This window comes from Actinopolymorpha sp. NPDC004070, assembly GCF_040610475.1.
Lineage (GTDB): Bacteria > Actinomycetota > Actinomycetes > Propionibacteriales > Actinopolymorphaceae > Actinopolymorpha.
In genome coordinates this window covers 155,541-213,211 of record NZ_JBEXMJ010000002.1, presented here as the reverse complement: position 1 = coordinate 213,211, position 57,671 = coordinate 155,541, and the positions used below count along the sequence as shown (strand labels likewise).

The 57,671-nt window shown below is 66.7% G+C and carries 43 protein-coding genes and 5 pseudogenes (1 of these 48 only partly in view); 27 read left to right on the top strand and 21 right to left on the bottom strand.

The window, feature by feature from the left end:
* The 10 genes and pseudogenes from ABZV93_RS04555 to ABZV93_RS04510 form a co-directional block, all read left to right on the top strand.
* Window positions 1-1,867, top strand: partial view of a type IV secretory system conjugative DNA transfer family protein gene (locus ABZV93_RS04555; protein ID WP_354930277.1) — the 3' portion only. It extends 281 nt beyond the left edge of the window; only the last 1,867 of its 2,148 coding nucleotides appear in the window; its start codon lies beyond the left edge, outside the window; its stop codon occupies window positions 1,865-1,867.
* Window positions 1,868-2,017: 150 nt separating this feature from the next.
* Complete coding sequence (locus ABZV93_RS04550) at window positions 2,018-2,923, top strand: hypothetical protein (RefSeq protein ID WP_354930274.1); 906 nt, start codon at window positions 2,018-2,020, stop codon at window positions 2,921-2,923.
* Window position 2,924: 1 nt separating this feature from the next.
* Entirely contained in the window at window positions 2,925-3,194 is a 270-nt protein-coding gene (locus ABZV93_RS04545) for a hypothetical protein (protein WP_354930271.1), read from the top strand.
* 15 nt (window positions 3,195-3,209) lie between these two features.
* On the top strand, window positions 3,210-3,458 hold the full coding sequence (locus ABZV93_RS04540) for a hypothetical protein (RefSeq protein ID WP_354930268.1): 249 nt from the start codon (window positions 3,210-3,212) through the stop codon (window positions 3,456-3,458).
* On the top strand, window positions 3,455-3,697 hold the full coding sequence (locus tag ABZV93_RS04535) for a hypothetical protein (protein WP_354930265.1): 243 nt from the start codon (window positions 3,455-3,457) through the stop codon (window positions 3,695-3,697). The genes ABZV93_RS04540 and ABZV93_RS04535 overlap by 4 nt, the downstream gene beginning before the upstream one ends.
* A 162-nt stretch (window positions 3,698-3,859) precedes the next feature.
* Complete coding sequence (locus ABZV93_RS04530) at window positions 3,860-4,246, top strand: hypothetical protein (RefSeq protein WP_354930262.1); 387 nt, start codon at window positions 3,860-3,862, stop codon at window positions 4,244-4,246.
* 22 nt (window positions 4,247-4,268) lie between these two features.
* Window positions 4,269-4,871 (top strand): annotated as a pseudogene (locus ABZV93_RS04525) (bifunctional DNA primase/polymerase); the annotation flags it as partial.
* Between the two features lie 39 nt (window positions 4,872-4,910).
* Entirely contained in the window at window positions 4,911-5,810 is a 900-nt protein-coding gene (locus tag ABZV93_RS04520; RefSeq protein ID WP_354931352.1) for a site-specific integrase, read from the top strand.
* A 257-nt stretch (window positions 5,811-6,067) separates the two neighbouring features.
* Window positions 6,068-8,269, top strand: coding sequence for a site-specific integrase (locus ABZV93_RS04515; protein WP_354930259.1), 2,202 nt, complete (start codon window positions 6,068-6,070; stop codon window positions 8,267-8,269).
* A pseudogene (locus tag ABZV93_RS04510) lies at window positions 8,266-8,790 on the top strand (bifunctional DNA primase/polymerase); the annotation flags it as partial. The gene ABZV93_RS04515 and the pseudogene ABZV93_RS04510, both read left to right, overlap by 4 nt.
* A gap of 51 nt (window positions 8,791-8,841) precedes the next feature.
* Here the strand turns inward: ABZV93_RS04510 and ABZV93_RS04505 are convergent.
* On the bottom strand, window positions 8,842-9,072 hold the full coding sequence (locus ABZV93_RS04505; RefSeq protein ID WP_354931376.1) for a hypothetical protein: 231 nt from the start codon (window positions 9,070-9,072) through the stop codon (window positions 8,842-8,844).
* Window positions 9,073-9,359: 287 nt separating this feature from the next.
* On the opposite strand from ABZV93_RS04505, the gene ABZV93_RS04500 reads away from it, so the two are divergent.
* Both ABZV93_RS04500 and ABZV93_RS04495 read left to right on the top strand, forming a co-directional pair.
* A complete protein-coding gene (locus ABZV93_RS04500) occupies window positions 9,360-9,683 on the top strand; it encodes a DUF3987 domain-containing protein (RefSeq protein ID WP_354931349.1) in 324 nt (107 codons plus the stop codon).
* A gap of 31 nt (window positions 9,684-9,714) precedes the next feature.
* Window positions 9,715-10,749, top strand: a pseudogene (locus ABZV93_RS04495) (YfjI family protein); the annotation flags it as partial.
* 160 nt (window positions 10,750-10,909) lie between these two features.
* Here ABZV93_RS04495 and ABZV93_RS04490 read toward each other — a convergent pair.
* The gene (locus tag ABZV93_RS04490) at window positions 10,910-11,686 is read right to left on the bottom strand and encodes a hypothetical protein (protein WP_354930256.1); all 777 of its coding nucleotides are present in this window, start codon (window positions 11,684-11,686) and stop codon (window positions 10,910-10,912) included.
* 60 nt (window positions 11,687-11,746) lie between these two features.
* Complete coding sequence (locus tag ABZV93_RS04485; protein WP_354930253.1) at window positions 11,747-12,298, bottom strand: hypothetical protein; 552 nt, start codon at window positions 12,296-12,298, stop codon at window positions 11,747-11,749.
* 722 nt (window positions 12,299-13,020) lie between these two features.
* On the opposite strand from ABZV93_RS04485, the gene ABZV93_RS04480 reads away from it, so the two are divergent.
* On the top strand, window positions 13,021-13,824 hold the full coding sequence (locus tag ABZV93_RS04480) for a hypothetical protein (protein WP_354930250.1): 804 nt from the start codon (window positions 13,021-13,023) through the stop codon (window positions 13,822-13,824).
* A complete protein-coding gene (locus ABZV93_RS04475) occupies window positions 13,821-15,023 on the top strand; it encodes an XRE family transcriptional regulator (RefSeq protein WP_354930247.1) in 1,203 nt (400 codons plus the stop codon). The genes ABZV93_RS04480 and ABZV93_RS04475 overlap by 4 nt, the downstream gene beginning before the upstream one ends.
* 225 nt (window positions 15,024-15,248) lie before the next feature.
* On the opposite strand, the gene ABZV93_RS04470 is transcribed toward ABZV93_RS04475, so the two are convergent.
* Entirely contained in the window at window positions 15,249-19,103 is a 3,855-nt protein-coding gene (locus ABZV93_RS04470) for a hypothetical protein (RefSeq protein WP_354930244.1), read from the bottom strand.
* 465 nt (window positions 19,104-19,568) lie between these two features.
* Between ABZV93_RS04470 and ABZV93_RS04465 the strand changes: the two are divergent.
* From ABZV93_RS04465 to ABZV93_RS04450, 4 genes and pseudogenes are all read left to right on the top strand, one after another.
* Window positions 19,569-20,495 (top strand): annotated as a pseudogene (locus ABZV93_RS04465) (IS481 family transposase); the annotation flags it as partial.
* 219 nt (window positions 20,496-20,714) lie between these two features.
* Window positions 20,715-21,755, top strand: a complete 1,041-nt coding sequence (locus ABZV93_RS04460; protein ID WP_354930241.1) for an IS110 family transposase — start codon at window positions 20,715-20,717, stop codon at window positions 21,753-21,755.
* Window positions 21,756-22,592: 837 nt separating this feature from the next.
* Window positions 22,593-24,116, top strand: a complete 1,524-nt coding sequence (locus ABZV93_RS04455; protein WP_354930238.1) for a restriction endonuclease — start codon at window positions 22,593-22,595, stop codon at window positions 24,114-24,116.
* Between the two features lie 260 nt (window positions 24,117-24,376).
* Window positions 24,377-25,525 carry a hypothetical protein gene (locus ABZV93_RS04450; protein WP_354930235.1) on the top strand — a complete coding sequence of 383 codons (1,149 nt, stop codon included), beginning with the start codon at window positions 24,377-24,379 and terminating at the stop codon, window positions 25,523-25,525.
* Here the strand turns inward: ABZV93_RS04450 and ABZV93_RS04445 are convergent.
* The 5 genes and pseudogenes from ABZV93_RS04445 to ABZV93_RS04425 form a co-directional block, all read right to left on the bottom strand.
* Window positions 25,504-26,088 (bottom strand): sce7726 family protein, encoded by a 585-nt coding sequence (locus tag ABZV93_RS04445; protein WP_354930232.1) that lies wholly within the window; start codon window positions 26,086-26,088, stop codon window positions 25,504-25,506. The two genes, ABZV93_RS04450 and ABZV93_RS04445, sit on opposite strands and share 22 nt — an antisense overlap.
* Window positions 26,089-26,492: 404 nt before the next feature.
* Window positions 26,493-26,877 (bottom strand): annotated as a pseudogene (locus tag ABZV93_RS04440) (helix-turn-helix domain-containing protein); the annotation flags it as partial.
* 98 nt (window positions 26,878-26,975) lie between these two features.
* Window positions 26,976-27,419, bottom strand: coding sequence for a hypothetical protein (locus tag ABZV93_RS04435; RefSeq protein WP_354930229.1), 444 nt, complete (start codon window positions 27,417-27,419; stop codon window positions 26,976-26,978).
* A gap of 3,070 nt (window positions 27,420-30,489) precedes the next feature.
* Window positions 30,490-30,660: a hypothetical protein gene (locus tag ABZV93_RS04430; protein ID WP_354930226.1), complete on the bottom strand. Its 171-nt coding sequence runs from the start codon at window positions 30,658-30,660 to the stop codon at window positions 30,490-30,492.
* A gap of 341 nt (window positions 30,661-31,001) precedes the next feature.
* Window positions 31,002-32,903 carry a hypothetical protein gene (locus tag ABZV93_RS04425; RefSeq protein WP_354930223.1) on the bottom strand — a complete coding sequence of 634 codons (1,902 nt, stop codon included), beginning with the start codon at window positions 32,901-32,903 and terminating at the stop codon, window positions 31,002-31,004.
* Between the two features lie 702 nt (window positions 32,904-33,605).
* Here ABZV93_RS04425 and ABZV93_RS04420 point away from each other — a divergent pair.
* A complete protein-coding gene (locus ABZV93_RS04420; protein ID WP_354930220.1) occupies window positions 33,606-34,493 on the top strand; it encodes a hypothetical protein in 888 nt (295 codons plus the stop codon).
* A gap of 199 nt (window positions 34,494-34,692) precedes the next feature.
* Here ABZV93_RS04420 and ABZV93_RS04415 read toward each other — a convergent pair whose 3' ends face one another.
* From ABZV93_RS04415 to ABZV93_RS04385, 7 genes are all read right to left on the bottom strand, one after another.
* Window positions 34,693-34,938: a type II toxin-antitoxin system RelE/ParE family toxin gene (locus ABZV93_RS04415; RefSeq protein ID WP_354930217.1), complete on the bottom strand. Its 246-nt coding sequence runs from the start codon at window positions 34,936-34,938 to the stop codon at window positions 34,693-34,695.
* Window positions 34,935-35,222: a type II toxin-antitoxin system prevent-host-death family antitoxin gene (locus ABZV93_RS04410; protein WP_354930214.1), complete on the bottom strand. Its 288-nt coding sequence runs from the start codon at window positions 35,220-35,222 to the stop codon at window positions 34,935-34,937. Before ABZV93_RS04410 ends, ABZV93_RS04415 begins: the two co-directional genes overlap by 4 nt.
* Before the next feature lie 716 nt (window positions 35,223-35,938).
* Entirely contained in the window at window positions 35,939-37,459 is a 1,521-nt protein-coding gene (locus ABZV93_RS04405) for a peptidoglycan recognition protein (RefSeq protein WP_354930211.1), read from the bottom strand.
* A gap of 1,192 nt (window positions 37,460-38,651) precedes the next feature.
* On the bottom strand, window positions 38,652-39,014 hold the full coding sequence (locus tag ABZV93_RS04400; protein ID WP_354930208.1) for a DUF3592 domain-containing protein: 363 nt from the start codon (window positions 39,012-39,014) through the stop codon (window positions 38,652-38,654).
* Window positions 39,015-39,250: 236 nt separating this feature from the next.
* The gene (locus tag ABZV93_RS04395) at window positions 39,251-40,432 is read right to left on the bottom strand and encodes an erythromycin esterase family protein (RefSeq protein ID WP_354930205.1); all 1,182 of its coding nucleotides are present in this window, start codon (window positions 40,430-40,432) and stop codon (window positions 39,251-39,253) included.
* 526 nt (window positions 40,433-40,958) lie between these two features.
* Window positions 40,959-41,135, bottom strand: a complete 177-nt coding sequence (locus tag ABZV93_RS04390; protein WP_354930202.1) for a hypothetical protein — start codon at window positions 41,133-41,135, stop codon at window positions 40,959-40,961.
* 301 nt (window positions 41,136-41,436) lie between these two features.
* Complete coding sequence (locus ABZV93_RS04385) at window positions 41,437-43,044, bottom strand: long-chain fatty acid--CoA ligase (RefSeq protein WP_354930200.1); 1,608 nt, start codon at window positions 43,042-43,044, stop codon at window positions 41,437-41,439.
* Between the two features lie 584 nt (window positions 43,045-43,628).
* Here ABZV93_RS04385 and ABZV93_RS04380 point away from each other — a divergent pair.
* On the top strand, window positions 43,629-44,657 hold the full coding sequence (locus ABZV93_RS04380) for an alcohol dehydrogenase catalytic domain-containing protein (RefSeq protein ID WP_354930197.1): 1,029 nt from the start codon (window positions 43,629-43,631) through the stop codon (window positions 44,655-44,657).
* 554 nt (window positions 44,658-45,211) lie between these two features.
* The gene (locus ABZV93_RS04375) at window positions 45,212-46,819 is read left to right on the top strand and encodes a phospholipase D family protein (RefSeq protein ID WP_354930194.1); all 1,608 of its coding nucleotides are present in this window, start codon (window positions 45,212-45,214) and stop codon (window positions 46,817-46,819) included.
* 106 nt (window positions 46,820-46,925) lie between these two features.
* On the opposite strand, the gene ABZV93_RS04370 is transcribed toward ABZV93_RS04375, so the two are convergent.
* The 3 genes from ABZV93_RS04370 to ABZV93_RS04360 are packed head-to-tail and all read right to left on the bottom strand — an operon-like array spanning window position 46,926 to window position 50,573.
* Window positions 46,926-47,831 carry an FAD binding domain-containing protein gene (locus tag ABZV93_RS04370; protein ID WP_354930191.1) on the bottom strand — a complete coding sequence of 302 codons (906 nt, stop codon included), beginning with the start codon at window positions 47,829-47,831 and terminating at the stop codon, window positions 46,926-46,928.
* Window positions 47,809-50,079 (bottom strand): xanthine dehydrogenase family protein molybdopterin-binding subunit, encoded by a 2,271-nt coding sequence (locus ABZV93_RS04365; protein ID WP_354930188.1) that lies wholly within the window; start codon window positions 50,077-50,079, stop codon window positions 47,809-47,811. The genes ABZV93_RS04370 and ABZV93_RS04365 overlap by 23 nt, the downstream gene beginning before the upstream one ends.
* On the bottom strand, window positions 50,067-50,573 hold the full coding sequence (locus tag ABZV93_RS04360) for a (2Fe-2S)-binding protein (RefSeq protein ID WP_354930185.1): 507 nt from the start codon (window positions 50,571-50,573) through the stop codon (window positions 50,067-50,069). Before ABZV93_RS04360 ends, ABZV93_RS04365 begins: the two co-directional genes overlap by 13 nt.
* 215 nt (window positions 50,574-50,788) lie before the next feature.
* Here ABZV93_RS04360 and ABZV93_RS04355 point away from each other — a divergent pair, with 215 nt between their 5' ends.
* Together ABZV93_RS04355 and ABZV93_RS04350 are read left to right on the top strand one after the other, a co-directional pair.
* Window positions 50,789-51,148 carry a metalloregulator ArsR/SmtB family transcription factor gene (locus tag ABZV93_RS04355; protein ID WP_354930182.1) on the top strand — a complete coding sequence of 120 codons (360 nt, stop codon included), beginning with the start codon at window positions 50,789-50,791 and terminating at the stop codon, window positions 51,146-51,148.
* A 1-nt stretch (window position 51,149) separates the two neighbouring features.
* Window positions 51,150-51,641: an SRPBCC domain-containing protein gene (locus ABZV93_RS04350; RefSeq protein ID WP_354930179.1), complete on the top strand. Its 492-nt coding sequence runs from the start codon at window positions 51,150-51,152 to the stop codon at window positions 51,639-51,641.
* Window positions 51,642-51,808: 167 nt separating this feature from the next.
* On the opposite strand, the gene ABZV93_RS04345 is transcribed toward ABZV93_RS04350, so the two are convergent.
* On the bottom strand, window positions 51,809-52,006 hold the full coding sequence (locus ABZV93_RS04345) for a hypothetical protein (protein WP_354930176.1): 198 nt from the start codon (window positions 52,004-52,006) through the stop codon (window positions 51,809-51,811).
* Window positions 52,007-52,516: 510 nt separating this feature from the next.
* Here ABZV93_RS04345 and ABZV93_RS04340 point away from each other — a divergent pair.
* The 4 genes from ABZV93_RS04340 to ABZV93_RS04325 are packed head-to-tail and all read left to right on the top strand — an operon-like array spanning window position 52,517 to window position 57,238.
* On the top strand, window positions 52,517-54,040 hold the full coding sequence (locus tag ABZV93_RS04340) for an alpha-N-arabinofuranosidase (RefSeq protein WP_354930173.1): 1,524 nt from the start codon (window positions 52,517-52,519) through the stop codon (window positions 54,038-54,040).
* Between the two features lie 18 nt (window positions 54,041-54,058).
* Window positions 54,059-55,402: an ABC transporter substrate-binding protein gene (locus ABZV93_RS04335; protein WP_354930170.1), complete on the top strand. Its 1,344-nt coding sequence runs from the start codon at window positions 54,059-54,061 to the stop codon at window positions 55,400-55,402.
* A gap of 28 nt (window positions 55,403-55,430) precedes the next feature.
* Window positions 55,431-56,330: a sugar ABC transporter permease gene (locus tag ABZV93_RS04330; RefSeq protein ID WP_354930167.1), complete on the top strand. Its 900-nt coding sequence runs from the start codon at window positions 55,431-55,433 to the stop codon at window positions 56,328-56,330.
* Complete coding sequence (locus tag ABZV93_RS04325; RefSeq protein WP_354930164.1) at window positions 56,327-57,238, top strand: carbohydrate ABC transporter permease; 912 nt, start codon at window positions 56,327-56,329, stop codon at window positions 57,236-57,238. The genes ABZV93_RS04330 and ABZV93_RS04325 overlap by 4 nt, the downstream gene beginning before the upstream one ends.
* A gap of 237 nt (window positions 57,239-57,475) precedes the next feature.
* Here the strand turns inward: ABZV93_RS04325 and ABZV93_RS04320 are convergent.
* On the bottom strand, window positions 57,476-57,671 hold a 196-nt coding region (locus tag ABZV93_RS04320), incomplete at its 5' end, for a hypothetical protein (RefSeq protein ID WP_354930161.1).

Below are 57,671 nucleotides of genomic sequence, written 5' to 3'. Positions count from 1 at the left end.
CAGCATCGCCGCGACTGTCGCCAGCATCGCCCTCGCCAGCCTCGCGGTCGGCTGGGTGCTGGCTCGGCACCGGATCCCGAAGCGCTGGCGCGTCCAGGTCGGGCTCGTCGCACTGTTCGGTGCGGGCTGGCTGGTCGCGGCGTCGCTGTGGTGGAACGCCACGACGTTCACCGTCCTGCTGGTGGGGGAGTACGTCCTGGCCGCACGGTGGTGGCGGGCTACCCGGATCTACGCCGACAGCCCGCCGCCCTCGGATCAGCCGGCGGGGCTCGAGCCGGCTGATCCGGTGTGCGCTGACTGGGACGCCTACGTCGCCGGGGCCCGCGGTGCCCTGCCCGGGGCGAAGCTGACGAACGCTGCACCGGTCGAGCACGGCCGTCAGTACACGATCGAGTTCGTCCGCGGGCAGCAGTCGATCGGCGACGCCATCAACGCGATGGTGCGTATCTCCGGTGGGCTGGGGTTGAAGACCAGCCGCCTGGTGCTGGAGGACCACTCCTCCCAGTTGCCGCACCTGGGGCTGTTGAAGGTGATGGACCGCACCCCGGTGGAGGACAACCCGCCCTACCTCGGGCCCAGTGGGGAGGACGGGGTGGTGAGGATCGGCCCGTATGCGGACTGGATGGGCGAGGCCGGCTGGCGGCTGTGGACCCCGGGGGAGAGCGGCGACAACGACGGCTCCGCCTGGTCCGGTGCGGTGATCGGCGCGCCCGGGTCGGGGAAGTCACGCACGATCGAGTCCATCGCGATCGGCGCCATGTGGTCCGGGTCGGCGGTGTGCTGGTTCATCGACCCGCAGGGTGGTGCGTCGAGCCCGGCGTTGAAGAAGTACGCCGACTGGTACGTCGACCTCACCGGAGCCGGCGACATGCTCGCCCCGATCGAGGGTGTGGCGGCGTGGCGGGAGTTCGAGAACGCCACCGAGGGCTGGACCGGGTTCACCCCGCGGGTGGACCGGCCGCTGCTGGTGGTGTTCATCGACGAGGCGCACGAGGTGCTCAAGGGCCCGTGGGGCAAGCGGTTGTCGGCGCTGGCGCGCAAGGTCCGCAAGCTCGGGATCTGCTTCGTCATCGTCTCCCAGTACCCCGGCATCGAGACGTTCGGCTCCGACGAGGCACTGCGCCTGTCGATCATGGCCGGGAACGGGATCTGCTTCCGTACCGCCTCGAACTACTCCGGCTCGCTGATGGCCGGGCTGGAGATGGACCCCAAGAAGCTCCCCGACGTGAAGGGCTACGGCTTCACCATCCGGGTCGAGGGGTTCTCCCGGCTCGCGCCGTTCCGGAACCGGCTGTGCAAGGACCCCTTCGACCAGATGGAACGCGCGACCTCCCGGGCCGCGCGGCTCGACGCCGGGTCCGCGAGCGCGGCCGGGCAGGCCTACGCCGACCGGGCAGCCAACGCCGAAGCCGTCGCCCAGTCATCCCGCACGAAGCTCGATGCCGTGCGGGCCGGGACGATCAGCGCCGCCGAGGTGATCGGCGAGCAACCGCCGGCCAGTGCGCACGGGCGGCAAGGGTCGGCCGGGGCAGTGGCAGACGCCAACGCATTGCTGGAAGCGATGGGACTCCACTCGTTCCCCGCATCAATACCGACGCCGACATCCGCCAACTCGACAGATACCGGCACCGGACCGGTGGGCACGGCGGCCGGCGGGCGGGAACCCGCGCCGATCAGCAGCGCTGGGCACGCCGTCGTCCTAGACGTACTCCGCAACGGTGCTTCCAGGCCGGGCGAGATCGCCGACGCGGCCGGCTACTCGGCCTCGCGGGTTCACCAGATCCTCACCGACCTCACCAGGACCGGCAAAGTCAACCGGCTCGGCCACGGCCGCTACGCACTGCCCGACCGGGAGGACGCCGCCTGACCACAAGTTCTGTTGGGCGTGCGCCCATCCCCTCCCCAGGTTCGTGACGCACGCCCAGCACCTCACCCATAGGAGGTAGCAGCAAGTGTCCACCACCCGAACTACCCGAACCACCCGTGTTCGACGACGCCACGGGAACGGGGGCGGCGCATGAGCCCCCAGACAGAACACAAAGAGAAGGAACACACGGAGATCGTCGAGCTCCCCGCCATGGCGCAGCTGGGGATCGTCCTCGCTGCACTCGTGGCCTCCGGTGGCGGCGGCTACCTGATCGACGGCGACACCGGCCTGCTCATCGGCCTGGGCGTCCTACTTCTTCTCGGCCTCGCGGGTCGGGGCATCCTGCACCTCCTCGACTGGTATGCCGTCCGCGACGTCCCGGACGCGCTCGTGACTCCTCAGGTCGCCCGGACGCTCGGGGACCAGCTGGGCGCGGTGTTCGCCCTGGTCGAGGAGTGGCGCGTGCTCTGCGAGCGGGCACACATCGACCCAATCCCGCCGGTGGAGGTCCGACGCGAGGGCGTCGACGCTGCAATTGTCCTGGTCGGAGACGGGCCGCGACTGGCGGTGCACGAGGATCTGGCGTCGGCTCCACCCGCGGTCCGTACCCATCGGCTGGCGCACGAGGCCGCTCGGCTGATCGCAGGCCAGTACGCCGACGACTCCGGGCTGCAGACCGCCCGGCTCGTACCGACTGTGGCGTACGTGACCGCGATCGTGGCGACCGCCCTGGCGATGTTCACCGGCAGCGGTGCATGGCTTCTCGCCGCCGGGACCGCGGGAGTGCTCTGGGCGGTGGCGAGGCTCATGGTCGCGAGCTGGTCCCGAGCCCGCACCTATGCAGCAGACGCCGTCGCAGCGCACGTTCTCGGCGTACGCCTGGACGCCGAGACCACCCAGCTGCTGTGTGGGGACGACCCGCTGCAGGGGTCCACGTTCGCCTTCGCCGACCAACCGGGCTGGGCGGACCGGCACGCCGCGATCCACGACCACGCTGAACGCCTTGGCAGCCCGACCACCGGCACCAGTCCGGAGCGATCTGGTGGAGGTGTCTGACATGAGTGCCCTCACTGATGGGCAGGCGCGCCGGATCGCAGCGGAATGGCACGGCGGGCAGTGGACCGCGATGTACTCCCTGGCCTCCGCCGGCTACCTCGACCGGGACCGCCTGCATGCGGAGATCGCATCCGAGCTGCGCATCGTCCCGACCGAACAGGGGCGCCAGGAGCTGCTCGCCCTGGACGCCTACGTCCGTCACCGCACCGACACCTCAACCGTTCCCGGCTGGCCACTGCTGTGGGACGAGACCCCCGTCCAGCCCGGCTGAACGCCAGGAGCCCACATGTTCGAGATCGGAACGACGGTCCGGGTCGAAGGCGGTCACGGCACCTGGATCGGCCGCGTGACCACCCACCACACCACCCACAACGGCGAACCGAACGGCATCAGCCGCGTCGAAGTCCTCGACCCACAGCAGACTCGTCACCGGGTCGGTGACGTCCTCGACGTCGGCACCCTCACCCTCCGGCCCGCCGAACCGGCCGAGGGTTCTCCCTGCAGCGACGACTCCCGCGGGCGGGTGGCGCGATGAGCAGCGGATCCGACAGGCGGTACGTGGTCGCCGGCGGCGATGTGGTGGCCGCGTTTGCCAACAAGGACGACGCGGCCGCCCAGTACCGGGTGATGGTCGGCGCGAACCTCGACGTCGACACCCACGAGATGACCGTCGAACGGTGGGACCAGGTCCGCCGCGAACTCAGCCGCAACCGCGACATCACCGTCGTCGACGTCGCAGCCGGCGAGCAGTTCTGGCAGAAGTTCCGCCCCTGACGACGGGCCCAGCAGGCCTCATGTCACGTCCCCGGGGCGGCGGGCGATCACTCGTCGCCGCCCCGGGACCACCGCCCTACCCACACATGGAGACGAAATGACTCAGCAGAACGAGCTCGACTGCTCCATCACGGTCGCTACGCCGATGGGCGGCGGGTCCTGATGGCGTCCGAACCGCTCACCCTGGCCGACCTCTTCGGCGACCAACCCGCCGAGCAGGTCGTGTGCGACACCTACGGCGACGGCGTGGAACTGTTCCTCGGCCACATCGATGCCGGCCAGGCCAACCAGCGAATCACCGCGCAGCCGTGGTGGATACCCGGCCTGGTCGTCGACGAGGCAAGCCTCGACCACGCCCACGTCACCTTCGACGCCCACGCCCCACGCTGCACCGCACCAGATGGGGCCGTGCCGGGCCGTGACTGCGACTGCGCGTGGGAGCCCTGGATCGCATGGCACTGGCACGACGCCCGCCCCGACAACCCGGCCGCGGTGGCGGTGACGTTCGCCGAACTCGTCCAGGTGCCCTGGGGCATCGCCGCCGCCTAACCTACCGAGCACTCACCTGGGAGTGAGCGTGACAACTATCCGACCAGCGAACACGCAGCTGCTGCACGCTGCCCTCGACCACGCCCGGCGCGGCTGGCACGTCTTCCCCCTCCGACCGCGCCAGAAGCGTCCAGCCCTGGCATCGGACTGGGAAGGCCGCGCCACCACCAACCACGAGCGCATCCGCCGCTGCTGGAACCACGCCGCCTACAACCTGTTGACCGGATTACCGGACGACTGTCCGGCGTGGGGACTGCTTGACGGTGGGTTGGTCGCGGAGACTTCTGCGATCTCTGGACGAGGAGGTCGTATGAATCGTCTTGGTGAGGGCGGCGGAGGTGATGTCGGCTCGGTTGTGCTGCCGCGGTGGGGTCGTGTTGTGCCGGCCGGGGGTGTTGTGCCGTGGGCAGTGGTGGGTCCGGACGGTCGAACGGTGGAGCCGATCGCACACTTCCTACGGGATCTTGTGGCTCGGGGGAACCGGTCGGGAAGTGTTCGTAGCTACGTCTACGCGTTGTTGCGGTGGTGGCGGTGGCTGCATGTGGTCAGGGTGCCGTGGGATCAGGCCACTGCTGGCGAGGTCAGGGACTTCGTGGTCTGGCTGGGTCAGTCGCGCAAGCCTCGAGCTTCGGCTCGGACAGCGTCGCTGGGGACCACGGGCACCGTGAACGCGATCACCGGGAAGCGGTACCTGGGCGATGGGTACGAGCCGAGGACGGTTCGGCACAGCAACGCGGTTCTGCGCGGGTTCTACGAGTACTGGATCGAACTCGGCGAGGGGCCTTTGGTCAACCCGGTGCCAAGGGGGCGAATGGGCTCTCGTGCGAATGCGCATCACGACCCGCTGAAGCCCTACAGGGCGGAGGGCCGGCTTCGTTACAACCCGAAGGTGCCCCGTCGCCGGCCGCGGGCGATTCCAGATGAGCGGTGGGAGGACCTGTTCGCTGGGTTGGGTTCGGATCGGGATCGCGCGATCGCCGCGCTGGCGGTCAGCAACGGTGCCCGCGCGAGCGAGTTGCTCGGCATCCGGGGCGTGGACGTGGAGTGGGGCAACCAGCTGGTGCAGGTGAGCCGGAAGGGCTCCGGTGTCATGCAGTGGCTGCCGGCCAGTAGTGAGGCGTTCGTCTGGCTGCGGCTGTATCTGGGTGAGCTGGGATCGCTGGAGCCGAACGATCCGATCTGGTGGACGCTGCGCCGCCGCGACCGCGGCGACGGGCTGGTGCGCCAGCCGATGAACTACGAGGCGTTACGTGCGGTGTTCCGCCGGCTGAACAGCCTGCTGGGCACGAACTACTCGATGCACGACTTGCGCCACACCGCCGCGGTGCGGATGAGCAGGGACGAGAACCTGTCGATGCGCGACGTGCAGACCATCCTGGGCCATGCCCATCTGAGCACGACGGCCGACGTCTACCTGGTCGAGGACGACGCGCAGGTGGTCGCCCGGGTTCACCGACATCTCGCTGCCCGGCAGGAGCGGGCTGAGACCCCACCTCCGACCGCCGGAGTCGGCTATGACGAGGCCGATCTGGCGGTGCTGTTCGGGCGAGGTGGTCCCCGGTGACCTCCACAACGACCATCACGCCAACGACGCTCACGACCGGTGGGCCGGAGGTGGCGCAGGGCGGTGGCCGGTGTTCGGTGCAGCCTCCGGGTCGGGCGGATCGCTTGGGATTCGCCGAGGTGCTCCAGCTGCTGACCTGTGTCCCGGGGTGGTCCAGGTCGGATCTGGGTGCACCTCGCGGGCGGAGGCTGCGCGGAGCCGAGCGGGTGTTGGAGTGGTTAGCGACCCATCCCGGTGAGGGTTGGCAACAGCGCTGGATGGCCGCACGCGGCGACCATGGTCTCGACTGGATGGATGACCTGGCGGTCGCGGATCCCCGCTCGGGCCAGATCAACCGGGCTGAGCTGGGCGCGGGCTTGAACTGGCTGTTCCTGGCTCGGGTGCTGCAACCTGGATACGACTTCTTCAGCCACTACAAGGCCTTCGTCGTCTTCGAGCTGACACCGAAGATCATCAGCCCCGACCTGTTCACCCAGTTCGCTGACGTGGCGAACGCGGCGAAAGTCTCCGACCGCGACCTCGGACTGGCACGCCGGGCGCTGGTCAAGATCACTTTGCACACGGGCAGGGATCTGGACGGCGTCACCAGCGACGACTTCGCCGAGTGCCAGGCCTGGGGATCACGCCACAAGAGGATCAAAGGTCTGCACGTAGCGTGGGACCTGCTGGCCGGCGTCGGAGTGTTCGGCAAGGACACCTCGCTGCGGGATTCGATGCGAACCGGTCAGCAGTCCACCTCTGATCTCGTCGACTTCTACCGCATCCGGTCTCGGTCCGTACGGGACGTGCTGGTCCGCTATCTGGAGGAACGGCGGCCAGGCATGGACTACAACTCCCTGCGCGGCCTCGCCGGCTCTCTGGCCGGCACGTTCTGGGCCGATATCGAGCAGCACCATCCGGGGATCGACGACCTGCGGCTGCCCGAGCCGGTCGCGCAGGCGTGGAAGGAACGGCTGCACGTCGTCACCACCAGCAACGGCTCCACTCGTGCCCGTCGGAGCCGGCTGGAGGTGTTGACCGTGGTGCGAGCGTTCTACCTCGACATTCAGGAGTGGGCGCACGCGGACCCGTCCTGGGCCATGTGGGCTGCTCCCAGCCCTGTCCGCCGAGGCGATACCGGAGGGATCGTCAAAGCCAGGCAGCAGGTCTCAGCGCAGATGCACCAGCGCATTCGTGAACGGCTTCCACAGGTCCCGATCCTGGTTGAGACAGCCGAACGACACCGCGCCGATCAGCGGGACCTTCTCCAGGCGGCTACCAAGATGCCCGCCGGTGGCGTCTTCGAGCACAGCGGTCGGCGCTACCGGGTCCTCGATAGCGCCGCAGACACCACGAGCGGCGATTGCGGCAAGCCAGGCCAGGTCGTGGTGGAGGAGACCTCCTCGGGGGACACACTCGACCTCTCCCGGGCCGAGGACGAGGCGTTCTGGAGTTGGGCAATCATCGAGACGCTGCGACACACCGGTGTCCGGATCGAGGAACTGCTGGAGGTCACCCACCTGGCGTTGGTCTCCTACCATCTCCCCGATACCGCCGAACTGGTGCCGCTGCTCCAGGTCGTGCCATCCAAGAGCAACGAGGAACGGCTGCTGCTGATCAGCCCCGAGTTGGCCAGCGTGTTCGCCACCATCATCACTCGGCTCCGTCGGCACAACGGGGGCACCGTTCCTTTGGTGTCCCGCTACGACGGCCACGAACGCCTCACGGGGCCGGCGCTGCCGCACCTGTTCCAACGCCGGGTCCGGCGGCGGTCACAAGTGATCAGCTACAACACCGTCCACAGGCTGCTCAACAGCACCGTTGCCCTTACCGGCCTTCGCGACGCCGCGGGACAACCGCTGAACTTCACCGCGCATGATTTTCGGCGCATCTTCACCACCGAGGCGGTGACCGGTGGCCTTCCCGTCCACATCGCTGCCCGCCTGCTCGGCCACCACAGTCTGTCCACCACACAGGCCTACCTCGCTGTCTTCCAAGACGACCTCATCCGCACCTACCGGGGATTCCTTGACGCCCGCCGAGCCGTGCGTCCACCAGCTGAGTATCGAGAACCAACCAATGAAGAGTGGCGGGAGTTCCAGCAGCACTTCGAGCTGCGGAAACTCGAGCTTGGAACGTGTGGCCGTCCCTATGGGACGCCTTGCCAGCACGAGCACGCATGTATCCGCTGTCCCATGCTGCGGCTCGACCCCAAGCAACGCGGCCGCCTCGTCGAGATCATCCGCAATCTCACCGACCGGATCGCCGAAGCGCGGATGAACGGCTGGCACGGCGAAGCTCAAGGACTCCACACCAGCCTCGAAGCGGCCAGAAACAAACTGGCCACCCTCGACCGGTCCCGGCACGGCGACAAGCGCGGCGTCACCGACCTCGCCACGCCGGTTATCCGGCGGCCCGACCCATCAGCCGATTCCTCACCGCTGTCCCAGGCGACCACCGACCGGAAGGAGCTGACATGAACACCCCCTTCCTCACCGCCGCTCTCGCGGCAGCCGAACGAGGCTGGCACATCTTCCCGCTCTTCCCCAACGCCAAGGCACCAGTCATCAAACGGTGGGAGCAGCAAGCCACCACCAACCCGCAAAAGATCCGTCAATGGTGGGCCCACAACTCCAGAAAAAACATCGGCATCGCCTGCGGGTCCTCCGGCCTGGTGGTCGTCGACCTCGACACCCCCAAACCCGGCGACACCCCGCCGGCGGAGTGGACGCTGCCCGGGGTCACCGACGGCGCCGACGTACTCGCCGAACTCACCACCGGCGCCGGCCAGCCCCTGCCCGTAGACACCTACACCGTGCGGACCGGGCGAGGGGGCCTGCACCTGTACTTCACAACGCCACCCGGCGAGGTCTTGGGTAACAGCGCGGGCCGGCTCGGGTGGCTCGTCGACACCCGCGGCCGCGGCGGCTACGTCGTCGCCGCCGGCAGCTCGGTGGACGACCGAACCTATGACGTGGTCCACGATGCGCCGGCCGTACCTCTGCCCGGCTGGCTCGCCCAACGGCTCGCCCCAGCGGACCCGCAACCAGTGTCAATGACCGCCGGGAGCTTGCTGACCCAGCTGGGCCAGGACCACGCCGGCGGCTACGCCATTGCGGCACTGCGCGGCGAGGTCCAGCGCGTCCTCGACTCCCCTCCGCACACCCACAACTCGACTCTCAACGAGGCCGCCTTCGCCCTCGGTCAGCTCGTCGGCGCCGGTGTGCTGCCCCGCGACCTGGTGGAACAGGCCCTCCAGGTCGCCGGAGAAGCCGTCGGCCAACCACCTCGGGAGGCGGCTGCGACGATCCAGTCCGGCCTACGAAGCGGTGAACGCAAACCCCGTGCCGCAGGCGTTCCGGGGAAGGTGCCCGCGTTAGCCCGCCCGGTACGCGGCGGGCCGTCTCCGCGGACCGCATCCTCGACCGACTCGACGCCCGCAACGCCATCGACGACCACCAGGCGGCCACAGGCGTCGACGAGCCGTGGGAGCCGCCGATCCCACTATCCGGACTCCGTCGATTGCCGCCGTTTCCCGTCGAAGTGCTGCCCGGCTGGGTGGCCGACCAGGTGGCCGCAGTCGCAGAGTTCACCCAGACCCCGCCCGACCTGGCCGGCTGCGTGGCGCTGGCCGCGTTGTCCACCGCGGCGGGCGGAAAGTGCGAGGTCGTTGTACGCGGCTCGTGGCGGGAGCCGGTCAACATCTTCACGGTCGTCGCCCTGCCGCCAGGTGCGCGGAAGTCACCAGTGTTCACCGCCATGCCCGAGCCCCTCCTGCGAGCCGAGCGGGCGCTGGGGGAGCGGATCCGCCCCCAGATCGTGGAAGCAGAACTCGCCGCCGCCACCGCCCGCAAAGGTCGCCGAACGTGCCGCCGCCACCGCAGCTCGAGCTGAGGGGCCAAGCCGTGCGGACGCGCTTGCCGAGGCCAGCGACGCAGCGATGACCGCCCAGACGATCGAGGTCCCGGTCATACCAACTCTGGTCGCCGACGACGTGACCGCAGAGGCCGCCGCCGGGCTGCTCGCCGAACAGGGCGGACGCATCGCCGTCCTCTCCGACGAGGGAGGCATCTTCGCCACCCTCGCCGGCCGCTACTCCGGCGTGCCGAACCTCGAGGTCTTCCTCAAGGGCCACGCCGGCACCATGCTCCGGGTCCACCGACGTGGTCGACCGCCCGAGCTCGTCGACAAGCCCGCCCTCACCCTCGGTCTCGCCATCCAGCCCGAGATCCTCCGCGACATCGCCGGCATGCCCGGCTTCCGCGGCCGCGGACTTCTTGCTCGCATCCTCTACTCCGTCCCAGAGAACACCGTCGGCCGCCGCCGCATCGGAACAGCACCCGTACCCGACCAGGTCGCAGCTGCCTACGACGTGCAGCTCCAGGCTCTCGTCGTCTCCCTCGCCGCACAGCGGGAGACTGCCGCCATACCGCTCTGCGACACCGCCAGCCAAGCCGTGCTGGAGTTAGAAGCCGACGTCGAACCCAAACTCGCGCCCAGCGCCGCCTGGGCCAACGTTGTCGACTGGGGCAGCAAGTACGTCGGCGCCGTCATCCGCCTCGCCGGCCTCATCCACCTCGCCGACCACCTCCACGACGGCTGGCAGCAACCCATCACCGCCAACACCATGCACCGCGCAGCAGAACTTGGTCGTTACTACGCCGACCACGCCCTCGCAGCTTTCGACGCCATGGGCGCCGACCCACTCCTCGAAGACGCCCGCACCGTCCTCGACTGGCTACGCCGTCACAAGCCCGAGCGCATCACCAAGCGCGACCTCTTCACAGGCCTACCGCGGTCCCGGTTCAAGAAGACCGGAGACCTCGATCCGGTCATCGACCTACTCGAGCAGCACGCCTACCTCCGCCGCCTTCCCGTCCCGTCCCGCACCGGCCCCGGCCGGCCCCCCTCGCCGACCTATGCCGTCCACCCAGATGTGGCAGTCGAACACGTCAGGTAGGTAGAGCATGTATCGCGGAGATTCCTCAGCGACCCCGGTCCGTCGCACGCGGTAGGCCGACATGCTGATCAGGTCCGGGATGGTGGCGCGGGGCGGGAGGGGCAGTCCGGTACTACAGCGAGGCGGTTCGACATGCCCCGTGTCTAGGGGCGGCGAGTCGTTACGTCGCGGGCTCTGGAGCCACGTTGGTATCCGGGCGGAGCCAGCTCACTTCGGTGCCCATGAGCGCGGCCGCTTCCGGGCCACCGATCCGCTCAGACGTGTAGAGGTCGGTCGGCCACACGTGGATCTCGGTGTCGCCGAGCAGGTCGGGGATGCAGACGCGGGCAGACTTGGTCACCTTCACGATCGTCGGGTAGTACTCACCCAGCGCATCCTCTTGACCCTCCGGCCATCGCAGTGCACGTTCACCGCCGCCCGTGAACGACATGTGCTCAATCTTCCACGGCAGCAACTCGTTGATGTGGTCGAGCGGCGCGTACAGGCTGGTGTGCGGAACGCCGCCAGGCGCGGGCCCGGCCGGGGGCGGCATGTCTGGCGCCCTGTCGTAGGGCCAGATGGGGTGGGGTCGGCGCAGCGCCCAGTCCTTCACGCTGCGGGAGAACTGGAGGGAACGCTCATCCACCTTCAGCTCCTGGAACCTGGCCTGGTTGCGTTCACCGTTGACGGAGGTGGTCACGTACAGGACGTACCGTAGGTCCCGTCCCTCGGGGTACAGGTAGCTCTGCACCGAAGCCGCGTACGACGTCGACGCCTGCCAGTTGCTCTGCATGGGCGGGTGGTCAGCGAACTCGCCGATAATGACGATGGGGGTCTCGCCCTCAGCTTCGTACGCTCGGACGTGAATGACGCCGCGTCGTTCCATCCCGTACGGGCGGGTCTCGCAGCCGAACGGCAGCACGAGGTCGTAGGCGATACGCCACGGGGTTTCGGTCATGGGTTTGGGTCTCGCTTTCTCGGTTGGTTCCCGCGCAGTGGCCACGGCCGGGCGGTTGAGTTACTGCTTCAGGCCTGGCATTTCCTTGAGGCGCTGCTCGCCACGTTCGGCGCCGTAGGAGTCCATCCACAGCCGCCACGCGGTCGCGCACACGTCCTGGCACCAGCGGCGGCCGGCCGCGCCAGGGTGCATCCCGCCCCCCATGCTCACGCGCTCGGACACTACTTCCCACAGGTCGGGCCGCTCCCCGTCGAAGAACATCAGCACGTACTGGGTCAGGTAACGCTTGTCCTGCAAAGTCCAGTCAGCGAGCGGTCTCCTGTCGGCCTTGGTAAGCGCCGCGCCCAGGCTGCTAGTGATGTATCCGGCAGCTTCGTTGTCGCGGAGGTAGCGGTTGTGCCTGTCGGCGGGGGTGGTGGTGGGCTTGCGGCGCCGCCAGCTGCGATGGGTCTCCTCGTCACGGATCCTCCCCTTCGTCGCGGCCACGCGGCGCCAGAATTCCGGATCGGCACCATCCACTTCCCGGTTCATGGTCGGGATCGGGATCAGGGACAGCAGGTCGAATAGGTACTCCAGGTCACTCTTCACAGCGGGAACGCGAAGATCAGTCATCGGTTGGGATCTCCTGTCTTGGTTCGTCGTGAGGGCGGCACGCGCACCGGTCACGCGTCGGCCAGCTCTGCCGCGCAGGTGCGCAGGTGCGCCGTGAGGTCCACCCACTTATCGCAGCCATTAGCAATCCGCTCACGCGCAGTGGCGTTTCGGCATAGCGGGGAGTTCAGCAGCGAGCGCCACGTCGGTCACCGGGAACCCGTATGGACATCCGACAGTGAACATGCTGGTCAGACAATCACAAGCCACCGACAGTGTGCTGTTCGCTGCAGGGCGAAACTGTTTCCGCTCTTCTCAAGTCCCCTTCAGGTCCTGCGCCAGGGCCCGTCGTCGTTGTGGGGGTCTGCGCGCCGGTCGCTCTTGACCCAACACGGATAGGCCAAACATGCGCGCCTCCCGGTGCCCTTCTCCCGGCGCCATGACAAGGCGCGGTGGCTCACCGTGTCACGGGTCCTTCCCGCCGTTGTGGAAGCATTCGGCGGAGTCAGGACCCGGCCGGCGTCCATGGCTGCGTCCACCAGCGCCGCCACCGCCCGCTCGGGGACGAGCTCGCGCCAGTCCCCGAGTACGTTCTTGCCGGTTAGCTTGTCACCGCGCCCGCAGGACGCGCAGGTAACCATGCGAAGGCGGAGTTTCTAGTCGACGGTGTTGCTCGTGCATCAGACACGCCCAGCGGGTTCAGTTTGGTGCAGAAGTTACTGGCCATGATGTAGCTTTGCCGCGTGAGCGAACAGCAGGACGTCATCGCTGAGCTGGGGGAGGCCGGGATCCTGGCCGGCGTGCGCTGGGCGTACCTCTCGGCCACCGCACGGTCCCTGGCGACCTACTCTGAGGCGGACGGCCACGACGCCGCCTGGCTCGGCAACAACAGGTACACCTATTTTCGCGACCGGTTGGACCGGGTCTTCGCCTGTGAGCGCTACGCCGTGCGCTCCGGTGACGACGATGCAGACCTCGACCTGCTGTACGCCGAGCTGTCCGACCGGGACATCAAGACCATTCCGCGGCTGGTCCCAGGCTTAGTCAGACGGGCCAACCTGAACGGTAGCCCCGGCTGGGCCTATGGCCAGTGCCGCTTCCTGCTGGCCTCTTGTGCCTTCGGGAAGCTCGATCACATGCCCTGGCCCCAGAAGAGCCCGACAAAGCAGCGGGTAGCCCGTCAGCCGAGTCCTGAGCCGCCGCAGCCCTCCCTGTTCGAGGCTTTCGCCGACGAGGAGATCGGCGGGCTGGAGTCGGTGCTCGCCGCCGCGAACGAGCTGGACATGGTGACGTTCGTGGTCGCCCACAGCCTCGACCCACTCAGTCAGCAGAGCGAACTGGTGCTCGGTCGCGCCCGATTGAACTCCGGCGGAGGCCAAGCATGGCACTGGCGCCAAGACCTGTTGGGAACTTCGCCGGCGGACGGCGGGCGCCGCCGGGACGACACCCCGCAACCCACCGGACCGGAAAGCGTGCAGGACGCCCCTGTCCGCCTGCGGACCCGTCCCGAAGAGCGTCATGACGACCATGCTCGTGGTGAACGGTGAATTCCCGCACGCCCACACCCAGCCGGCCAGCCGACGTAGCTGCCCTGTTCGACGGAGCCCGCCTCACGCTTGCGCGGCATCTTGCGGGTCTTCGCAAGAGTGACCTGGCCGCCAGGGTGGAGAAGAGCCCCACCGCGGTGGCCGCCTGGGAGTCTGGGGCGAAGCGGCCCACGGCGCCCACTGTCGCGCAACTGGCGCTGAGCCTGTCCGTCGAGCCGGGGTTCTTTGCGATCCGTCCAGATGATGTGGCGGCACTCAGCGCCACACCGCACTTTCGCTCACTGCGTTCGACCAGTCAGCTGGCCCGCGACCAGGCCTTCGCCTACGGGCAGCTGGCCGTGGACATCGCGAGCTGCCTGGAACGGCACGTCGAGTTCCCGGAGCCTGACCTGCCGAGCCTGTCGGTGGCGGTCGACGACAGTGACGGGGACGGTCCAGAACAAGCCGCGCAGCTCGTCCGACAGCAGTGGGGAATCGAGGCCGGGCCGGTCGGGCATCTCGTTCGCCTGCTCGAGAATCACGGTGTGCTGGTGGTCTTCAGCCCAGAGCAGACGGCTACGGTCGACGCATATTCTTTCGACAGCCGGCTGCGTCCGGTGGTGATTCTCAACCCGATCAAGCGCGACTACTACCGCGAACGCTTCGACGTGGCCCACGAGTTGGGTCATCTGATCATGCACCACGACGCCGAGCCGGGCGGCCGGATCGTCGAGGATCAGGCGCACCGCTTCGCCGCCGAGCTCCTGATGCCCGCTAATCAGATCCGCGAGCTGCTTCCAGCCACCATGGGCGGCCACGCCTGGCAAACCCTGGCCCGTCTGAAGGAACAGTGGGGCGTCAGTATTCAGGCTCTGCTGTTCCGGGCCCGCTGGCTTGGATGCCTCGGAGACGTGTCCTACCGGAACGCCATGTCGACCATTTCGGCTCGCGGATGGCGGCGAAACGAACCGGGGCTGGTAAGTGTCATCGAGCAGCCCTCGCTGCTGCCGCGGGCTGTGGAGCTGCTGGCGCAGGAGGGCGTCGACGAGACCCAGCTGGTCGCACAGTGCCGTGTACCGGTCGATCTGTTTCGCACCGTCACGGCCCGCAGCCCAGTTCGTGTCATCGGGGAAGCGTTGCAGCCGGACGACGCGGATCGACGGAGCCGGGTGGTTTCGTTGCTGGAACGCCGGAAAGCCTCCGCACATCCCCCGGCATAGGCGGCGTCGAGTCTCGGCGTCAACGGCGAGTCGGCGTCCATCCCGTGCGAGCGATCTCGTGATGGTGAGGTTTCACCCGCCCAGAGTAAATGCGACCACCGGCAAGCGACGTCGAAGCAACGGCGGGGGCCACGACTCGTCGTGGCGGCTCTGCCGCTGTCGCTGGCTGCACGCCTGGGGAAGCGGGGGGGGAGTACTGCCTGGGCAAACACTGGCTTCGAGGTTCTATTCGCGCATGTATCGTTCGGCCAGCGTGTCCTCTCGTCGAGCGTCTGCCTCGTACACCTCGGCGATTTCGTCCAACAACTTGCCAGACCGCGGCCATCTGTCTCTGACCGCGTCTGCCCAGCTGCGGTACATCCCGGCGAGCTCCCGCTCCTGGGTACCCCCGTCGTAGGGTCCACGGACGGTGACGCCACGCTGGTTCTGCCGAGCAATCGAGAGGTGCAGTTCCAGATCGTCGTCTTGCTCGCGTTCGAGTACTTCACGCACCGCAAGGCAAGGCCACGTCCCGTCCTCGTCGGTCGCAGTACCAGCGAGCGCCTCGCCAATGGCCATGGACGCGACACCAGCTCGCCGCCGAACTGCGAGCGCCTCGCGCGCCTTGGTTACCCACGCGTGCATCAGGTCAGCGTGCGGGCTGGCGCCGGGCGCTGTGCCTGGCATTGGGTCCTGCCACCCATGCAACAGCTCCCAGCAGACGTGGCTGAACTGGTGTTCATCGGTATCGACCTTGTCAGCCTCCGATCCCGTCGATTCCTCAAGGTCGCCCACGGGATCCTCCGCATCGTCGTCAGGCCGGTAGACCTGGGCCACAACGTCGGCGAAGAACTCTGCGTCGGTAGCAAGCTTGGTCTGCAGTGTTCGCGGCTTGCGTCCTCCAGTTAGAAGCGGCAGATAGAAGAGTTCGAGACGAGCCAGGTCGTCGGAGTCCACGCCCGCGACCTCAAGCTGGTCGAAGAGAGAGCCGATCACGTATTCCGGAGACTGGAGCGCTCTCGGGTGCTCCTGCGTGCCGCTCATTGGCGCACGCAGCGCGGCCAATGCGACCTCGGCTGGCGCCGGCGCGTTGCGCATCGAAACGGTGTGTATTGCGCTGTACGGCCGGTCGGCGGCAAGCAACCCGTCCACGAACCGTGCTAAGACATCATCGGATGAACGATACGGGTTCACCCGGGACCAGAACAGCGACTGCTGTTCCTTAGGCGCAGCATCCACCAGTTCCAGGGTCTCGTCGGTCACCTCGACCGAAAGCAGCAGAGCCGCTGCCTGGGCCGATCGAGCTCTAACTTGCGCGGCCAGCCAGCCCGGTGTCTGTGCCCGGGCGGACACCAGACCAACCGCAGCGTCGCGTTCCTTCGGGTCCTCGGCGTCTAGGAGATCGAGGATCTGCTCATCCAGTTCGTCGGTCGACTTGGCCAACGCATACCCAACCGAATAACCGGCCTCGACGGCCCGCGCCAGCTCCCGGACAGCGTCGATACCGCCATTCCTCGCGGTCTTTGTGGCAATCTCCACCCGACGACGCTCGGCCTCCTCCCGCCCAACTTCAGTCGACATATCGATGGCCTTGGGCCACCAGCCGAACAACGACGCATCCGAAGCGCTAGCATCCAAGGCACCGAACCGTGCTAGGAACTCCTCCAGTTCGGCGGCACCCTCGGCCCTCATCGACCACCGTGCCTCCGGAAACTGTCGGTGTCGGTCAGCTATACCGGCCAACACCTTCGAGATCTCGGCCTGCGCCTCCGGGTCTATCGACCCCCAGCTCTCGGCCAGCGCGTTCAGCGACTGCATGCGACCGGCAGGAGTCACGTGGCCGATGAGGTCTGCAACCGTCCTCCACTCGCCGGACTTCGAGGCATCCTCGATGATCCGGACGGTCAGGCCGTCGACGCTGTCGAAGATGTCGCCGTACGTCGACCTCATACGCGGAGTCGGCCACGCCCGATAGCGGGGCCCATTCCGGATGAGCATTCCCGAGTTGTGGCCAGTGATGAGCTTGCTCATCACCTTGGGAGCAACAGCCGGAACTGCTCGCCGCACCGCATCTACCACGTCTAGGCGATTCGAGGCGTCGACCCTGCCCTGCGGAACTCTTAGATGAAGGATCGCGATCAGCGACGCAAACGGCCTGTTCGCCAGCTGGCCACCCGGGTCCAGCTCCGTCAGCCGCGCGAGAAGCGTCGCGACTCGCGACGCGAGCTCGCGGGAGAACGCGAGCGTCTCCAGCGCCCACAGCAGCGGTGAGTGGCGCGATCGCAGTTGCCCGAACCCGTCACCAACCTCGTTGAACAGTGCCATTACCGGGCGATCGGCGAGTTTGAGGGACTGCTCGACCGCATCCAGAAATACTGTCGGCGCGGCCTCTGCCAGGAGGGGCAGGTGGCTGCTCAGCGTGAGCCATCGGTCCGCGTTTGCGCCGTGCAGCAGTTCGCGGACTACGCGGTTGGCCACAGCTTGGCCCGTCCAGCGCCCGCCCACTGTGCTGTCACCTATGAGCGAGCCTAGAACGGCGATGGTGGTCGCGATGCCGTTCCTCAGCGGACTCGAGTGTCGACGACGAGGCCGGGTCGGCTCAAGGGAGACCTCCAGCCGTTGCTCGCCCGTCACGTGCATCATCGGGTCAACTTCGGTCAGAACCGGTACCGCGTGCTCAAGCAGAACGTCGATGTCCTCGGCCACCAAGTATGTGCCGAGCACATCCCAACCATCGATGACGTCGACAAAGAACCACCTCATGCCGGCTTGCGCTAGTGGCGGGTCGTCCCCACTCGTCAACATGACCAGATCACGCGCGAGCGCCCGCCACGATGCCCGTTCCGTCAGCGCGAGAACGACCTCAAGGTCACCCTCGTAGTTGGTGTCCCACTCGCCGGCCAGAAGAACGGTCGCTAGCAGCGAGGCCGACGGACCCGACCCCCATTCCGGCATCTGGTGGCGCCGATGCCGGGCGATTCGGCGCCGCAACGAACGCAGGTTACGACGCGACGCGATCGCGTACTCCCCGGCAACTCGAAAGTCGAGCCCGGCATCGGTCCACGCTGTCCGGGCGGCATCGACTTGGAGCAACGCCAGCCGTCCCCTGTCGTGAGCGCCCCGCGAGATCCGCGGCAGGACGACATGGTGTCCGGCCTTGACCGCCGCCTGTACCGAGTCCGGATAGAACAACGGGATGAGAATCTGCGGATGGTCGTGACGGCTCCAATGGCGCCACGCGTCCTCGCCCTCCACCACGAGGCAGCGAGCCAACAGCGCCTCGAATTCCTCGGGCTCGCGGGCCCGGGTGAGCACGTCCTCATCCTCCGGCACTCCGTTCGTATCACCCTCATCGACGCTCGGTGACACGGATCCGTCGGCGGCCGCAGGCTCGCGGGCGGGTCCTTGCCGCAGGGTCGCAGCGATGAATGCAACTACCTCCTCGACGCTGCCTGCACACCGCTCGATGGGGCTCGGATGCCCGTCGAGTTCGTTGAGGAGGTCGATTGCGTCGCGTCGGCGTCCGGCTAACAGCAGCGCGGCGGGCGTGGTTGGATCGGTCTGCGCTGACCAGCGGTCGAACCACTGACTGAGTTCAACAATGCCCAGCGGCCGGCCCAGTTCATTCGACAGCCACGCGTGTGCTCCGGGGCAGGTCTCGAGCCAGGTCGCGAGGTCCTGGGCGTCGATGACCCTGATCTCTTTCCAGCCGTTCCCGCGGGCTTCCATCTCTTCGACCCACGCGTCCGCGTCGCCGAACGTGCGGCTAGTGACGAAGACGAAGGTGGTGGCGGCGCGCTCCACCGTTGTCGTTTCGTTAGTGCGCTTCGTATAGTCCCGGGTCGCCTTCGGCTTCGGCCGGGCCTCGGTGCTGGCCTCCCACACCGACTCCCCGGCCGGTACGTATGGCCCTGCCGGTCCAGAAACCCTGAGAACGCCATCCAAGCCTGGGAGCGCGATGCCCTCAGCGGCCGGGAACCGAATTCGTTCTGGGCGGACTGTCGACATGAGGAGCCGACGTACGAGCGCCGGCAGCTTGCCCTGGGCATCGCGACGATTCGACCACTGGTCCAGGTCAGTACTGGTCAGTTGGATGCTCACCGGTCAGGCCTCCTGCCCGAATGCGTGCATAGGCACAGAACAGGCGCGCTCGCTAGCGTCTCGACCAAGAGGAGCAGGGGGAAGGAGTCGATCGTTGCTCGAGGCTCCGCGCCGAGTAGCTCTACGCGTGCAGGATGAGTCACGGAAAGACCTATGGACATGCCTGGTCAGATACTCCTGCGCTGGCCCCCTTGTACCGATCTTCGCAGCGGTCGAAGGTGCTGCCGCTTGGGGTCTGTTCAGGGTATTAGGCGAGGCGCCGACGACCTCCGCGCACGTCGGTTTGTAGCCGAGGGCCCTGACCACGGCCACTGCCGCAGCGTCCCCCGGCTCGCAGTCCCTGACTAGCTGTTGTGGCTCATGAGGTTGTTGACGGTGGCCGGGGCGTGAGGGAGGGGTAGATCGCCTGACGGCAGGATGGAAGTGCGACCAACCGTCCTGCTCATCGAAAGGGATCTACCCCTCGTGTCCCACGCTAGCGCCCCGTTGACTCCTGCCGGTCGGCTGCGTCTTGTCACCCGCTGCCAGACCCGTCCGATCGCTCACGTGGCCGCGGAGGCCGGTGTGTCACGTCAGTGTCTGTCGAGATGGGTGAACCGCTACCGGACCAGCGGCGACGCCGGTCTGCTCGACCACTCCTCCGCGCCGCATTCCTCGCCGTCGCAGACTCCGGATGAGGTGGTGGAGCTGATCGAGACCTGGCGGCGCGAACACAAGTGGTCCGCCCGCAAGATTGCCGCCGAGCTCGCCCACCGCGGCCATCGGATCTCTGTCGCCACGGTGGGCCGGTGGCTGGTCCGGCTGGGCATCAACCGGCGCCGTGATCTGGACCCGTCCGGTGCGTCGAACCGGCGCCCGGAGCGGATCCTCGCCCGGTATCCCGGGCACATGGTGCACCTGGACGTGAAGAAGGTCGGCCGGATCCCCGACGGCGGCGGCTGGTGGGCTCACGGCCGCGGCAGCGACGCCGACCGGGCCGCCCAGCGCGCCAAGGCCAAGAAGAAGGGCGCGGCCAAGGCCGGCTACGTCTACCTGCACTCGGCTGTGGACGGGTTCTCCCGGCTGGCCTACACCGAACACCTCACCGACGAGACCGCCAAGACCTCGATCGGGTTCTTCCACCGGGCACGGGCGTTCTTCGCATCCCACGGCATCGCCCGGATCACCCGCCTGGTCACAGACAACGGCGCCAACTACCGCGCCTCGGCCTTCGTACGCACAGCGACGGCGTTCGCCTCACGCCACCAGCGCACCCGGCCCTACACACCCCGCCATAACGGCAAGGTCGAGCGCTACCAACGGACCCTGGCCGAGGAGCTCCTCTACGCACGGGTGTGGACCAGCGAAACCCAACGCGCAGAGGCGATCCAGGTGTGGAACATCCACTACAACTGACGTGGTGGTCTGGGTCTGGGCCTTGGTGCTGCAGTCTGAGGCCAAGGGATCGCGGGCGGGGTCGCTCGACTACAACATGCCGCCTGTGGCTGGCTCGCTGATAGCGTGCGCCCGCCGCGATCCCGCTGCGCGGAGTGGCTCAAGAGAGGTCTGCTACGCCGGACGTCAGTCTGCCCTCCGCGCTCCCCACCTGGTATCGCGAGAGGGAACCTGGACATGGACCACGACGTCGTCATCGGCATCGATCCGCACAAGGCCAGCTGGTACGCAGCGGTAGTCGACAGCCGTCATCAACTGCTCGGTGAGCTGCGGGTGTCGGCGAGCCGCACCGGTTACCGCGAGCTGCGCCGTCTGGCCCGACGGTGGCCCAACGTGCGGTGGGCGATCGAGGGCAGCAACGGTCTTGGCCGGCCGCTAACCCAACGGTTGATCGATGACGGCATCACTGTCGTGGACGTGCCGTCCAAACTCAGCAGCCGGATACGGGAACTTGCTACCGGGCATGGACGCAAGACCGATCAGGTCGATGCCCGCTCGGTCGCCGTCGCGGCCCTGACCGGCGCCGACCGGCAACACCGCCAAGACGAAGACGCTGAAACACTGCGGCTGCTCAGCGAACACCGAGACGAACTGGTCCGACACCGCACCCAAGTCATCAACCGGCTCCACGTGCTGCTCTGCCAGCTCCTCGATGGCGGCGCACCGAAGTTCCTCACGGCCGGCCAGGCCGCCACCTTGCTCGGCCGGGTCCGCCGACCCCGCGGAGTCCGGGCCACCAGGCGAGCACTCGCGGTCGAACTCGTCGCCGAAGTCCGACACCTCGACAAGAAGATCACCGCCGCGGCCGGCCGCCTGTCCGATGCGCTGGAACAGGTCGAACCGTCACTCCTCAACGTCCCCGGCGTGGGGCCGATACTGGCCGCCCGCATCATCGGGCGGGTCGGATCACTCGCACGATTCCCAAGCGCAGACCACTTCGCCTCCTACTGCGGCACCGCGCCCATCGAAGTCTCCTCCGGCGACGTCACCCGCCACCGCCTCTCCCGCGCCGGTGACCGACAACTCAACCACGCGCTCCATCTCATCGCGCTCAGCCAGATCCGATCCCACCAGCCCGCCCGCACCTACTACCAACGCAAACGCGCCGCCGGCAAAGGACATCGCGAAGCACTGCGCTGCCTCAAACGACGTCTCGCCACGGTCATCTACCGCCACCTCGCAGCCGACCAGCCGCCCCAAACCCTCACTGGAGCTTGACAGAGAGGAGCTACCATCGAGCCCACACCGCCGCCGGCGACCAACCACCCGCCTCACGCCTCCACCAGACCGTCACCAACGTCATGACCCGCAACAACTAGCGCCCCGATGAAGATCCTCACGGATCGATTCTGCCCGACGCCACCGACAGAAGGAGTGGCCAACCGTAGGTGCCGTCACGCCTGGTATCTGCGGCGGCTGCCGTCCGGGGACCGAGTAGCCCGCCACCCCAGTGATAGGTAGCGGTGGCTGAAAGCCGGGCTGGCCCCGGTCCGGTGGTGTCCGACGGGCTGTGGGAGATTGCTTGATACCGGCTAAGGCAGGACCCACCTGTCTTCATGGGTCCGAATCCCATGCCCTCGGTCCAAGCGGGAAACGGCCGCTGACCTGCGACGATGCGTGATCAGCGGCTACCTGGCGAGTACGGCCGTGTCCGGCTGTCTATGGCCGGACACGGCCGTCTGCGGCGAATGGCGAAGTGCCGCGGCCTTGAAGCTCGGGCCGGAACGTGTACTGCCACTCCGACAACCCTGACCACTCTGGGTAGAAGGCACTGCACAACTAGCTAGTTGCTGTCATCATCGGAGAAGGGGAGGCTTGTCCCAGAATGCCTGGGGTTGTGATGGTCATATCCCAGGAAGCCAGATGCACATCCTGTAGGCCGTGGAGTTCCGACGGCGACTGGATGCGACGACAGCTAGCCAGGGGGCCGACATGGCGGGGCGCACGTCACCGCGAAGCCAGCGACAGCGAGAAGCGGAGCGCTTAAGGCGTACTGCGGAGCAAGAACACAAGCGACTGAAGCGCGAGGCGGAGAGGGCGCAACGCGAGCGTGAAGTGGCCGAACGCTCAGCGGCCCGCCAGCAGGCTAATGAGGCGCGCCAGCGACAACAGCTCGCGCACGAAGCAAAGGTAAAAGAAGCAGCTTCTCTTACGATGGCTATTGAAGTCCATGTTGCTGCTATTCGAAATCTTCTTCGAGATGGCCTCAGTAGCCGTCCCGATATACCATTTAGCGTCCTAAAGCGCCGAAGTCCGCGTCCTAGGTTCGATCCCGGCGAGCTGGCGACGGAAGGGGTGCCGCCGCAGTGGGAGGAATTTACACCAACCCCGCCGAGTTCCTTCCGGATGATGTTTGGCCAGCCCGCATGGTATATAGATGCACTGAACGAAGCAAAGGTAGCCTTCAGCGAGGCTGAAAAGCAGTATGAACGAGACGAGTCTGCTCGCATTGCTCTCCTTGCGCAGGCACGAGAACGACATCTGAGGCAGATAGCGGAGCTTGAGACTTCGGATCAGTTGCACAATGCCTGGGTAGACAGTATGGAGCGAGATTTCCGAGCTGGCGGCCATGATGCCGTGGTGGAGTACATCGGCAGAGTCCTCTCGAGGTCGGCGCTCCCGCAGGGCTTCCCCTCTCAATTTCGAATCGAGTATCGTCCGGAACTTCGCGAGCTGGTCGTTGAGCGGTGCTTGCCGGGTGCGGATGTGATTCCGTCGGCCCGCTCGTATCGCTACATCAAGAATCGTAAAGAGGTCGCGCCCGTGGCGCGGAGTGAAAGAGAGAGGAGAGATCTCTATCGGACAATGGTTTGTCAGTTTGCATTGCGAACACTATTTGAGTGCTTCACCGCATCCCCCGCAGACGTTGTAGATAGCGTTGTTTTTAATGGGGTGGTTAACAGCTTCGATCCAGCTACCGGCCAACCAGCTAGGCCACACCTGGTCAGCGTGAGCGTAGCCCGAGCGTCGTATAACGAACTGGTGCTCGATCGAGTCGATCCGGAATCATGTTTGAGCAGGCTGCAGGTTGTCCTTTCTCCTCACCCCTATGACCTTGAGCCGGTCAAGCCAGTTCTCGACTTCGACAAGGCAAAGTACCGGTTCACGGACCCAGTAGATGTCCTAGCGGGCCTGGATTCCCTTCCGAATCTCCTTGAAATGGACTGGCAAGAATTCGAGCATCTCGTCCGGCAGCTTCTTGCGACGATGTTTACTGAGGTCGAGATCACTCAGTCTTCGAAGGATCAGGGGTTGGATGCCGTAGCTTACATAAAAGGAGATGGAATACAACGCGCAGAGTTCGTCGTCCAGGCTAAGCGGTATAAAGATGTTGTTCCCGCTGAGACGGTTCGAGCATTGAGTGGAACGATGGAAGAGCATCGGGCACACGGTGCTATCTGCGTCGCAACGTCGTGGTATGGGGACGCGAGTCGAAAGTTTGCGAGCAAGAATAACCGTATACAGCTTATAGAGGGCCCTGAGCTGAAGCAGATGCTGAAGGAAAAACTTGGTCTAGACGTGCGTATCCCACTGGATAAGGCGCCTCGTCGGCTGCGGGAGCTTGCCGTTGACTCCTGAGTGACGGACTAGCACAGAGTTGCAGTGTTCCTGCTGGGCTAACTTTCATCATTAGCTAGCGCCGCCTTCTTCGCCACGTCGTCGCGGCAGGCGAGCGAACGGACGTAGACACGGCGGAGGACGGCGAGGCTGTGGCCTGCCCATTCGGCGACCTGGGCGGGGTCCACGCCGGCGTCGGCCGGACCACGATATCTCTATGGCGCTCCTTGACATCGTTAGCCCCAAGGGTTAAACGTGCCTTAGTAGAATGGGGGCGTGCGATGCCGATTTCAATCCAGCTCAAGCTGTCCAATCCGGCGGATTTCCAGCTGATGTCGAGAGGGGAAACTCACTACGTCGCCGCACTTCAGACCAAGCCCGGTGAGCTGCTGGCGCTACAGCAAGCATGCGCTGAAACATGGGCTGGCCTCACTCCGATTCTCGAGGTGCTCGGCCCTAGGTCCCCCGGATCTCAGCCCTTCAGCCGGGCTCGAGTCAACGGTTGGATCGGCCGGCTGGCAAAGGCCGTCGGCACACATCCCATCTATCTAGATCGGCTCCGGCTGGCTCCGGACCACCCTGCCGAATCACCAGGTGGACCAATTCCGGTACTGGCCGCGATCCATGCTGCTGCCCGTCGGCGCCAGATCGTCTTCGTCCCCGTACTGCATCTCGGAGATGCGACCGCAACTCAGCGGCAGGTAGCCGAGTCGGCGGCGGTCGACGGTCGGGGGCTCGCGCTACGCGTGCCACTGCTCGACACGGCAGTTGCCGGCGGGCGGTCATTCCCCAGTCTCATCCAGGAGACTCTCAACGCCGTTGAGGTGGAAGTGGTCGGCGCTGATCTGCTGATGGATCTCCGGCAACTCCCAGATGATGCGGAGGTCAGGGTCGACGACCTCGCATCCATGGTCGACGCGCTGGTTTCGATCGGCCAGTGGCGGAACGTCGTTCTGCTTGGTACAGCCATGCCGATGTCGCTGGGAGGTGGGGTTGTGGATGCTGGCACGATCGGGCGTCGACGCCGGACCGAATGGCTAGTGTGGCTCGCGCTCCGTAGGTCGAGGGTCTCCCGGGTCCCCATCTACGGCGACTACGCGATCCAGAACCCGGATCCTCCCCTTGACGCAGCCGACGGACAAATTCCACTGGGCATGCGGGCTGCCATCCGCTATACGCACGAAACGGTGACGATCATCCCCCGCGCCAAAGCACCCCGCCATGAGGAAGGGCGAGAGCAGTACAGGCAACTCTGCAAGCTCCTCGTCGAACAGCCCGAGTTCGCTGGTCGCGAATTCAGCTGGGGTGACCGTGAGGTCGCCGATTGTGCCGACGGGACCTGTGAGCCGGGCTGGGAGGACCACTGGCGCGGCGCTGGAACCTCCCATCACCTCCGGTTCGTGGTCAATCAGCTAGCCGGACTTGCGTGACGGGAGCTTTTACGTCCGGCCCAAGAGGAGTTGCGGTCGAGAAGTGCCTCGCGTACCAACCGCTTAAGTGCCTCAACGTCGAGGAGTGTGAGCAGCTTCTCCCACATTTGGAATCGCCCAGCACTTGGATCGGGAGGCTCTCCAAGGCTGCACAGGGCGGTGTACGCCTCATCTCGCCAGAGAATCCTCACCAGCGTCTCGGGGTCGACTCCTCCATTTAGGGCTGCCGGCCGCAGCGTAGGAAGTGTGGGTCCATCCTCAATGATCCGAACTCCCCACCACGGCGGCAGGATGTCTAATGCCCTGCTGACGTGCCGTGGCGCGAGGACAGCATGGCATCGGTCGAAGACTCGGGCGTAGGCGCTGGCCTGGCGTGGCAAACGCCTGAGCGAGTCCCGATCTGTCTTGATCTCGAAGCCGTCGATGGTTGCCCCGATGGCGGCGACATCGGCACGTTCGTTTGACCGCGGAACCCAGAACTCGAAGACGGTCTCTACGGGAGGTCGTGCATCAGCCAGCAGTTCGCTTAGGAGCGATTGCCGGACCGCAGCCTCAGTCACCATGCGTCTCCAAGTCGGCTGTTGCCACATGTCGGTACCAACACCGTAGGGCAGTGCCTATGGGCAGCGGCGCCATGAGCAAACGTGAACGGAGACGGCATTCTCTCGTCTCGCTCCCGTGAGTGCCACTCGAGGCGACTGACCGGCGCACGCACCGAGGCTCCCCACCGCGCACGCAAGGCAATCGTTCGTCGCCACGACCGGCTGCTCCACGGCTTACGTGTCGGCCGGCCTAATCGACGCCGGCCGCGTGGGTCTGCCCGTAGACAGTGATGGAGTGCCCCTGGCGCCGTTCGGTGTAGGCCAGCCGGGAGAACCCCGTCCACGACCGAGTGCAGGTAGACGTAGCCGGCCCTGGCGCCGCCGTTCTTCTTCGCTTTCGCCCGCCGAGTCGCGTGGGTGGCGCCGCTGCCGCGGCCGTGTGCCCACCAGCCGCCCCCATCGGGGACGCGGCCGACCTGCTCATCGTCCAGGAGCACCATGTGCCCGGGATACCGGGCGGTGATCGGCTGCGGCCGCCGGTTCGACGACCGGACGGGTCGAGGTCACGGCGCCGGTTGATACCCAGCCGGGCCAGCCAGCGGCCCACGGTGGCGACCGAGACCCGGTAACCGCGGTGGGCGAGCTCGGCGGCGATCTTGCGGGCAGACCACTTCTGCTCTCGCCGCTAGGCCTCGGTGAGCTCCACCACCTCATCGAAGTCCGCATCGGCGAGGTGTGCGATGCCGAGGATCGGTCGAGCAGGCCCGCGTCGCCGCTGACCCGGTAGCGGTTCACCCACTTCGACCGGCACTGACGCGACGCGTCGGCCGGACGCGCCGGGCGGCTCCTAGGATCGGATCTGGCTGAGGGTGTGAGACTCGCTAAATATTAGTTCACGGCCGCCCAGTCTAGGAAGGCATAGTCCTTGTGGGGCGGATCCTATGCCGTCGAAGAGGCCGTTTTCGGCGATCCGTAAGTGTTGCGATTAAATTATCTAACTCATCAGGCGAGATCTCAAACTTGTCCCAGTATATTTTTAGGTCCGGGGAATAAGGATAGAGTTCCGCAAGTGAGGCTCGTGCATCTGACGCCGCTTGCAGGAATCGCTTCACCGCATCGGTTGAAAGCTCTTGAACGATAGTTTCGTGCTCCTCGATGGAGCTAGCCGCAGTGAAGCGTTGTGGAATATTCAAGCCAACTCCGTTGCGCGCGGCCTGCAACTTCGCTGCAGCGGTTACCGCGGCATCGTATCTCGCACGCGCGGTGTATGTTTGATCGAATCGGCGCGGAAGATAGGCCCCGAGCAATACCCCAAGAAGACTGGCAAGTGCGGCGATGGCGGCGGTTAGCATTGTGCCAGTATAGCTAAATCGAACTTTGAGGAGGCAGTGCTCTCCGGATTGACTGAGTTTATTTCCTTACGAGGTCGGGGACAGGTGGCCGCACTGAAGTTCGCGCTGGATGAAGATGACCGTGATGAGGATATGTATTCCGCCCTGACCCCGTGCCGCCGAAATTAGTTCCTGTGAGAAGATGTGGGCGCTGTCGCGCATCCCATCCGCTCGGCGTCGAGACAGCTGTAACAAATCCTTGCTGCGCCGAGAAGGTTGAGGCTGGTGCACTCGGCTGTTGACTGATTCTGGGAACCAGCAGCCCGTCTGCTGTGCGGCGCCGATCGGTGCAACCTTCGTCGTCACAGCCTCTAACCGCAACCAGCCACCATTCCAAATGGCACTATAGATCGATGCTGCCCTTTACGGCCAGCGAGTGCGTCCCAGACTCGGCGGCGGGGCTATCGCAAAATGCGGATCCGGACGGTTGCCAACTGTTCCGCCTCGTTGGCGACTGGTTAAGCTAGGGTGAGCGGCGGACTGCAGCGGCCGTCACGCCAACCAGCGATTCCGCTGTCACCGTTCAGATCAAGAGGACGCTGTGACAGTGTGCGCCCAGCCCGTTGATGCATCGCTACTTCAACTTCATGTGATTAGCTATATCTTGCTACAAGATCTCGTTCCCATTCGACGCCTCCATGCATCGCTTCAGTGAGGCGCGACTTGGCCTGGGGTGATAACAACGCGTTTTTGCCACATCGGCAAAAAGTGTCCTGAACATCTCTACTCTGCGCTTTCGTCTGTGGTCCTCCAGTGGCGGGAGGCACTTCGGAAGGTCTGTTTCGGGGAGGCAGCCGCAGCGCGTGCACGAGGCTTCTCCGCAATCTAGCTTGGCCCCATCAGAAAAGTTGAGACGTCGACCAGTTGACGCTTGCTCAAGGTCCGTCGCTGTCGCAGGTCGAACATAGGCGTCAAGTAGCCACCTGTGCGGCCCGCCAGCTTGTACCGGGACGGCTAATGGATTCACAATAAGAGGCGCAGCGCCATTCAAAGCGGCAGGGGTAGCTTTGCGATCCTCTAACCCCAACCGTGCCACCGAGCCGAAGCGGCTTACTGACTCCCGCGGAGCCTGAATTTCCGTCCGTGGTTTTCGGCGGCCGGTATCTCCACCTATCAGAGGTGTGCACGGGCGGTTGTCATTTCGACTCAAGCGGGATACGCGACACTCTGAGCAGGAAGGTGTGTCGCATGCGGTCAACGTGTGCTCGCCGTCTAGATAGAGGCAGTGACCTTGCGCGGTCCTCATTGCCGATCTCTCACTCACTCGAAGTCTCACCGGTATGACCCAACGGTGGCCGGTCGATCGCTCCTCTTGCGTGAGGGGCGCGTCATAATCAAACTGTTGACGTGTCATGAGCGGGAGTATGCAATGGAGCACCGACAGTCGACGGGTGAGACGCCGAGGCGAGGCGTGGGGAGGCCAGTCACGTCGTTGGACGGTCCTGCGCCACCGAGTCAGGTCTGAGCAGTAGCCCCGTGTTAGCACGCCGGCTACTAGCTGGCGAAGAGTCGCGCTGTTATGCCGCGCGCCGATGTGATGCTCCCTCTCGAGGGCCACGAGTACCATTCCGCCGCTGGTGCGCCTCCTGGTGGCGGATCCGATGCTTTGCCGCGATCGCTTTGGCCAAAACCTCACGGATCATGTCCGCCATAACGTTCTCGCCGTCGACGGTGACGGCGACGCGCCGCTCCGTCGATCCAGCCCAAACCCGGAAGGCTGGGCACCCCGTGGGGAGGTTCGTGGCCAAGCACGGCGTGCGGAATGAGAGAGGTCCGGCGCCAAAGGCCTAGGCTGACCGCTCACACCCGATGTGCCTGCCGGAGCTTGCGAGTTCAGGTGCTAGACGCCAGCCGCAGACTGAGCAAGTGATCGGCCCCTGGAGTTGTACCGGCATCGGGGTGGGCTGAATCGGGGGGGGGGGCGTCTCTCCGCTGTACGTTTTCGGGCCTCACGAGCCTCGCGTAGTTCGCGCGTCACCTTCGCCAACTGTTGGAGGCGGTCCCGCTCCACTTGGCGCCGGTAGTCCTGGGCCGCGTCCAACTGCTCGGCTGCCTGGCGCTCAGACTCGATGTGGCGGGGCGTGGTCCAGACCGTCCGGCCGTCCAGGCGTCGGTGCGCGATCACCGTACCCGTGAGCATCCACCTACAGAACTCGGTCAGGGACACTGCGCGGTTGAGTGGTTCCCACCCTCGGTTCCAGTGCATCAGCCCGTAGGCGATCGTCAATGGCCGGTCGTCGGCTTTGGGTCGGGTGAGCCGGACTGATGGGACCTTTCCGAGCCACGGAACCCGGAGTCGGTCACTGAACCAGCAGGACGGGACCTCTTGTGCTGCCATCCGTTCGGTGCGGGCCAGTATGTCGGCGGCTGTGATGGGCGATAGCTGGGCTTCCAGCGCGACCCGCCGTGACCCGTCCGGTGACGCGGCCAGTACGTCGGCACGCCACGACCGGTCCGCTGCCGGCACCTCGGTCTCGGCCGTCCACCCGACCGCCCTGACGGCGTTCGCCAACTCCAGTTTGAGCAGGTGATGGTCGATTGTTTCGCCCGTCAGGCTGCACTTCGGCGCTTGCGGGTCGTGGGCGAAGAACGGGAAGCCCAGGGGTGACACCTTGGCGTGCATCGGGTGGCCACACTCGTCGCACCGAAGTGGTGCCCGCGGCCGAACCTTGTGGATCTCCTCCCAAGAGCGGCCACACCCCAGGTCGGGCAGGTGCGCGAACACCGTCCCGTAGTCGGCGTGAACGGTCCGGAACGTCACTGGTCAATCTTCGCAGGACCAACCGACAAGTCTCGGTGCGCCTTGATCTTGAGTCCGTGCTGTCTCGCTGGTTCGTGAAGCGGTGGCGAAGTTGCGCGCCGCCGACCCGTCTGGGCCTGCTTGAGGAGTTGGGTACGGCAGGCTGCCGGTGCCGGTCCGCTTCGCACGCTCACTGGTGAGTTCTGCGCGTTGTCGGGCGAGCGCCCCGTACGCGGTGTTCCCGTCCGTCTGGGGACGCGAGGCGGTCGATATCCGCTGCACCGTTCTGGGCTACCGCGACACGCCGACCTCGCCGTCCGGGTCAGGTGTGTAGCAGGCCCACCCGCCCACGCGTTCGCTGAGCGGCTTGTCGCACTGGTCCTCGCTGGACCCCACGGTCCGGAACGCCACGACGGCCCCGAGGACGACCAGCACGACCAGGGCAATCACTTTGGCTCGCATCGACAATCTCATGCGCGCTCCCCTTCCCACGTGACGCCGGGACGAAAATGGATGTAGTAGGCCCTACCACCGCCACTTAGCACCGGACGCTGCGACCGGACCCGCCCAGGCAGGGAATCGGCTGGCCTTGGACCGCCAGGCCTCCCTCTCGCCGTTGCCTCCCGCAGTGTGATCGCGCCCGCCTACCTACGCTCGACCGTCCGTATCATGGGCGACCGAGTACATCTTTGAGGCTCACCCGACCTCGCACCAGAAACTGAGCTCACCACCGCCTGGCACCTGACTTTGCCAGCAGGTCCGTGAGAGCTGACCTTTGTGATCCCATATGAACCTGGGAGCGGCTAGTTCGTCTGTGCATTCGGGAGGTGTTTGCCGATGTAGCCGACGTAGATTTTGCCGCTTTCGGCGATGTCGTCGTGGTAGTGGATACGGGGCGTAATCATTCTAATTGTAGCGATCTTGAAATGGGCGCCCATGAAGATCTGGCCGGTGGGGTCGACGGTATCCGGTACCGGTAGTGTCCGTGGCGTTCGGTATCGCGGGTGCCGTTTGGTTGTGTCGTCTTCATCTCCTGCGTGTCTTTCAGCCGACCACCCCCTGTACCCCGCGGGTGTCTCCTTGCAGTACATGTGGACGTTGCCAGTAAAGTCGCCCGTCAGGCGCGCTTCCGCGTAGTCGTCGAGTGCGAGCAGAGCGGACCACGACTTTCGTGCGATCCGGCCCATTGGATCGTGCTCGTCGAGATCGAGTGCTGCGTCCTCAGGTCCGGTGAACTCCACGTGCCTCAGTTCACCCATGCGCTCAAGCAGCTTGGACATGGAGTCCGGCAACGATGCTTGCTCTTCAGAAGGGACCGTGCCCCATGCGATCTCAGGCTGTCCTGCCCGGCTGAGTTCGCGTTGCAGGTAGATGACCTGACCTTGGAGGGAGTTGAGTCGCTCGATGTCGATTGTGTGGTCGATCTGGATGTCCTCAAGCTCGGACTGGATCAGTTGTACGTCGAGATTTGCACTATGGAGCTGATTTCGGAGGTCTGAAATTCTGGCCATGGCACGCGTGAGCGCTTCCGCTTGTTCGCTCGCCTGCAGGGCGACCTCGGCGAGCTCCAGCAGGGTGTCCTCTCCCGGTTCGACATCGCCGAAAACGGCTTGTACCGCCTGTCTGGCCGCGACGTACAGGTCGCTCTCGGTGGGATCCTCTGGCCGCTGGAGGGGTTTTGCCGGTTGCTGGGGTTTCCTGGTTGTCGTAGTGATCGAATCTGCGGGCGGCGATTGTAGGTTATCGATTGGAAGCTGTTCTTGTGCGGGGATCTCGCTGCCGAGTGTTTTCCTCAGGGTGGTTGTGCGTACCGTGAGGAGGTGCTCTGTTTCCCAACGATCAGCGAGCTGATCGATACGCCTTACGTGGGCCGGCAAAGGTAGGTCCACGACGTGCGTCCGTGCGGCAGCGCCCAGCACTCGGCGAACGTAGCTTGGACTGCGTTCTGTAAGAGTGCGAGTAGTCATGATCCGATGGCGGCGGGAGTCCGGTTCGCTCGCCGGGTCGGCCTCTGGGAGGTACGTCCTGAGGGCACCGCTCGGCACCGCGTGGTAGTTGCCGAGACTGTCATTGAGGGCCTGCGCCGCACCTTGGTCGAGGACGTACGCGCCGGCGAGACCCACCATCTCCCGGACCCAGTCGCTCACGATGGTCTTCCACTGGTCGAGAGTTATGTCCTCGCGACTGCCGGCGACCAAAACGAGGCCGCGTCGGTCTGGGTCGCAGATGGTGTCGATGACCTGATCGGTCTCGTCGGCATGCAGGACGATTGGCTCGTCACGAGCCATGGCAAGTCCATCGTGTCCATCGGCAGCGCTCAGAAGCAGGCGCATGAACGTGGGCGCTGCCGTCCAACGGCGGTCTGGCCTGTCGCGTGTGTCGGCCGGGACGTCGGGAGCAAGAACATCTGTGAGGACCCATGGCGGGCGACCGGGACGTAGGTGCGTTGTGACCTGGACCGTCCACGTACCCTCGTGACTCTTGTGCTCGACCAGCTTGAACCTTCGAGTCCTCGAGCCGTCCGGCTGTGTCTTGTCGAGGCGGGTTGCCTCGGCTCCAGGCGCAAGCTCTACAACCCCATCTTGTACAAGGTCTGCGTCGTAACGTTTCCAGCTCAGCCAACTATGAATCTGCTGATCGACCAGTCTGAAGAAGTCTTGGTCGTATCCATCGAATGTCAGCAACGACCGGTAGCCGAGTCCCATGGCTTCCCCCGGGTGCAGCCAGGTGTCTAGAAGTCCAAGGAGTACCTCGGTGCTCGAAGCGCCAGCTACCCCGTGCATAGCTGGGCCAACGCCGCAACGCTGAGGTTGCCAGGGCTTCTACTGCGCTCTCCTTGCAAGATCATATCCGCGGGAGTCGGTTCTGTACCATCCTTGAGCATGTGACGACGACGATGAAGCCATTGAGCGGAAGGAACGAGACCGCCCGGGAGACCGACCAGACCCTCCGTCGAGCACCGTTGCGGCGACGTTGCGCGCAAGCACGGACAGGCCGACTGTGAAGCTGCCCTAGCCATGAGATGGACTTGACCATGGCCGGAGGCGCTCAATCGCAGCGGCCCACTAAACTAGATCACAGTCGGCTTGGCGACCCTCTGCAAATCCGCGTAACCATGCGGGTCATAGAGGTCCCCGCAGCATTGATAGCAATCAGCTGGCCAACCGTTGAGCCTCTTAAGTGGACAGGTTCGACAGGGATACTCTCTTGATTACCCGCCTCGGTGGGCTGTCACGAATGGAGGGGGTTTTGTGGTATCAAGGTATCTGTACGAGCGTCTCGGTGAGCAACGTTTCCAACAACTTTGCGCTGCGCTGCTTGCCCACTGCTTCCCGCACGCAGTCTGCTATCCAGTAGGACAGAGCGACGGCGGGCGGGATATCATTCGGCCGAATGAGGCTCGCGGCATGGTTGTCTATCAGGTAAAGTGGACAAGTAAGCCGCTGAGGAATCCGGTAGCTTGGCTTGACGCTACCGTACGTCGCGAAGCAGACAATATTCGACGACTAGTCGAACTTGGCGCTACGGAATACTATCTCCTAACCTCGGTCGCGGGGACTGCGGCGCTAAATCGCGGCACGATGGACAAACTTAGCGAACGGCTGTTAGTCCATTCAGAGATTTTCGGGATCCCCATACGTTGCTGGTGGCGAGCGGATATCGATGCACGAGTCGACTGTGCCCCGCGGGAACTAAAATGGGCTTACCAGGATATGTTGGCGGGAGTAGACGCCGTCGGGCTCCAGTTGGAAATGGACCGGCTTCCGGTAGTGGGCCGCCGGCCCACTATGCCACCGGATGGTTTGAACGGTGGTCAGCGTAATGAAGAGTGGGATGGGAAATACACGGCGCCCGACATGCCTGATGGATGGCCGAAGGTGTTTGTGCCAACGAAAGATGACGAGAGCTATGAGTGGTATTTGGAAGAGCCTGACAATATAACTTGGAAATATCCGACAGAATGTACTTGTGGGGCGGTGTTCGTGGATTCTTTCGGAGGCTTCCGTGGTTCTTGGGCGGACGGGCGGGAGTACCTGGAGGGAGCTATCCCCGCAGGTCTCGAGGAAAGTGATCTCCTCAACCCTCTAGTGTGGCACTGGCTGAACCTTTTATGGGATGTCGCCGAGGAGCTAGTAGGCGAGAGTTCTGCCGCGTTCGAAGCGCGTAAGGGTTGGTTCAAGGATAAGCGGGAAAGACGAGAATTCGTCCAAGCCATGGAGTCTGCTCAAGCCGAGTTCGAATACCTGCACCCTGAAGACGCGGGAATGCTGCGATGGCGGAAGCCATGGGGCTAGGGGGATTCTGCGACCATACGTACCCGGTAGTGTGAGGCTCTAAGCTTCGCTTGCTAGGCCACGGAGACTTCCGTCTGCACGTCAGTTCGTCGCAGCGCGGCGTGCCCGTGATAGGAGTTGGCCGCAGATCAGCCGGTCCATCCGCCACTCGGTCGGCTGCTGGTCTGCGGTCCGGCCGGTCCGGTGGACGCCCGCTTGGTCAGGTGGTGCGGCCGATGTGGATTACGAGCACGGTGACAGTGTGGTCTTCGATCTCGTAGACGATGCGGTAGCGGCCGATCCGCATGCGGAACGCCGGGCCAATCTTGGTGGCGTATGGCGGGTAGGGGTTGGCGGTGAGCTCGTCGAGCACTGTGAAGACGTCACGCACGCCCGTCGGGTCGTCGTCGAGGTATCCGGCGAGGCTGTTGAGGACGTTCTCGCGCCAGTCGAGGGTGTAGGTCACTCGGTGAGTCCGAGCCTGCGCTTGGCCTCCTCGTGCGGGACGGTCCGCAGCGTGCCGTTGGCCTTCTCGAGCTCGTACTGGGCGATCGCGAGCCGGTCTTCGAGGTCTTCGAGCTCGGCGGCGCTGATGATCGCGGCCGCGGCCTGGCCGTGGTCGGTGATGATGACCCGCTGGCGGGTGTGCGCGGCGCGGCGTACGAGGCTGCCGAATCGGGTCCGCGCGTCGGTGATGGTGACGACCTCGGCGGAGGCTTCGGGTGTCGGCTCGGGGAGACCTTGGCTCATCACACAAGTCTGCACTACCTGACACTTCATGCCGGTCCTGACGGCGGCGTGTCGGTGCCGACGGCTGGCGCCGTCGGTCCGGACGTCGGAGCCGGCGAGGGCCGGCGCCGGAGGGGTATGTACGCCCTCGGCGCGGCGGTAGCGGTCTGGGTGGGTCGCCAGGAGTGGTCAGCGCCAGTCCGGTGGTGTCCGGCGAGTTGCGGCTGGTTGGATCTTGGCGCGGCGGATACGCGGCGAAGTGTTGGCCGGCGCGGTGAACGTGCAGGTCGCACGGGACGTTGGAGATTGCTTGAAAACCGCTACCGAGGGACCCCTCTCGGTCATGGGTTCGAATCCCATGCCCTCCGCCCTGACATGCCTCTTAGCCGCTCTGACCTGCGTAAACGTAGTTCTGAGACGCTTTGGGTCATGCTCATTGGGTGTCACGGCAGCCCGGTGAGCTCGGCGGCGGAGGTGGTCTCTCGCGCGCTGCCCTGGATCGCGGGGACAGCGGACCTTGGTGGATGTCTGGCAATTGTGCGGCGATTAGTGCAACAGTCTGCGGCTGCGTCGCCCCGAGAATTCAGGGCCCGCTGACCTGCGCAGACATCCGCTGGCCGGGGTTCTGCGGATTGTGCGAATTCTGCGGCACGCCGCGGTGGACCGGCGAAGGCACACACCTACTGCGATCGGTCGGCGGGCCGGCCAACCTCTTCGCTACTGACGGGACGCCTTCCTCACTTGAGGTAGGCGAGTCCGTCGGTGGTGATGGCGGGTCGGCCGCTGGTGCCGGCGACAACGATCGTGATCTTGTGGGTGGCGCTTGTGGTCCAGGTCTTGGTCCAGATCGCGTCGCGGTATTTGGTGGTGGCGGAGTAGAGGTCGACTGTTGCGGCCTTGACGCCGTCGATGTAGACGTATGCCTGCCCGGAGCTGGTGGCACGGGAGACGATCCAGGCGGCGGATCGGCCGGTGAAGGTCCAAGTGAGGCTGGAACCCTTGGTGGAACTGGTGTAGGAGGTGCCGCCGAGGTAGTTGGTGGACGTCTTGGTGGTCCACGTTCCTGTCCTGGTTGCGGCGGTCTGCTGCAGGATCACCGGTGTGCGGGTGACGGAGGCGGTGGTGGTGTTGCCGGCGTAGTCGTTCGCCTTCATCGTCCAAGTGGTGGCGCCCCCGGACTTGGCGGTGAAGTTCCAGCTGGTGGCGGTCGGCGCGAAGGTGGCGGTGCTGGGGGCGGTGAGTTGGACGTTCTTGAGCACGGTGTTGTCGGTGGCTTTCCAGGCAAGTTTGACGGGGACGGCGGTGGTGTTGACGGTGCCGGTACGCAGCGACAGGGCTGGCTTGGTGGTGAACGTCGGCGTGGTGGTGTCACCGACGACCGTCACGGCGGTGGTCGTCGACGTCTTGTTGGACTGGTGGACGGCCCGCACCTGCAGTTGGTGGCTTCCGGCCGACATGGTGGTGGAGGCGGAGGTGGCGCTACCGGCGGCGGTGGCCTTGACCGCGCCGTCGACGAGCACGTCGTAGCGTTTGATCAGGCTGGCGGGGGTGGTGGTGGTCCAGTGGGCGGTGAGGGCGCCCTTGGTGTAGTAGGTCGTTCCTGACGTGGCGGTGCCGCTGATCGAGGTGACCTTGAGGCCTTGGACGGGGCCGGATGCCCAGCTGCGGATGGTGGGCAGTTTGGCGTAGAGGTTGCTGCCGGGGCATTCGGTGTTGTTCACGTCGCGGTGGCCGACGATGCGGGGGAAGCTGTAGCTGCTGCCGTTGGTGAAGTAGCGGCTGTAGTAGCTGTGCAGGTTCACGTCGCCGGCGACCATCGTGGTGGTGCCGGCGGGGTCGGCGCCGTACTGGCCCAGTTTCCACGCCGCGAGCCGGGCGATCGAGGTCGACATCGAGGTGGTGGGTGCGACGTCGTTGAAGTTGCCGAGGGTGGCGATGCCGGTGGTCTGGCTGTTCCAGCCACGGGCGTGCGCGCCGTAGACCGGCCGGTTCACTCCGCCCTTGCGCCCCTCGAAGATGGTCCCGCACTTGTCGACGAGGAAGTTGTAGCCGATGTCGCGGTAGCCGCGGCCTTCGACGTCGTAGCTGTAGATGTCGCGGACGATCGCTGCCGATTGTGAACAGGTGTAGCTGTTGGTGCCGGCGGTGTGGTGCACCACGACAGCGTTGACCTCGCCGGGCAGGTAGATCGGATCGTCCGGGCTGAGGGTCTCGTCGGCGTTCCAACCGGCTCGGCTGGTGATCGGCGGCTGCGGCACCGTCGACGGCGGCGCCGGCGGGACGGTCGGCGTTGGTGTCGGGGTCGGTGAGGCAGTCGGGGTCGGTGTGCTGGTTGGGGTGGGTGTGCTGGTTGGGGTGTTGGTCGGCTCGCTGGTAGGGGTGGGTGTCGGGGACAGTATGGGGGTGGGCTCTGGTGCCGGTGTGCTGGTTGGGGTCGGTGTGCTGGTCGGGTGGGGGCTGGGCGAGGTGCTGGTGCTTGGTGTCGGGGTGTCGGATGGAGTGGGCGAATCTGTCGGGGCGGGATCGGCCAGCACGTACGCGGCCGGCTTCACTCCGGGGTTGTGACGGGTGCTGGGGCCGACCATGTCCAGTCGTAGCCCGTGCGGCAGCCGCGCTGTCGCCCGCCGGCCCCTGGTGGCGGCTGAGTTCGGAACCGCCCGCACCTGCACACCGTCGGAGGGTCCGACCCAGATCGGGTCGGTGCCGCCGCGCACTCGGCGACCGACATCGCCGGTGCGGGCGTCGGCGTCGGCGTCGTCCAACGTCTGCCAGGTCGACCAGGCTCCGGTCGAGATGCCACGGGTGCGCACCTGGATGGCGCCGCGTACTGCTGCGTTCTGATCCGCCCAGGTGACGCCGAGCATGCTGAACGGTTCGGTACGTCGCCGCGGCACCACCGCTGTTCCGCGGGCCGATGACGTCAACGCCACGGATCGCACATGGGTCGCGATCGGCGCGTGTGACGTCTCGACCAGTTGCGGTGTCCGACCGAGCAGCCGAGGCTGCCAACCACCATGTCCCGCCAGTACCAGTGCCCCCACCAGTACCAGCACCCCCGTCAGGCCTGTCCCCGCCATCCAGGCGGATCCCCGCCACACCCGACGCGATCTCAAGTTGTGTCCTCGTCTTCAGTGCCACTCCCGCATCAAGCAGAGGTGGCAAACGTTGCCGAAGCATGTGCCGGGCTCGGCAAAGCCGGCAGGTTCGAGCGAACCGTCAGCGGCCGGAGCAGACCGTACTGTAATGCACCAGTTTCGCGCTATATGACCGTACGGGCCGGTCAGGCTGCCTGGTAGCACCTGCGGAGGCATGGCTACTGGACGTGCACACCTGCGCCGGGGGCCCGTAGGTACCGGGGCCGCCACTCCGACGCAGCCGACATGAGCTGACGCAACCGGCACGACCCGGCGCTGACCCCCGGGGGGGTACGAAACCGATGGGGCCGGTCGGTCAGTCACGCAGTCGAGTAAGCGTCGGGTGAGATGGTCGCCGCTTGGATCGGTGTCGCGCCGTGCGGGACGGGCGAAGTTCCCACAGGCTGTAGCCTGCCAGGCCGATGGCGCCGGCACCGAAGACGACCGGACCGGTGTAGTCGTTGCCCCATCGTGCGTCCTGGAAGTTGGACGGGTCGTCGGGGTCGTAGACCACGCGGATCGTGTCGCCCTTGTGCACTGGGGGGTCGTGGTCGACGAAGGATTCGGTCCAGTCCTCGACCTGGCGGCTGTCCTTGGTGGTGAAGTGCACCGTGATCCTGGCGGCCTCCTTCGCGGCCTTGGGCAGGGTCTCGTTGAGGACGACAGCGTCCGCAGTCAAGCGTCTGTCGAGCTCGTCGGCGCGGGTGCGCAAGGCATGGACCCTCGGCCTGGGCCTTACCGGCTCGGCACTTCGGCATCGGGCACGGCTTGGACGAAGGTGCCGCGCTCGCTGTCGAGACAAGGATTCCGGCTCACGAACATGATGGCCGACGCCGCCCACGAGTGCGAAGGACCGGGCACTGAACCGGCGGAAGACTCGGTCGAGGCAGGTCCTGAGAGCCCGACAGTAAATAGTTACGGAAGCACAGAAGCGAGGTCGCGTGGGACGCTCGACTTCACGTCGTCCCACTCGCCTTCGGTGATGTGATCCCTCAGCGCCTGCAGGACTCTCTGAACCAGCAGTTCTGTACCTCCGTCCGCTCTGAAGCGGAACTCGTGCTGGACGCGAGTCACGCTCTCGAGGTAGGCGATGACCTCTTGCATCGAGCGATAGAGGGAATAGATGTCCAAGCCGTAGAAGCCCGCCTTGGCCCGCTCGTCACCACCCAGGCGGTCGTTGTGCTCCCTGAGCCACCCTACGAAGTCGAGCACAACCGTATTTCTCCACATCCAGGTCGGGAACCGCTCGAACCCACGCAGTGACTCCTCGGCGGTCGTGTCCTCGCTCCGTCCACGGACGTAACGGTTCACCCGATAGGCATCCGGCCAGTCTGCCTCCGCCGCGACGGCGCAGAATCCCTTCTCCTCGATCAACCACCGCGTCAACCTCGCCCGCGCCTCGTAGAACTCGTGCGTGCCGTGCGACGCCTCTCCGATCAACACGGTATGGGCGTCACCTACGAGGTCGAACCATGCGTCGCCGTCCGGCACACCATCCTCCACGGGTACGGCCTCCACCCTGATGACCCCAGCCTCTGTCAACGAGATCGCTTCCGACTGGGTCGGGTGCGACGTCGAAGCGGCGCGCAGGAGGTCACGCACCTCCTCATCAGTCGTCTGGGTGAAGTCCCAATAGGACTGCCCGACCGCGAAGAAAGGTGTCGGCGTCGTCGCACAGACGACCTCATCGGCGAGGTCGGCAAGCTCCTGGCAGGTGGACGAAGGCGCGGCCGGTACGGCGACCACGATCCTTTCGGGGTGGAGGCCACGCAACGCGCGGATCGCGGCCCGCATGCTCACACCGGTCGCGAGCCCGTCATCGACGAGGATGACGATCTTGCCCGCGAGGTCCTGCATCGGACGAGCGGCACGGTATGCCTGCTCCCGCCGTAACAGTTCACGGCCTTCCCGCTCAGCCACCTGCCGGATGGTTTCCGGAGGGACGTCAAGCCCGCGAACTACGTCGTCATTGAGCACCACGGCGCCTCCGCTCGCGATCGCGCCCAGGGCCACTTCCTCCTGGCCTGGCACTCCGAGCTTGCGGACCACGAAGACGTCGAGCGGCGCCCCCAGAGCCGAAGCGATCTCGTACGCCACCGGCACACCACCGCGCGGCAGGCCGAGCACAACCACATTCGGACGGTCCCGATAGTGCTGGAGGCTGCCAGCCAGGAAACGTCCGGCGTCTCTTCGATCACGAAACAAGCGAGTGGCCATTGAGGCCTCCTGCGCACCGGCAGGTCATTCCCAACGTCCCCGCCGTATGAGGTGGTCTGGGAACATCCGCGCTACGCGCTTTCTGCCAGGCTACTCACGCGAAGCCTGTTCGCGGGCACCGTCCGTGATCAAACACCTTCCGCAACCCTCGCATGTCTCTGCTCTGACGGAAGGGTGAATTGTCCGGCCGAGAACCGCTGTCGCGCGAGCCGTCGACTGGGCCAAGTTCGCGACCCAGGACTCGGCGATCGTGATGACCCGGTTGACCACGGTCCTAGATGTCGGCGTGGCCCGGCCGACCCGCGCTCGATCGCCGCGCTGCTGGCGAAGCGGGGACGGATCCTGCAACTTGGCGACGGCGCCCCACAGATGGCCGCCACACGCCTACCTGCTGCGCCGTCCTGGGCTACCGCGACACGCCGAACTCGTGGTCCGGGTCAGGTTCGTAGCAGGCCCATCCGCCCACGCGCTCGCTGAGCGGCTTGTCGCACTGGTCCTCGCTGGACCCCACCGTCCGGAACGCCACGACAGCCCCGGCGCCGAGAACGGCCAGCACGACCAGGGCGATCACTTTGGCTCGCATCGACAATCTCATGCGCACTTCCCTTCCCACATGAGGCCGGGACGAAAACGGATGTAGTAGGCCCTATCCCCGCCTCCGCCGCCGCACGTAGGCCGGTAGCTCTCCCGGCGGGGTATCGAGCTTCGGGTACGTGTCCCTGGTGGCGGTTTCGTGGGCGTCGAACGCGACGCGGAGGCACGTCATGTCCGTCCCGGCGTTGTAGATGAACACCGGGCGGCCGGCGACAACGGCAGCGATGGATGGCCACCGTCGACGACTTCCACCAGGCCGAGCTGCTCGCCGACGGCGAGCGCCGCGGGCTTCAGCCCGCCCCGAACCGCTCCCGCAGCGTCTTCTTGGAGAACTTCCCGACCGAGGTCTTGGGGACCTCGTCGATGAACTCGACCCGCTCGGGGATCCACCAGTGTGCGACGCGCGACGACAGGAACGCGCGGAGGTCGTCCGCGGTCAGCGCGTGCTCGTCCGCGCGGACCACGCAGGCCAGTGGGCGCTCGCCCCACCACTCGTCGGGCACCGCGATCACCGCCGCCTCCAGCACCGCGGGGTGGGCCATGATCGCGTTCTCCAGCTCGACGGAGGAGATCCACTCGCCGCCGGACTTCACGAGGTCCTTGGTGCGGTCGACGAGCCGGATGTATCCGTCGGGGGAGATCGTGGCGACGTCGCCGGTCCGCAGCCAGCCGTCCCCGGTGAACGAGGTTCCATGGTCGCTCTCGGCACCGTAGTAGGAGGCCGCGATCCACGGCCCGACGACCTCCAGCTCGCCGTGGTCGCTGCCGTTCCACGCCACCTCGTGCGTCGTCCCCGGTTCGACGATGCGCGCCTCCACCAGCGGCATGGGCATGCCCTGGCTCGCCCGCAGGCGCCCCAGCTCGTCCGCGGGCAGGTCGGCAAGCGTGCTCTTGATCGTGCACACGGAGGCGACGGGGCTCGTCTCGGTCATGCCCCACGCCTGCAGGATCGGCAGGCCGAGCCGCCGCTCGTAGGCCTCCGACAGCGCCTGCGGTACGGCCGACCCACCGCAGACGACGGCCCGCAGCGCGGAGAGGTCGCGGCCGTGCAGCTCGTCGAGCGCGCCCGCCCAGATCGTCGGCACGCCGGCGGCCAAGGTGACGCGCTCGCGCTCGATCAGCTCGGCGATCGCCGCCGGGCTCATCTGCGGCCCGGGGAACGCGAGCGCGCTGCCGGCCATCGCGGCCGCGTACGGCAGGCCCCAGGCGTTGGCGTGGAACATCGGGACGATCGGCAGGATCGTGTCCCGCTCGCTGACGCCGAGCGTGTCGGCCAGCATCACGCCGAGCGAGTGCAGCACCGTCGAGCGGTGGGAGTAGACGACTCCCTTGGGGTGGCCGGTCGTCCCACTCGTGTAGCACATGGCCGCGGCCTGGTTCTCGTCGTCGATGTGGAAGTCGATGGCCGGGGACGCGCCGATCAGCGCCTCGTAGTCGACGATGCGATCGTCGGCCGGCACCTCGCCGGCGCCGTCGTCCATCACGACCACGTGGCGCACCGACGGGGCGTCCGCGATCAGCGGCAGCAGCGTCGCGGCCAGCGAGCGGTCGACGAATACGACCTCGTCCTCGGCGTGGTTGACGACGTAGGTCACCTGCTCGGGGAACAGGCGGATGTTCAGTGTGTGCAGCACGCGCCCGCTGCACGGGACCGCGAAGTACAGCTCCAGGTGGCGCGCGCTGTTCCACGCGAACGTGCCGACGCGCGCGCCGGGCGCGAGGCCGAGCGCGTCGAGCGCCCCGCCGAGCCGGCGCGTCCGTCGCGCCCACTCGCCGTAGGTCTGCCGCTCCCGCCCGGTCGCTGTCAGCGTCGTGATCGTCTTCTCGGCGAACAGCCGCTCGGCGCGGTTGAACGCGTGGACGAGTGTCAGCGGGTGGTCCGACATCTGCCCCAGCATCTGGTCTCTCTCCTCGATCGATCGCGGCGAACTGTCGCTCCGTCCGGGCTGTGAGGGAGTGCGGCGCACGTCCTCGATCCCGTCCGTACCGCCAGCCCGTTGTCGACCACCGAACGACCCGCCATGAGTGCCGTTCTCGCCACCGCGCACACCGCCGGCCGCCAGCGCATGCGGTGAGGGTAGCGGCGGCAGGGCGACGCCAACAGGACGTGCCGCGATCGTGGTCTCCAGTCTGCGCCAGCACCGATCGCCGGCGTCCCCGTCCAAATGCGTCGGCCTTGCCCGCTCCTAAGTTCACTGCCCGGCCGACGTGGCGCCTGTTGGAAATCAGCCGGCGCGACCGCATGCGGAATGCGGGTCCGCCGTGTCGGCAGCGTCGGTTGGCGTGCCCATGGCCGACATCCGCCCCTTCGGGGCGCCTGCGGCGGACGGCAGGTAGCGGTGTGGTTGAGTCGGCGGGCGGGCCCGGCGCAGTCCGGTGGCCCCCTCCTCGTGAAGGTTCGCTGCATCCAGGCCGAGTGGCGGCATCAACCTCGGCTTCCCGCGGAACTGATATCCAACCCCCGCTCGAAGGAGAGGACACCGTGACAACCACACTGCCGGTCACAGCTGAAACCATGCAGGCGGTCGTGAAGAAGGGCCCCGGGCCCGACAACGTCATCGTGACAACGGTGCCCGTCCCGCAGGCACCGACCGGTTTCGCACGCGTACAGATCATCGCTACCGGAATTTGCGGCACCGACGTGCACGTCGCGCACGACGAGTACGGTTACGAGGCGCCCGTGGTCATGGGCCACGAGATCCTCGGCCGGGTTGTCGAGGTCGGCGCTGTGGAGGACGGGAGCTGGGTCGGGCAGCGTGTAGCCTGCGAGACCTACTTCTCCACCTGTGAACGCTGCCACATGTGCCGAGCCGGCCGCCGCAACCTGTGCCCGTACCGCCGGTCGCTCGGCTCGTTCGAGAACGGCGGATTCGCCGATTACGTGGTGATGCCGGTCATCAACCTGCACGCCCTGCCGGAGTGGCTGGGCGAGTACGACGGGGTTCTCTCAGAGCCGTTGGCCTGCATTGCGCAGTGCCTGATGGAGCCGCCGGTGGTCAGTGCCGGGGACAAGGTCTTCGTCACCGGGCCGGGCGCAATGGGGCAGCTCGCCGCCCAGGTGGCGAAGGCGCAGGGCGGTGCGGTGACCCTCGCTGGTCTGCCGAAAGACGCGGAACGGCTCGCCGTTGCCGAGAGCCTCGGCATCAACACCACCGTCGGAACAGCGGAGGAGAGCTCCTTCGACGTGGTCCTCGAATGCTCGGGGAGCGCCCCGGGCGCGGCAGCCGCCTTCCGTGCCGCCCGCCGAGGCGCCAAGTACGTGCAGATCGGGATCTTCGGACGCGACGTGACCCTCCCGTTCGACCAGGTGCTCTACAAGGAGCTGACCATCAGCAGTGGCTTCGCCTCCACCCCGCCGTCTTGGAACCATGCGATCACGCTGATCGAACGGAGGTTGGTAACGCTCGCTCCGCTGGTGACCAGACAGGTGGCTCTCGCCGACTTCCGGGAAGCTCTTGTCGCCGCGGAGGAAGGGGTGGGGCTGAAGACGGTCGTAGTTCCCGGGAACTGACGTGGAACTCCGGTCCTGTCCTGTCGACGAGGTGGTTCGCACGGCCCCGTCCCGATCTTCAGCCGTTCGGACTCGGCGTTCATGTAGAAGTGGATGTCGAAATGCGGCAGGTCGTAGACAAGAGGTGGTGCGTGCCCGTGCGGGTTCCGTTCGCGCACTCGGTCATCGGGTCGACGCTTCCGTTGCCGTCCTTGTCGTAGCACCACTTGCCATCGGTCGGCGGGCTCGCTGGGAGACCCTGCAACGTGCGCGCGGGGAACACCAACCCAACTGCCGTGGGTACGCCGTGCTCGGCTTGCGGGTACGCCGTGAGCCGCCCGTTGCCGAGTGTCGCGGACTCGCCGTACGACGTACACGGGCCGCGGTAGGAAGCCGTCGTCTCGATCATCGTCTCGGCCTCCGTCGAAGCGGCGGTTGACGCCCTTCGGTGTCGACTCCCCTTGGTGGCGGGTGAACTACGGTGCGTACTCCTCGATGTAGCCCTCCCGCGCAGCCAGCCGTCGTTCATGCAGGAGCCGGACCGGCGGCCGCGTCACTGGTGTTACCTTGCGCCGGTGACAGACCTGGAGTGGTTTCTCACCGCGGACGAGCGGGGCAACGACGCCACCGAACTCGACCGGCGCCGCGGCGATGGGACGACGGCGTGGTCCGGCGGGAACACGGTCACGCCGCTGGTGCACGGCGCGACCTACTTCGCCCGGCTGGTCGAGGTCGTCACTGCCACCGAGGCCGGGGACGTCATCATGTTCACCGACTGGCGTGGCGACCCCGACCAGCGTCTCGACGAACAGGGCGCCGAGGTGGCGCGCGTGCTGTGTGAGGCCGCCGGCCGCGGTGTGATCGTCAAGGGGCTCATCTGGCGTTCGCACTGGGACCGGTTGGCGTTCAGCGCGGACGAGAACCGGTATCTGGGCGAGGACATCAACGCCGCGGGCGGGGAATGCATCCGCGACATGCGGGTGCGTCCGGGCGGGTCTCACCATCAGAAGTTCGTCGTCGTCCGGCACGTCCGGCACCCCGAGCGGGACGTGGCGTTCGCCGGCGGGATCGACCTGTGCCACAGCCGGCGCGACACCAGCGACCACCATGGCGACCCGCAGCGGCAGCCGATGAGCGATGTGTACGGACCCCGGCCACCGTGGCACGACATCCAACTGGAGATCCACGGGCCGGCGGTAGGGGATCTGGAGTTCAGTTTTCGCGAACGCTGGAACGACCGCACGCCGGTCAGCCTCAACCCCGCCTACCGGGTGGCCGACGCACTGCGGCGCGACGACGATGACGACCCGTCCACCCTTCCTGCGCAGCCGTCCGACCCGTCGCCGGCGGGCACCCATCTGGTGCAGGTGCTGCGCACCTATCCCGCGCGGCGCCCCCGCTACCCGTTCGCTCCGGACGGGGAACGCAGTGTCGCCCGCGGTTATCGGAAGGTCCTCGCCCGTGCGCGCCGGCTCGTCTACGTCGAAGACCAGTACCTGTGGTCGGATGAGGTGGCCTCCTGTTTCGCCGACGCGCTCGCCGCCAACCCCGACCTGTTGCTGGTCGCGGTGATCCCCCACCACCCCGACCAGGACGGCCGGGTGAGCCTTCCGATGAACCTGGTCGGACGCCAGCAGGCGCTCGACCTGCTCAACGCGGCCGCTCCGGGTCGCGTCGGGGTGTACGGGATCGAGAACCACCACGACACCCCGGTGTACGTCCACGCCAAAGTGTGCGTGATCGACGACGTGTGGGCCTCGGTCGGCTCCGACAACTTCAACCGCCGCTCCTGGACCCACGACTCAGAGCTGTCCTGTGCGGTGATCGACCAGGTCCGAGACTGCCGCGAACCGCGCGTACTGGATCGTTACGGTGACGGCGCCCGCGTCTTCGCCCGCGACCTTCGTCTGGAACTCGCCCGCGAACACCTCGACCGCGACCCCGGTGACGATGCCGACCTGATCGATCCCGGGTCGTTCTTCGCCGCCTTCGCCGAAGCGGCGCAGCGACTGCAGCACTGGCACGACGGCGAACGCACCGGCTCGCGGCCACCCGGCCGGCTGCGCCCCTACCAGCTGCCGCGGCTTTCGCCGGCGACCATGAGGTGGGCCGGCCTGGCGTACCGCACTGTCGCCGACCCCGACGGCCGCCCGCGGCGCCTGCGCCGGTCACACACCTTCTGACTGGCACCGCCCACGCGTAGAGTTCCGGGTAAAGCAAGGTGGTCCTCCACGCCTCGACCCCCGGCCGCGCCCTTGCGGGCGGCGCCGGAGCGCCGTCCGCGGGCAATCACACCGTCTCGGAGATGGCGTCCTTGGCGCGGCGGATCAGCGCCTGGGCCAGCTCGATCTTGTACGCCGAACCCGGCAGCGGCGTGGCGTCGCCGAAGCCGACCGCATCGCCGTTGTGTGACTCGACCAGCCACGGCACCGGGGCGACCCCGGCGAGCGCGACCCGCACATCCTCACCGACCTCATCGGACTCACCGGAGCGGACCGCCGCGACACCAACCAGGGCGAACGCGTACCGCTTGCGGTCCATCGCCTTCAGGTAGGTGCTGGCAGCGGGCCGAGGTACGTCGATCTCCAGGATCAGCTCGCCGGGTTCCAGCGCGGTGACGGTCCGGTCGTCGTCGGTGGGCAGGCGGTACAGGTCGGCGATCGGCAGGTCCCGCCGTGACGTACGCACCGTCGCTCCCAGCGCGAGCAGCGCCGCGGCCGGGTCGGACGGGTGCGCCGAGGCGCAGCGGCTGTTGCCGAACACCGCGTGTTCGTCGCTGCGTCCGTCGCGGGCCAGGCACTTCTCGCCGCCGGCCAGCCAGCAGTCGTGCCCGAGCCGCCAGTACCAGCAGCGGGTGGCCTGCAGCAGGTTGCCCGCGATGGTGCCCATGTTGCGGATCTGCGGCGACGCCGACAGCCGGCATGCCTCTCGAAGGGCGTCGGGCACGCGGGCCGCGGTGTCGGCGTGTTCCAGCTCCGTGAGCGTCGTACCCGCACCGATCCGCACCCCGCCGTCGTACGGCGTGATCTCGCGCGGCAGCACGCCGCGGACGTCGACGAGGGTGTCGGCCGCGAGCAGTCCGTCGCGCAGCAGCGGGACGACCTCCGTACCGCCGGCCAGGGCCAACGAACCGTTGCCGAGCCCGGCCTCGCCGGACTCGGCGTCGGCGAGGCTAGACAGTCGCCGGAGCTTCATGGCGTTCCTTCGCTGCTTGTCGGTCGGCCGCGTCGCGGAGGGCGCGCAGCATCTCCTCGCGGTCGAGGGGGAGTTCGTGGACGTCGGCGCCGGTCGCGTCGCGGATGGCGTTGGCGATCGCGGCGGCGACCGGGATGATCGGCGGTTCGCCGAGTCCCTTGGCGCCGAGGCTGGTGAGGTTGGGGTCGGGTACGTCGACGAGCTCGGTGATGATCTCGGGGACGTCGGCGATCGTGGGCATGCGGTAGGCGTCCAGCGTCTGGGTGAGGATCTGCCCGGTGGCCGGGTCGATCAGGCGTTCCTCGGACAGGGTGTGCCCGATGCCCTGGATGACGCCGCCCTCGAGCTGGCTGGAGGCCCCGAGCGGGTTGATGACGCGGCCGACGTCGTGGATCGCGGCGAGGCGTTCGACCCGTACCTCACCGGTCTCGATGTCCACCGCGACCTCGGCGACCTGGACGCCGAAGGTGTGCACCCCCATGCCGGTGGGGTTCGGGCCACGCGCGCCCTTGCCGAGGATCTGGGCGTCGCCGAGCAGGCCGAGGACCTCTTCGGTCGGCCAGGACTCACCGTCGGCGGCCACGATGCGGCCGCCGCGCAGCGTCAGCTGGTCGGGCTCGCGGTCGTAGCGCTGGGCGGCGATGTCGAGGATCTGCCGGCGGGCGTCGCCGGCGGCGGAGCGGATCGCGGGACCCATCGACGGGGTGGTGGAGGATCCGGCCGCGGCGACGGCGTACGGCCCGCGGTCGGTGTTGCCGAGGACGAGGTCGACGCTGTCCAGCGGCAGGCCCAGCTCCTCCGCGGCGATCTGGGACATGGCGGTACGGGTGCCGGTGCCGATGTCCTGCATCGCGGTGACGACGGTGGCGCGGGCGTCGGAGCCGACCCGCACCCACGCGTACGCGGGCGGTCCGCCGCCGCCGTACCAGATCTGGGACGCCATGCCGACGCCTCGCCGCCAGGGCCCTTCACTGCGGGCGCGGACGTCGTGGCGGCGGGCCCAGTGCTTGTCGGCGCGGGCGTAGCACTCCATGAGGTTGTTGGAGGAGTACGCGGTGCCGGTGGCCGGGTCGGCCGGGGAGAAGTTGCGGCGTCGGATCTCGAGCGGGTCCATCTCCAGCTTCACCGCGAGCTCGTCGACCAGGCACTCCAGGCCGAAGGTGCCCTCGACGAACCCGGGTGCGCGGAACGCCGCCATCGGCGGGGTGTTGAGTCGGGCGGCGTACTCGACGGTCCGGACGTTCGGGCAGGCGTACAGGCCCTGCATCGGTCCGGCGGTGGAGGCCATCCAGCCGCCCCAGCCGAGGGCGGCGACGAACTCCCCGCCCAGCGCGACGATCGTGCCGTCGCGGCGGGCGGCGATGGTGAGGCGCTGGATGGTGGCGTTGCGGTTGCCGGCGGCGAGGTTCTCCTCGCGGCGGGTCAGTGCGCAGCGGACGGGGCGGCCGGTGCGCCTGGCGAGTTCGGCGGCGATGAAGGTGTAGTGGCCGGGGTCGTTCTTGGCACCGAAGCCGCCGCCCATGTATTCGCAGATCACCCGAACCTTGTCCGCCGGCATTCCGAGCGCCTGGGAGACGCCGTTGCGCACGCCCCAGATGTCCTGGGTGGACGTGTGAACGACGAGGGTGTCGCCTTCCCACGTACACACCGACTGGTGGGTCTCGAGGGAGTTGTGGAGGACGACCTGGGTGCGGTACTCCGACTCGACCACGACGGCGGCCTCGGCCAGAGCCGCGTCGAAGTCGCCGCGCTCGTAGTGTCGGGGCTCGGAGGTCAGCTGGCCGCGGCGTACGGCCTCGTCGGGGTCGAGGACGGGTTCCAGAACCTCCCAGTCGACGTCGATGAGCCTGAGGGCGGCGCGGGCCTGGCCTTCGCTGTCGGCGGCGATCGCGGCGACGGGTGCGCCGTGGTAGCCGGCGAGGGCCTGGACCTCGGGGGCGTCGCCGGGGCCGATCGCGCCGCGTACGCCTGGCGCCTGCAGGGCCCGGGACAGGTCGATGTGACGGACGCGGGCATGGGCGTACGGCGACCGCAGGACGGCGGCGGCCAGCATCCCGGGCAAACGGACGTCGGCGGTGTAGGTGGCCTCGCCTCGGGCACGGGCGTGGCCGGACTTGCGGGTGGCCGGGCGGCCCACAACGTCGAGCGGGCCGGACGGCCACTGGTCGAGGGAGTCCTCGTCGACGACCAGCCAGACGGTCTCGAAGCGGCCTTCGACTTCCTTCTCGGTCCTGATCAGGCGCGCCATGTCAGGATCGCCTCCTCGATCTTCGGATAGGCGCCGCATCGGCAGATGTTCCCCGCCATCGCGTGCCGGATCTCCTCGCGGCTGGGCTGCGGATTGCCGGCGACGAGGGCGGTCGCCGACACGATCTGTCCGGGCGTACAGAAGCCGCACTGGAGTGCGTCGCAGCGGACGAACGCATCGACCATCGCGTGGTCGCGCAGACCCTCGATGGTGGTGACCTCGGCGCCGTCGACGGTGTGGGCGAGGGTGATGCAGGACAGCGTGGGTCTGCCGTCGACCTGCACCGTGCAGGCGCCACAGTGTCCTTCTCCGCACGCGACCTTGGTGCCGGTGAAGCCCAGGTCGTTGCGGAGAAGTTCGGCGAGGGTACGCCCGACCGGTGCGGCGACCTCGTACCGCTGGCCGTTGAGGGTGAGCCGGATGGCGTCGGCGCCCGGAGCGTCGTTCGGGTCCGGTGCGGCGCCGTTCGAGTGCGGCGCGACCTCGGCCGTCACGACCGGGTCCTCGACCGCGAAGGAACTCCTCGTTCGGTCCTCATCAACCGTCCCTTCGTCCGGAGCTGGTCCCGGTCGTGGCGCACACCGGAAGGCTGCAATTGTCCCGGACATCGTGCGACGCGCGGCGGGCTGTGTCCAGCGCTGGTCACCTGGCGACGGCGACGGCGGTTGCCGCCCTTGACATCCTCGCCCGTGACAACATACTTAGTCGTATGCCTAAGTGTTCGGCCTGGGACGACGGGGGCGTCGACCTCGACCGAATGTTCCGCGCACTGGCGGACGGCACCCGCCGGGCGATGGTCGCGCGGCTGGTCCACGGCCCGGCCTCGGTGAGCCAGCTCGCCGAACCGTTCGGCATGGCGCTGCCCACCGTCGTCCAGCACCTCCGGGTCCTCGAGGAGGCGCGGATCGTGTCGTCGGAGAAGGTCGGCCGGGTGCGCACGTACCAACTCGTGCCCGACGCGCTGGTCCCGGCCAACGCCTGGATCGTGGCCCACCGCCGCCCGCAGGAACGCAAGCTCGACCGCTTGGGCGACTACCTCACCAACCAGCATCCGACACAGGAGGACTGACATGACCGACCGCACCCAGACCCACGCCACGTTCGTGATCGAGCGCGAGTACCCGGTTGGGGTCGACCGCGTGTGGGCCGCCTTCGCCGACCCGAAGATCAAGCGCGAGTGGTTCGGCAGCGACGAGTTCGTCGACGTCCAGTACTCCGACGACTTCCGGGTCGGCGGCGTGGCGACCGACGAGGGCCGGCACGGCGAGGGCGGCCCGCTGTCGCAGTTCCGCGCCACCTACACCGACGTCACACCAAACGAGCGGATCGTCTACACCTACGACATGTGGCTGGACGGGGCGCACGCCTCGACGTCGATCACCACGATCGTGTTCGAGCCCACCCACGACGGCGCCGGCCCGGGGACCCGCCTCACGTTCACCGAGCAGGGCGTCCACCTCGACGGCGTGCACGGTCCCGGACCGGAGGCCGCCGCCGGTCGCGAGTCCGGCACCGCCGGCTTGCTCGACGCGTTGGGAAAGCTGCTCGCCGGCGTCGGCTGACCCTCCACCGAGGCGGCAGCTGCGACCCGCAGGGTTCCACTCCTTGTAGGCGATCCTGCGGTCGCAGGACCGGTATCGGGGCAGAATCTCGGCGTCGCGGAAGCCCGCGTCGCGGCACCACCCGGCGAAGTCGCTGCCGGTGAAGTCGAACGCGTCGCCGAACTCGATCAGCACGCGCCGCCCTCGGGGAGCGCCTCGTAGGCCGTTCGGATCAGCTGCCGGCGGGAGCCGGGCACGCCGTGGGCCTGATCGCTCGGGTGCTGCTGGACCCCGGGGACACGGTTGCGGGTGGTCGGGATTTCGGTGGACGGTGAGGGCATCGTGGTCGATGCCTTGCCGGCCAGGGCGAAGCTGGTCTGCGTCACCCCTTCTCACCAATATCCGCTCGGCATGGTGATGTCACGCCGGCGCCGGATCGCCTTGCTGGACTGGGCTTCGGCGAACGGAGCGGCCGTGGTCGAGGACGACTACGACAGCGAGTTCCGCTACACCGCGCACCCGCTCGAACCGCTGCATCGTCTCGACCGCGACGGCCGGGTGCTCTACGTGGGACGTTCGCCAAGACCCTGGCGCCGGGACGCGCCTGGGCTTTCGGATCGCACCGCCGACTCTGCTCCCCTCGTTGCGGGCCATCCGCCAGGTGACCGACTGGTGCCCGCCGTCGGCGACCCAGGCCGCGCTCACCGAGTTCGTCACCGAAGGGCATCTCGACCGGTACCGCGCGTCCACGAGTCGGCGGCCTGCCCACTCGGCGCGTGAAGCCCGGTCACGGGTCGTCCAAGATTCCTTCCGTCGAGTCATTGACAGCGCATTTTCGCCTCCGGCACACTTCCGGCACCGCGGTTACATCGTTGAATTGATTCAGGGAGTGGCCGGTGTCTTTGATCTCCACGATTGATCCAGCTTTTGCTGTCGGACCGGTCAACCCCTGGCTGTTCGGTACGTTCGTAGAGCATCTCGGCCGGTGTGTCTACACCGGCATCTACGAGCCCACGCATCCCACGGCCGACGAGGACGGGTTCCGCGGTGATGTCGCCGGCCTGGTAAGGGAACTCGGCGCGACCGTCGTCCGCTACCCGGGCGGCAACTTCGTGTCCAACTACCGCTGGGAGGACGGCGTCGGGCCGCGCGAGTCGCGACCGCGAGTCCTCGACCTCGCCTGGCGTTCCATCGAGACCAACCAGGTAGGCACCGACGACTTCCTTGCCTGGTGTGCCCGCGTCGGCATGGAACCGATGCTCGCGGTCAACCTCGGCAACCGCGGCCTGGCCGAGGCGGTCGACTATCTCGAGTACGTCAACGGAAACCCCGGCACGCGGTACGCCGACCAGCGCGTGAGCAACGGGCACGCCAAACCGTGGGGCGTACGACTGTGGTGCCTGGGCAACGAGATGGACGGCCCCTGGCAGATCGGTCACAAGACGCCGGTGGAGTACGCCCGGCTCGCACGGGAGGTCGCCCACGCGTACAAGGTCTTCGACCCGGACCTGCAACTGGTCGCCTGTGGCTCCTCCAACCCGCGGATGCCGACCTTCGGCGACTGGGAGCGCATCGTTCTCGAGCACTGCTTCGACGACGTCGACCTGATCTCGGCCCACGTGTACTACGAGCCGGTCGGCGGCGACGAGGTGTCCTTCCTCGCGGTCTCGGCCGACATGGATCGTTACATCCGCGACGTGGTCGCGACCGCGGACCACGTGGCTGCCAAGCGGCACTCGCCGAAGCGGATCAACGTTTCCTTCGACGAGTGGAACGTCTGGTTCGCCGCCCGGCACGCGGAGAAGGAGGCGGAGCACACCGAGGCGCCCGAACCGTCCGAGCCGACAGAGGCGCCCGCGTTGATCCAGGACGTCTACACCGCACTCGACGCGGTGGTGGTCGGATCGTTGCTGATCACCCTGCTCCGTCACACGGATCGGGTCGGCGTGGCCTGCCAGGCGCAACTGGTGAACGCGATCGCGCCGATCCTGACGGTCCCCGGCGGAGCGGCGTGGCGGCAGACGATCTTCCACCCGTTCGCGCTCACGGCCAGGCACGCCCGGGGCACCGTGCTGATGCTCGGCGGTGAGCACGGACAGGTTGATACTCCTGCCTACGGTCCGGTCGAGCAGGTGTGGGCGGTCGCGACGCACGATGCGCAGTCCGGTGAGCTGGCCATTTTCGCCACCAACCGCTCGCTGACCGATCCGGCGTCCTGGACCGTACGGCTGGGAGCGTTCGGCGAACTCCGCCTGGTCGAGCACCTCGTCGTCGGCGACGAGGACCACGGCGCGAGCAATTCCGAGGACAGTCCCGATCGGGTCGTCCCTCAGCCCGGCGTCTCCACCGTCGCCGGTGACCAGTTGACCGTCACGCTGCCGCCGGCGTCGTGGCACTGCATTCGACTCGCCAGCCGCTGAACTTCCGAAAGGACCACGATGGCCACTGCTGATCCGGTGCGTTTCAGCCGCCGGACCCTGCTCGGCGCTGCCGCCGCTGTCGGCGCCGGGCTCACCTTCTCCGGTTGCGGCGGCAGTCACGGCCCGGGTCAGGAACCCGCGGAGGGCACGCAGGGCAAGGGCGGTGCCGAGGGCTACAGCGGCCCGGCCGTCACGTTGCAGTACTGGAACGGCCTCACCGGCGGCGACGGCCCGGTGATGAAGAAGCTGGTCGCGAAGTTCATGAAGGCCCACCCGAAGATCAAGGTCACCACCACGTCGATCGCCTGGGCCGACCTGTTCCAGAAGTTGCCGGCCTCGGTGCAGAGCGGCCGGGCCCCCGACATCTGCCTGATGCACACCGGCGACATCGCCACGAACGCCGCTCGCCGGGTGGTCCAGCCGATCGACGACGTGGTGAAGGGCGCCAAGCTCACTGCCGACGACTACGCCGAGCTGGTGTGGAAGGCGACGTACTACAAGGACCAGCAGTACGCCATACCGCTCGACATCCACCCGGCCGGCCTCTACTACAACAAGAAGGTCTTGGCCCAGGTCGGCGCCGACCCCGAGAAGCCGCCGACCACCAAGGACGAGTTCATGGCGGTGCTGGACAAGTGCAGGTCCAAGAACGTCAAGGGCTACTGGGTGAGCGCCCTGAGCATCGGCGGCCTGGTCGCACAGTCGATGATCTTCCAGAACGGCGGCTACATGATCAGCGACGACGGCACCAAGACCGGCTTCGCCGACAAGCCGGCGATCGACTCGATCACCTACTTCAAGAGCCTGATCGACGACGGCTACTCGCCGAAGAACGCCGCCGCCGACGGCGACTGGGTCTCGTTCAGCAACAACAAGGCCGCCTTCATGATCGTCGGGCCGTGGATGGTCACTCCGTGCAAGGAGGCGAAGGGCCTGGACTGGGGCTGCGCACCGATCCCGGTGTTCGGTTCGGAGCAGCAGACGTGGGCGGGATCGCACTGCTTCACGCTGCCGCGGCAGACCAACCAGGACAAGAACAAGGCCACCGCTGCGCGCGTCTTCGTCAACTGGATGAGCCAGAACTCCGTCGGCTGGGCCGAGGCCGGGATGGTGCCGGCCCGCAAGTCGGTGCGCGAGTCGTCGGAGTTCGCGCAGTACACCGACGTGAAGCAGTTCGAGAAGATGATCGACTGGGCGCACTTCCCGCCCAACGTGCCGGGCGCCGGCGACACCGATCCCGAGTGGAGCAAGGCGGTCAGCCTGGCCGTGACCGGAAAGAAGCCGGTCGCGCAGGCGTTGCAGGACGCGGCCCAGAAGGGCGACCAGATCCTGACCGCCAACAAGAAGAAGTACAGCGGATGAGCAATCGCCGCGATCGGGAGCCGCGACCATGAGCCGGACCGCGTTGCGGCACCACCGTCCACTGACGCCGTACCTCTTCGTCGCGCCGTACGTCGTGCTGCTGTTGACGTTCGTGGTGGGCCCGGCGGTCTTCGGTTTCTGGATGAGCCTGCACAACTGGGACTTCATGTTGCCCGGCAAGCCCTGGGTGGGGCTGCAGAACTACCGCGACCTGCTCGACGCCGGCTCGGTGATCTTCCATCCGTTCTGGAACGGCATGAAGAACACCTTCCTGTTCGTGCTGATGAGCGTGCCGTTCCTGGTGGCGATCCCGCTGGGGTTGTCGCTGCTGCTCAACCAGAAGTTCGCCGGCCGCACCTTCTTCCGTGCGGTCGTCTTCACGCCGTTCGTGCTCGGGGTCGCGGTGGTCGGCCTGCTCTTCGGCTACCTCTTCGACCCCGAGGTCGGGCTGATCAACGGCATCCTGAGCGGGATCGGGCTGCCGAAGGTCTCCTGGCTGACCACCCAGCCGCAGGCCTGGATCACGATCCTGGTCACCACGATCTGGTGGACGATCGGCTTCAACGCGGTGATCTTCCTGGCCGGGTTGCAGGGTCTGCCCGGAGAGCTGTACGAGGCGGCGGAGCTGGACGGCGCCGGGCGATGGGCGCGGTTTCGTCACGTGACCGTACCGGGCCTGCGCAACATCTTCCTGTTCGTGGTGACGACGACGATCCTCGCCAGCGCGAACCTGTTCGGGCAGCCGTACATCCTGACCAGAGGTGGTCCGGGTGACAGCACCACGACGGCCATCATGGCGATGACCAACGAGGGCCTGCGTGGCTTCCGGATGGGCACCGCCGCGGCGATGAGCTACGTGCTGGCACTGGCCCTGACGATCATCTCCATCGCCAACTTCCTGATCATGCGGGAGCGCAGACCGTCATGACGACGACCAAGTTGATCACCAGCGGTCCGTCCGGAGTCGACTCCTCCACCGCACTCCGCCGGCGGACTCATCAGACGGGCTACTCCCGAACCAGGGTGGGGCCGCTGACCTACGTCGCGATGACGGTGATCTCGCTGATCTTCGTCCTGCCGTTGCTGTGGATGCTGCTCACCACGTTCAAGACCGAGTCCGATGCCCGCTCGATCCCGATCCGGGTTCTGCCCACCGAGTGGACCCTGCGGGCGTACAAGGTGATCTTCGACGACGCCGCGAACCCCGTCTACACGTGGTTGCTCAACTCGCTGGCGGTCTCGGTGCTGCACATGCTGCTCACCGTGGCAGTGGCGTCGGCCGCGGCCTACGCACTGGCCCGGATGAGCTTCGCCGGGCGGAACCTGCTCTTCGGCATCCTCATCGCCACGCTCTTCGTGCCCGGCTTCATCTTCTTCATGCCGAACTACCTCACCATGAGCAAGCTCGGCTGGCTGGACAGCTACTGGGCGCTGGTGGTGCCGGGCGCGGCCGGCGCGTTCGGCGTCTTCTTCCTGCGCCAGTTCTTCCTGTCGATCCCCCGCGAACTGGAGGAGAGCGCCCTGATCGACGGTGCGAACTCGTGGACGATCTTCACCCGGATCGTGCTGCCGCTGTCGAAACCGGGGCTGGTGACGCTTGCGGTGCTGAGCTTCCTCGGCGCCTGGAACGACTTCGTGTGGCCGGTGTTCGTGCTCTTCAGCCCGAACAAGATGACGCTGGCGCCCGGCCTGGCCACCCTCCAGGGTGCCTACACCACCGACTATCCCGTGGTGATGGCCGGGGCGAGCGTGGCCGCCATCCCGGTGTTGATCCTGTACGTGGTGGTGCAGCGCTACGTGATCGAGGGCGTCGCCAACAGCGGCCTGAAGGGGTGAGCGACAGCTCCCGGTCGAGGTCTCGATCCTCGACCGGCTCCGTACCGGACCCGACTGGCTGCCGCCGCTGTGTGTGGTGGTGATCGGAGACCGGGACGAGGTAGTCGGTCACGCGGTCTGCAGTCGGGGGTACCTCGACGCGGCGTTTCAGGTACGCACGTTGACCGCGTACGACCCCACACTCCGCGGCACGTTCACCTTCGCCGAGGCCTTCCGCACTGCGTGACCTACGGACGGTCAGGAGACGCGGAGGCCCGAAGCTATGACGCGCGAGATCGCACGGCGCATGCTGGCCGCGGACTGGTAGCGGCGGTCCGGATCCTTCTGCAGGGCGCGCAGCACGATCGCGTCGTACTCCGGCGGAAGGCCGGGAGTGAGAACGGAAGGTGAGAGCGGTTCCTCGTGCATGTGGCGGCAGGCGACCTCGTACGGC

Coding starts and splice junctions, on each gene's coding strand:
- ABZV93_RS04430 (WP_354930226.1), bottom strand. CDS start 30,660: ATGCGAGCCAAAGTGATTGCCCTGGTCGTGCTGGTCGTCCTCGGGGCC.
- ABZV93_RS04425 (WP_354930223.1), bottom strand. CDS start 32,903: ATGGGACTCGGCTACCGGTCGTTGCTGACATTCGATGGATACGACCAA.
- ABZV93_RS04490 (WP_354930256.1), bottom strand. CDS start 11,686: ATGACCGAAACCCCGTGGCGTATCGCCTACGACCTCGTGCTGCCGTTC.
- ABZV93_RS04535 (WP_354930265.1), top strand. CDS start 3,455: ATGAGCAGCGGATCCGACAGGCGGTACGTGGTCGCCGGCGGCGATGTG.
- ABZV93_RS04550 (WP_354930274.1), top strand. CDS start 2,018: ATGAGCCCCCAGACAGAACACAAAGAGAAGGAACACACGGAGATCGTC.
- ABZV93_RS04355 (WP_354930182.1), top strand. CDS start 50,789: ATGCCTAAGTGTTCGGCCTGGGACGACGGGGGCGTCGACCTCGACCGA.
- ABZV93_RS04410 (WP_354930214.1), bottom strand. CDS start 35,222: ATGAGCCAAGGTCTCCCCGAGCCGACACCCGAAGCCTCCGCCGAGGTC.
- ABZV93_RS04350 (WP_354930179.1), top strand. CDS start 51,150: ATGACCGACCGCACCCAGACCCACGCCACGTTCGTGATCGAGCGCGAG.
- ABZV93_RS04325 (WP_354930164.1), top strand. CDS start 56,327: ATGACGACGACCAAGTTGATCACCAGCGGTCCGTCCGGAGTCGACTCC.
- ABZV93_RS04365 (WP_354930188.1), bottom strand. CDS start 50,079: ATGGCGCGCCTGATCAGGACCGAGAAGGAAGTCGAAGGCCGCTTCGAG.
- ABZV93_RS04335 (WP_354930170.1), top strand. CDS start 54,059: ATGGCCACTGCTGATCCGGTGCGTTTCAGCCGCCGGACCCTGCTCGGC.
- ABZV93_RS04545 (WP_354930271.1), top strand. CDS start 2,925: ATGAGTGCCCTCACTGATGGGCAGGCGCGCCGGATCGCAGCGGAATGG.
- ABZV93_RS04450 (WP_354930235.1), top strand. CDS start 24,377: ATGCCGATTTCAATCCAGCTCAAGCTGTCCAATCCGGCGGATTTCCAG.
- ABZV93_RS04420 (WP_354930220.1), top strand. CDS start 33,606: ATGGTTGTCTATCAGGTAAAGTGGACAAGTAAGCCGCTGAGGAATCCG.
- ABZV93_RS04370 (WP_354930191.1), bottom strand. CDS start 47,831: ATGAAGCTCCGGCGACTGTCTAGCCTCGCCGACGCCGAGTCCGGCGAG.
- ABZV93_RS04530 (WP_354930262.1), top strand. CDS start 3,860: ATGGCGTCCGAACCGCTCACCCTGGCCGACCTCTTCGGCGACCAACCC.
- ABZV93_RS04330 (WP_354930167.1), top strand. CDS start 55,431: ATGAGCCGGACCGCGTTGCGGCACCACCGTCCACTGACGCCGTACCTC.
- ABZV93_RS04540 (WP_354930268.1), top strand. CDS start 3,210: ATGTTCGAGATCGGAACGACGGTCCGGGTCGAAGGCGGTCACGGCACC.
- ABZV93_RS04460 (WP_354930241.1), top strand. CDS start 20,715: ATGGACCACGACGTCGTCATCGGCATCGATCCGCACAAGGCCAGCTGG.
- ABZV93_RS04435 (WP_354930229.1), bottom strand. CDS start 27,419: ATGCTAACCGCCGCCATCGCCGCACTTGCCAGTCTTCTTGGGGTATTG.
- ABZV93_RS04515 (WP_354930259.1), top strand. CDS start 6,068: ATGGCCGCACGCGGCGACCATGGTCTCGACTGGATGGATGACCTGGCG.
- ABZV93_RS04385 (WP_354930200.1), bottom strand. CDS start 43,044: ATGCTGGGGCAGATGTCGGACCACCCGCTGACACTCGTCCACGCGTTC.
- ABZV93_RS04390 (WP_354930202.1), bottom strand. CDS start 41,135: ATGCGAGCCAAAGTGATCGCCCTGGTCGTGCTGGCCGTTCTCGGCGCC.
- ABZV93_RS04485 (WP_354930253.1), bottom strand. CDS start 12,298: ATGACTGATCTTCGCGTTCCCGCTGTGAAGAGTGACCTGGAGTACCTA.
- ABZV93_RS04445 (WP_354930232.1), bottom strand. CDS start 26,088: ATGGTGACTGAGGCTGCGGTCCGGCAATCGCTCCTAAGCGAACTGCTG.